This window comes from Mesorhizobium sp. M1182 (assembly GCF_040318335.1).
In the GTDB taxonomy this organism is placed as follows: Bacteria; Pseudomonadota; Alphaproteobacteria; order Rhizobiales; family Rhizobiaceae; genus Mesorhizobium.
In genome coordinates, this window is the sequence record NZ_JAMYMD010000044.1 from 1 (window position 1) to 45,609 (window position 45,609).

At 63.1% G+C, this 45,609-nt stretch carries 43 protein-coding genes; 23 read left to right on the forward strand and 20 right to left on the reverse strand.

The window, feature by feature from the left end:
• Positions 1 to 195 precede the first annotated feature (195 nt).
• From NKH33_RS29895 to NKH33_RS29910, 4 genes are all read left to right on the forward strand, one after another.
• Entirely contained in the window at positions 196 to 357 is a 162-nt protein-coding gene (locus NKH33_RS29895; protein WP_352501782.1) for a hypothetical protein, read from the forward strand.
• A 154-nt stretch (positions 358 to 511) separates the two neighbouring features.
• A complete protein-coding gene (locus tag NKH33_RS29900) occupies positions 512 to 2,671 on the forward strand; it encodes a transglycosylase domain-containing protein (protein ID WP_352471002.1) in 2,160 nt (719 codons plus the stop codon).
• Positions 2,672 to 2,767: 96 nt separating this feature from the next.
• Positions 2,768 to 3,352, forward strand: a complete 585-nt coding sequence (locus NKH33_RS29905; protein ID WP_352471001.1) for a DUF1214 domain-containing protein — start codon at positions 2,768 to 2,770, stop codon at positions 3,350 to 3,352.
• Entirely contained in the window at positions 3,345 to 3,893 is a 549-nt protein-coding gene (locus tag NKH33_RS29910) for a DUF1254 domain-containing protein (protein ID WP_352922921.1), read from the forward strand. Before NKH33_RS29905 ends, NKH33_RS29910 begins: the two co-directional genes overlap by 8 nt.
• Positions 3,894 to 3,907: 14 nt before the next feature.
• On the opposite strand, the gene NKH33_RS29915 is transcribed toward NKH33_RS29910, so the two are convergent.
• Positions 3,908 to 4,093, reverse strand: coding sequence for a hypothetical protein (locus tag NKH33_RS29915; protein WP_292658434.1), 186 nt, complete (start codon positions 4,091 to 4,093; stop codon positions 3,908 to 3,910).
• 187 nt (positions 4,094 to 4,280) lie between these two features.
• On the opposite strand from NKH33_RS29915, the gene NKH33_RS29920 reads away from it, so the two are divergent.
• Entirely contained in the window at positions 4,281 to 5,291 is a 1,011-nt protein-coding gene (locus NKH33_RS29920; protein ID WP_352922923.1) for a DUF2336 domain-containing protein, read from the forward strand.
• Positions 5,292 to 5,302: 11 nt separating this feature from the next.
• On the opposite strand, the gene NKH33_RS29925 is transcribed toward NKH33_RS29920, so the two are convergent.
• The 3 genes from NKH33_RS29925 to NKH33_RS29935 all read right to left on the reverse strand — a co-directional run bounded on the left by NKH33_RS29925 (position 5,303) and on the right by NKH33_RS29935 (position 8,238).
• Positions 5,303 to 5,650 carry a DUF1491 family protein gene (locus NKH33_RS29925; RefSeq protein ID WP_352922926.1) on the reverse strand — a complete coding sequence of 116 codons (348 nt, stop codon included), beginning with the start codon at positions 5,648 to 5,650 and terminating at the stop codon, positions 5,303 to 5,305.
• 94 nt (positions 5,651 to 5,744) lie between these two features.
• The gene (locus NKH33_RS29930; RefSeq protein ID WP_352683843.1) at positions 5,745 to 6,518 is read right to left on the reverse strand and encodes a peptidoglycan-binding domain-containing protein; all 774 of its coding nucleotides are present in this window, start codon (positions 6,516 to 6,518) and stop codon (positions 5,745 to 5,747) included.
• A complete protein-coding gene (locus NKH33_RS29935) occupies positions 6,493 to 8,238 on the reverse strand; it encodes an ATP-binding protein (protein ID WP_352922958.1) in 1,746 nt (581 codons plus the stop codon). Before NKH33_RS29935 ends, NKH33_RS29930 begins: the two co-directional genes overlap by 26 nt.
• 518 nt (positions 8,239 to 8,756) lie before the next feature.
• Here NKH33_RS29935 and NKH33_RS29940 point away from each other — a divergent pair.
• On the forward strand, positions 8,757 to 9,125 hold the full coding sequence (locus NKH33_RS29940; RefSeq protein WP_352771680.1) for a DUF5330 domain-containing protein: 369 nt from the start codon (positions 8,757 to 8,759) through the stop codon (positions 9,123 to 9,125).
• Positions 9,126 to 9,238: 113 nt separating this feature from the next.
• Entirely contained in the window at positions 9,239 to 9,667 is a 429-nt protein-coding gene (locus NKH33_RS29945; protein ID WP_023677843.1) for a SufE family protein, read from the forward strand.
• Between the two features lie 103 nt (positions 9,668 to 9,770).
• Here the strand turns inward: NKH33_RS29945 and NKH33_RS29950 are convergent, their stop codons facing one another.
• Positions 9,771 to 10,196 (reverse strand): Ros/MucR family transcriptional regulator, encoded by a 426-nt coding sequence (locus NKH33_RS29950; protein WP_023677844.1) that lies wholly within the window; start codon positions 10,194 to 10,196, stop codon positions 9,771 to 9,773.
• A gap of 674 nt (positions 10,197 to 10,870) precedes the next feature.
• Between NKH33_RS29950 and NKH33_RS29955 the strand changes: the two genes are divergently transcribed.
• The 3 genes from NKH33_RS29955 (at position 10,871) to NKH33_RS29965 (ending at position 14,214) form a co-directional block, all read left to right on the forward strand.
• Positions 10,871 to 12,982, forward strand: a complete 2,112-nt coding sequence (locus NKH33_RS29955) for a S9 family peptidase (RefSeq protein ID WP_352922929.1) — start codon at positions 10,871 to 10,873, stop codon at positions 12,980 to 12,982.
• Between the two features lie 77 nt (positions 12,983 to 13,059).
• Positions 13,060 to 13,686, forward strand: coding sequence for a LysE family translocator (locus NKH33_RS29960; RefSeq protein ID WP_352871571.1), 627 nt, complete (start codon positions 13,060 to 13,062; stop codon positions 13,684 to 13,686).
• A 144-nt stretch (positions 13,687 to 13,830) separates the two neighbouring features.
• Positions 13,831 to 14,214, forward strand: a complete 384-nt coding sequence (locus NKH33_RS29965; RefSeq protein ID WP_352683839.1) for an SET domain-containing protein — start codon at positions 13,831 to 13,833, stop codon at positions 14,212 to 14,214.
• 11 nt (positions 14,215 to 14,225) lie between these two features.
• Here NKH33_RS29965 and NKH33_RS29970 read toward each other — a convergent pair whose 3' ends face one another.
• From NKH33_RS29970 to NKH33_RS29985, 4 genes are all read right to left on the reverse strand, one after another.
• Positions 14,226 to 15,176 carry a cytochrome c gene (locus tag NKH33_RS29970; protein ID WP_352922932.1) on the reverse strand — a complete coding sequence of 317 codons (951 nt, stop codon included), beginning with the start codon at positions 15,174 to 15,176 and terminating at the stop codon, positions 14,226 to 14,228.
• Positions 15,177 to 15,185: 9 nt separating this feature from the next.
• Entirely contained in the window at positions 15,186 to 15,629 is a 444-nt protein-coding gene (locus NKH33_RS29975; RefSeq protein WP_352449059.1) for a c-type cytochrome, read from the reverse strand.
• A 175-nt stretch (positions 15,630 to 15,804) separates the two neighbouring features.
• Positions 15,805 to 16,401, reverse strand: coding sequence for a superoxide dismutase (locus tag NKH33_RS29980; RefSeq protein ID WP_023677850.1), 597 nt, complete (start codon positions 16,399 to 16,401; stop codon positions 15,805 to 15,807).
• Between the two features lie 107 nt (positions 16,402 to 16,508).
• A complete protein-coding gene (locus NKH33_RS29985) occupies positions 16,509 to 17,387 on the reverse strand; it encodes a branched-chain amino acid aminotransferase (RefSeq protein ID WP_352470990.1) in 879 nt (292 codons plus the stop codon).
• Positions 17,388 to 17,538: 151 nt separating this feature from the next.
• On the opposite strand from NKH33_RS29985, the gene NKH33_RS29990 reads away from it, so the two are divergent.
• Positions 17,539 to 18,201 (forward strand): haloacid dehalogenase type II, encoded by a 663-nt coding sequence (locus NKH33_RS29990; protein WP_352827015.1) that lies wholly within the window; start codon positions 17,539 to 17,541, stop codon positions 18,199 to 18,201.
• Between the two features lie 174 nt (positions 18,202 to 18,375).
• On the forward strand, positions 18,376 to 19,200 hold the full coding sequence (locus NKH33_RS29995; protein ID WP_352922934.1) for a L,D-transpeptidase: 825 nt from the start codon (positions 18,376 to 18,378) through the stop codon (positions 19,198 to 19,200).
• Between the two features lie 355 nt (positions 19,201 to 19,555).
• Here the strand turns inward: NKH33_RS29995 and NKH33_RS30000 are convergent, their stop codons facing one another.
• The 7 genes from NKH33_RS30000 to NKH33_RS30030 form a co-directional block, all read right to left on the reverse strand.
• A complete protein-coding gene (locus NKH33_RS30000) occupies positions 19,556 to 19,975 on the reverse strand; it encodes an Ohr family peroxiredoxin (RefSeq protein ID WP_352743187.1) in 420 nt (139 codons plus the stop codon).
• A gap of 55 nt (positions 19,976 to 20,030) precedes the next feature.
• Positions 20,031 to 21,092 (reverse strand): alpha/beta fold hydrolase, encoded by a 1,062-nt coding sequence (locus NKH33_RS30005; protein WP_352922936.1) that lies wholly within the window; start codon positions 21,090 to 21,092, stop codon positions 20,031 to 20,033.
• Between the two features lie 46 nt (positions 21,093 to 21,138).
• A complete protein-coding gene (locus NKH33_RS30010; protein WP_352922938.1) occupies positions 21,139 to 21,891 on the reverse strand; it encodes an SDR family oxidoreductase in 753 nt (250 codons plus the stop codon).
• A 91-nt stretch (positions 21,892 to 21,982) separates the two neighbouring features.
• A complete protein-coding gene (locus tag NKH33_RS30015) occupies positions 21,983 to 22,639 on the reverse strand; it encodes a VOC family protein (protein WP_502896488.1) in 657 nt (218 codons plus the stop codon).
• 222 nt (positions 22,640 to 22,861) lie between these two features.
• On the reverse strand, positions 22,862 to 23,509 hold the full coding sequence (locus NKH33_RS30020) for a cysteine hydrolase family protein (RefSeq protein WP_352501766.1): 648 nt from the start codon (positions 23,507 to 23,509) through the stop codon (positions 22,862 to 22,864).
• A gap of 47 nt (positions 23,510 to 23,556) precedes the next feature.
• Complete coding sequence (locus tag NKH33_RS30025) at positions 23,557 to 24,093, reverse strand: hypothetical protein (protein WP_352922961.1); 537 nt, start codon at positions 24,091 to 24,093, stop codon at positions 23,557 to 23,559.
• Between the two features lie 131 nt (positions 24,094 to 24,224).
• Positions 24,225 to 25,544, reverse strand: coding sequence for an epoxide hydrolase family protein (locus NKH33_RS30030; RefSeq protein ID WP_502906781.1), 1,320 nt, complete (start codon positions 25,542 to 25,544; stop codon positions 24,225 to 24,227).
• Positions 25,545 to 25,751: 207 nt separating this feature from the next.
• On the opposite strand from NKH33_RS30030, the gene NKH33_RS30035 reads away from it, so the two are divergent.
• Positions 25,752 to 28,613: an ATP-binding protein gene (locus NKH33_RS30035; protein WP_352922942.1), complete on the forward strand. Its 2,862-nt coding sequence runs from the start codon at positions 25,752 to 25,754 to the stop codon at positions 28,611 to 28,613.
• 154 nt (positions 28,614 to 28,767) lie between these two features.
• Here NKH33_RS30035 and NKH33_RS30040 read toward each other — a convergent pair whose 3' ends face one another.
• Positions 28,768 to 30,300: a helicase HerA-like C-terminal domain-containing protein gene (locus NKH33_RS30040; RefSeq protein ID WP_352501764.1), complete on the reverse strand. Its 1,533-nt coding sequence runs from the start codon at positions 30,298 to 30,300 to the stop codon at positions 28,768 to 28,770.
• A gap of 275 nt (positions 30,301 to 30,575) precedes the next feature.
• Here NKH33_RS30040 and NKH33_RS30045 point away from each other — a divergent pair, with 275 nt between their 5' ends.
• The 4 genes from NKH33_RS30045 to NKH33_RS30060 all read left to right on the forward strand — a co-directional run bounded on the left by NKH33_RS30045 (position 30,576) and on the right by NKH33_RS30060 (position 34,827).
• Positions 30,576 to 32,018, forward strand: a complete 1,443-nt coding sequence (locus tag NKH33_RS30045) for a methylmalonyl-CoA mutase subunit beta (RefSeq protein WP_352922945.1) — start codon at positions 30,576 to 30,578, stop codon at positions 32,016 to 32,018.
• Positions 32,015 to 34,138, forward strand: a complete 2,124-nt coding sequence (gene scpA, locus NKH33_RS30050) for a methylmalonyl-CoA mutase (protein ID WP_352501762.1) — start codon at positions 32,015 to 32,017, stop codon at positions 34,136 to 34,138. The genes NKH33_RS30045 and scpA overlap by 4 nt, the downstream gene beginning before the upstream one ends.
• 75 nt (positions 34,139 to 34,213) lie before the next feature.
• Positions 34,214 to 34,444 carry an AbrB/MazE/SpoVT family DNA-binding domain-containing protein gene (locus NKH33_RS30055; protein ID WP_352501761.1) on the forward strand — a complete coding sequence of 77 codons (231 nt, stop codon included), beginning with the start codon at positions 34,214 to 34,216 and terminating at the stop codon, positions 34,442 to 34,444.
• Complete coding sequence (locus tag NKH33_RS30060) at positions 34,441 to 34,827, forward strand: type II toxin-antitoxin system death-on-curing family toxin (protein WP_352922948.1); 387 nt, start codon at positions 34,441 to 34,443, stop codon at positions 34,825 to 34,827. The genes NKH33_RS30055 and NKH33_RS30060 overlap by 4 nt, the downstream gene beginning before the upstream one ends.
• Here NKH33_RS30060 and NKH33_RS30065 read toward each other — a convergent pair.
• Positions 34,824 to 35,297 carry a GreA/GreB family elongation factor gene (locus tag NKH33_RS30065; RefSeq protein ID WP_352501759.1) on the reverse strand — a complete coding sequence of 158 codons (474 nt, stop codon included), beginning with the start codon at positions 35,295 to 35,297 and terminating at the stop codon, positions 34,824 to 34,826. The two genes, NKH33_RS30060 and NKH33_RS30065, sit on opposite strands and share 4 nt — an antisense overlap.
• A gap of 130 nt (positions 35,298 to 35,427) precedes the next feature.
• On the opposite strand from NKH33_RS30065, the gene NKH33_RS30070 reads away from it, so the two are divergent.
• The gene (locus tag NKH33_RS30070; RefSeq protein WP_352501758.1) at positions 35,428 to 36,804 is read left to right on the forward strand and encodes a TIGR03808 family TAT-translocated repetitive protein; all 1,377 of its coding nucleotides are present in this window, start codon (positions 35,428 to 35,430) and stop codon (positions 36,802 to 36,804) included.
• Here the strand turns inward: NKH33_RS30070 and NKH33_RS30075 are convergent.
• The gene (locus NKH33_RS30075; protein ID WP_352501757.1) at positions 36,797 to 37,801 is read right to left on the reverse strand and encodes an asparaginase; all 1,005 of its coding nucleotides are present in this window, start codon (positions 37,799 to 37,801) and stop codon (positions 36,797 to 36,799) included. The genes NKH33_RS30070 and NKH33_RS30075 overlap by 8 nt on opposite strands.
• A 25-nt stretch (positions 37,802 to 37,826) precedes the next feature.
• Entirely contained in the window at positions 37,827 to 38,993 is a 1,167-nt protein-coding gene (locus NKH33_RS30080) for an acetyl-CoA acetyltransferase (protein ID WP_352922951.1), read from the reverse strand.
• A gap of 220 nt (positions 38,994 to 39,213) precedes the next feature.
• Here NKH33_RS30080 and betI point away from each other — a divergent pair, with 220 nt between their 5' ends.
• From betI to betB, 5 genes are read left to right on the forward strand one after another with little or no spacing between them, the layout of a single operon-like run.
• Positions 39,214 to 39,804, forward strand: coding sequence for a transcriptional regulator BetI (betI, locus tag NKH33_RS30085; protein ID WP_352501755.1), 591 nt, complete (start codon positions 39,214 to 39,216; stop codon positions 39,802 to 39,804).
• The gene (gene betC / locus NKH33_RS30090; protein ID WP_352922953.1) at positions 39,801 to 41,330 is read left to right on the forward strand and encodes a choline-sulfatase; all 1,530 of its coding nucleotides are present in this window, start codon (positions 39,801 to 39,803) and stop codon (positions 41,328 to 41,330) included. Before betI ends, betC begins: the two co-directional genes overlap by 4 nt.
• Entirely contained in the window at positions 41,330 to 42,337 is a 1,008-nt protein-coding gene (locus tag NKH33_RS30095; protein WP_502893786.1) for a pyridoxal-phosphate dependent enzyme, read from the forward strand. The genes betC and NKH33_RS30095 overlap by 1 nt, the downstream gene beginning before the upstream one ends.
• Before the next feature lie 3 nt (positions 42,338 to 42,340).
• Positions 42,341 to 43,993 carry a choline dehydrogenase gene (betA, locus tag NKH33_RS30100; protein WP_352501752.1) on the forward strand — a complete coding sequence of 551 codons (1,653 nt, stop codon included), beginning with the start codon at positions 42,341 to 42,343 and terminating at the stop codon, positions 43,991 to 43,993.
• Between the two features lie 57 nt (positions 43,994 to 44,050).
• Positions 44,051 to 45,514: a betaine-aldehyde dehydrogenase gene (gene betB / locus NKH33_RS30105; RefSeq protein ID WP_352922956.1), complete on the forward strand. Its 1,464-nt coding sequence runs from the start codon at positions 44,051 to 44,053 to the stop codon at positions 45,512 to 45,514.
• The last annotated feature ends 95 nt before the right edge of the window (positions 45,515 to 45,609 follow it).

Here is a 45,609-nt window from a genome sequence, read left to right on the forward strand (position 1 = left end):
CGGCGCTGCAGGACGCGGGCTCCATTGCGGCGCTTCTGATCACGGCGGAAGCCATGATCACCGACGTTCCGGCGAAGGAAGCCGCTGCTTCGCCCGGCGGCATCGGCTATTGACCAGCCACTGCCGGAAACAAGCCTGAAAGACAGCCGCCGGGGTATCTTCCCCGGCGCGCACCATCGGCAAGGAGATCGATCAATGATCGCATTCGTCCCGAAGCCAAAGGCAGCGGCGAAAATCGAAGTGGCCGAGGAAAGCCGCTTCGATCGCATTCGCAGGCTTGCCGACAAGCACAGGAAAGCCAACGCCGGCATGATAGGCCGCGACCCGAAAAAGATCGCGGACAAGCGTCCCATGTGACGACTGCCAATGCTCGGCACCTCGCGCAAGCGCGGAACCTTCATCGCCCTTGTAGGCAGCGCCAAAATGGACGAATAGTCATAGCGGCGCGCCGCCGTGAAATTGCCGGCATGCGGTTTCTCAGTTGGCGGCATCGCCGCAGCCGGATCCTGGAATGGCCAGTCCTTTGGAACCACGCAAGAGAAGAGGTCCGATCGCCGCAAGGCTGCTGGCGGTGGATGCGTGGATTGATTCCTCGGTCTACGAAATCGGCTTCAGGGCGCGCCAGTTCTGGGAAGCGGCGACCATCTTCTCGCGGCGTTTCCGTGTCGACGGCTGGCGCCGCGGCCTGATCGAACTGTTGAGTGAAGGCTTTACGCTCGGTGCCGGCGGCATCGTCGTCCTTTTGGCGCTGGCCTTGCCGGCCTTCCAGATAACCGCCGGCGACTGGCGCACGCAAGGCGACTTCGCCGTCACCTTCCTCGACCGCTACGGCAACGAGATCGGCCAGCGCGGCATCATCCAGCGCGATTCGGTGCCGGTCGACGAGATGCCCGACCATGTCATCAAGGCGGTGCTGGCGACCGAAGACCGCCGTTTCTTCGACCATTACGGCATCGATGTGCTCGGCCTGTCGCGCGCCATATTCGAGAATGTGCGGGCAAATTCCGTCGTCCAGGGCGGCTCGAGCATCACCCAGCAGCTGGCCAAGAACCTGTTCCTGACCAATGAGCGGACATTCGAGCGCAAGATCAAGGAAGCCTTCCTGTCGCTGTGGCTCGAAGCCAATCTGTCGAAGAAGGAAATCCTGCAGCTTTACCTCGACCGCGCCTATATGGGCGGCGGCACCTTCGGCATCGAGGCGGCAGCCGATTTCTATTTCGGCAAGAGCGTCAAGGACCTGAACCTTGCCGAGGCGGCGATGCTGGCCGGCCTGTTCAAGGCGCCGACCAAATATGCGCCGCACATAAACCTGCCCGCCGCCCGGGCGCGGGCCAATGTGGTGCTGTCCAACCTGGTCGATTCCGGCTTCATGACCGAAGGCCAGGTGCTGCAGGCAAGATTACACCCGGCCGAAATCGTCGACCGCGGCGAGCAGAAGAGCCCCGACTACTACCTCGACTGGGCCTTCGACGAGGTCAAGAAGATCGCCGCCAAAGGCGGCCCGCACTCGCTTGTCGCCCACACCACCTTCGACGCCAACATCCAGAAGGCGGCCGAAGAATCGATGGAGTTCCACCTCCGCCAGTTCGGCAAGGAATACAACGTCACCGAGGGCGCCATCGTCGTCATCGAGACCAATGGCGCGGTCAGGGCGATCGTAGGCGGCCGCGACTACGGCGCCAGCCAGTTCAACCGCGCCACCAAAGCGCTTCGCCAGACCGGCTCCTCGTTCAAGCCCTATGTCTATGCGACGGCGATGGAGCATGGCTTCACGCCGGATTCGGTGGTTTCCGGCGGACCCATCTCCTGGGGCAGCTGGTCGCCCCACAATTACAATGGCGGGTCGGCCGGCAACGTCACGCTGATCACGGCGATGGCCAAATCGATCAACACGGTGCCGGTGCGGCTGGCCAAGGATTATCTCGGCATCAAGCCGATCAAGGCCATGGCCGAGGCGATGGGCGTCGAGTCGCCGCTGGAATCGCACAAGACCATGGTGCTCGGCACGTCGGGCATGACCGTGATGGACCAGGCGACGGGTTACAGCGTATTTGCCCAGAACGGCCTTGCCGGAACCCGGCACGGCGTCAGCCAACTCTTCACCCGTACCGGCGAGGTGGTCTACGACTTCGCCAAGGATGCGCCGCCGCCGCATCGGGTGCTGTCGGAGCAGGCGCTCAAATACATGAACACCATGCTGGCGGCGGTGCCGGTGATCGGCACTGCCCGGCGCGCGGCCCTTCCAAACATCGTCGTCGCCGGCAAGACCGGCACGACCCAGTCCTACCGCGATGCCTGGTTTGTCGGCTTTACCGGCAACTACACGGCCGCCGTCTGGCTCGGCAATGACGACTTCACCGCGACCAACAAGATGACCGGCGGCACGCTGCCGGCCATGGTGTGGCAGCGGCTGATGGTCTATGCGCACCAGAATATCGACCTCAGACCGATTCCCGGCCTCGATCACCCCTTCGTCGATGCCGAAATTGCCGCCAAGGCCGAGGAAGCGGAAAAGAAGAACGCCGAACAGGCAGCTGCCGATGCCGCCGCCGAGCGTCCGCCGGTGCTGTCCAGCCGGACCACCCAGACCCTGAAGGAACTGACCAGGCTGTTCCAGGCGGCACCCGTGCTCGACGCGCCCGCTGCACCGGAAACCCTCTCGGCGCTGTGACGCCCAATTGCGCGGGGCCGCTTGCCACAAGGCCCCGCGCCGCGATATCCCCGAGCGGCAATCTTTCAGTCCCGGCCTTCGGTTCCCTGCCTCCTCATGCTCAAGAACGCCTTCCTGACACTGCTTTCGCTTGCCATCGCCGTCGTCGGCGGTGGCGGCAGCGTCTGGTATGCACTGAAGCTGCAGGATGGCGTCGGCGCCATCAGGATCGGCCAATGGACCGCCTTCCCCGATATCGGCACGCCGACGGCAGATCCCTATTCGAAGGCCCGCGTGGCTCGCGAAGGCGTGCTGGCGCTCGGACAGGCGGAAGGACTGTCCTTCATAGCCGAGCGCGATTCCGGCGGCGAACAGCTCCAGCGGCAATGTGCCTACAAGATCGCGGGCGGCTTTCCCACCGCCCGGTTCTGGACGCTTTATGCCGCCGACCAGTCGCTTGGCGTGGTCGAGACCGGCAAGCCGAGGCCGGCTGCGCTGCAGTCCTATCAAGTGCTGCGCCAGGCCGACAATTCGGTGGTCATTTCCGTCGGCAGCCGCCCAGCGCCCGGCAACTGGCTGCTGACCAGCGGCGCCGGCAAGATGTACTTGGTGCTTACGTTCTACGACACGCCGATCGCCAGCAGCACCGGTCTCTCGGACGTCACGCTGCCACAAATCCAGAAGGTCGGCTGCAATGCGTAGCCTGCTGCATGCCGTGCTGCTCGGCCTGCTCGGCGCCGGCATCGTGCACATCATCGTGCTGCTGCTCGTCCCCGAGTTCTCCGAACGCGACGCCTGGTCGCGATTGGCCATGGCTTCGGATCTCTACAAGATGACCAGGCTCGACGCGGAAGCCGGCGGCGCGCCGGTGGTGAAATCGGTCGATCCGCTATTTTATGCGGCGGCATGCCGTTTCGATCTTGCCGAGGGGATGGTGCGGGTCAAGGCGCCGGGCAAGGTGCCGTTCTGGTCGATATCGGTCTATGACCGCGGCGGCCACAACATCTACTCGTTCAACGACCACAGCGCGACCGCAGGCATGCTCGACACCGTTGTGCTGACGCCGGCCCAGATGATCGAGGTCCGCAAGGATCTTCCCGAGGAACTGCAAGGGGCCATCTTCGTCGAGGCGCCGATAGAGGAAGGCGTATTCGTCATCCGTTCGTTCGTGCCCGACGACAGCTGGAAGCCGATCGTCTCGTGGTTTCTCGAACAGAGTTCCTGCGAACTGCAGGATTTTTAAGCCGGTTCCGATGCTCAGTGATGCGGTACCGGCAATGTTCCCGAAGGTCCCGGCTTGTCGGGGCCGGCCGGCCGCGTTTCGCCGGTCAGCGGCCGCTGTTCGTAGCGCACCCCGGGAAAGATGATCACTGCCGCCGGCGCGGTTTGTTGTGCTCGATTGGTTGCCGCCGTTCGCGGCACGAAAGACAGTACCATGCCCATGGTTCGCGTATTCCTCTCGGTTGCCCCGGAGCACAACGCAACGCCTCCATAGTCGATTAAGAAGGCAGTAGGTTAACGGAGCGCTAACGGATCGCCGCTAAATTGATCTTTGTTCTTGGGAAACGCGAAACCGGTACAGCCCGGCAGAGCGCTGTCCAGATCGTGTCGAGTGTCGGGCGTATCCTTCGTGTCAGCTTCGGATTTCAGGCAAATCGCAGCAGGAGCTGAATCGGGAAAGGCCGAAAGGCTGTTTCGCGCCGCGGTATCGGCGTTCTGCTCGCTCACCCGGCCTTCGCGCCGGGAGATCGCGCAGCTCGAAGACCTGACGCTGCCGCTTTTCGAGAATGTCTCGGTCGAATCGCGCCGCTACGTCGCGGCTGCCCTTTCCGAATGCGAATATGCACCCGCCGCGCTGGTGCGGCGGCTTTGCCAGGAGCGGGTCGACATCGCCGCTCCGCTGCTGATCCGCTCGCGCGCCCTCAGCGACGTCGACCTGATCGCGCTGATCGGACGTCACGGCCTGCCGCATGCCCGTGCCATTGCCCGCCGCAAGGATCTCAATCAGACGATCGCGGATCTCATCAAAGTGCTCGAAAGGCCGACGCTGGTGCGGTCGCAGCAGCAGCCGGAAACAACCGCCAAAGCCGCGTCCGAAAACGCCGAAGTGGTTGCGGGCGAGGTCAACAGGCAAGAGGCTTCCGATGCCGCTGAAACTGTACGCCGCCGGTTGCGATCCATGATGCGCGCCGAGAGCGGCGCTTCCATCAGTCCGTTCGTCGAGCCACAAACCTATGTCAATCTGCGCGAGACCGCGCTGACCGGCAATGCGGCATTCTTCCAGACAGCGCTCGCCGATGCGCTCGAAGTCGATTTTTCAACGGCGCGGACGCTCACCGCGAGCCACAATTACACACCGCTGCTGGCCGCCTTGCGGGCGCTCGACCTCAGCGAAGACAAGGCGTTCCTGATCACGGCCGCCATCTATCCGACCGAGTTTCCGCACCCGCAGGCGATCCGCATCTTCCTCGACCGCTACCGCCTGCTGCACCGCGACGCGGCGTTGGACAGGCTCCGCGGCTGGAAGGCCGAGACCGTGTCGAAAATCGTTCGCAAGCCTGAGCGCGTCGCCGCAAATGCCGACCTGCGCAAGCCGAACAGCGCCGATATGACCGCCACCCCAAAGGCGCGTCGCGTCTGAAGGGCTTGCCGTTAAGACGCCTTGACCGAGATAAGCTCCTCGACGGGAATGGCGCCCGCCTCGATCTCGACCACCCAGATATCCGGATCGAATCTCTTCTCGCGCTCCAGCCGCGCGTCGACGATGGCGGCATCGTCGCCTTCGCCAAGCAGGCTGAAAAAACGGTCGTCCGGCCTGGCTGAATCGTAACTCGTCTGCGGCGCCGGCCCGAACAGCGCCATCTCCCCTTGCCTGCCCCGCGCCAGCACGAAAACCGCGCCGGCTTCCGTCGCGCCGCGCTTGACCACGGCGGCAAAGCCGCCGGCGCTGAAAACCCGGCGCAACAGCGCCGACACCCACAGATCGGTGGTTACCCGCATGGAGAAGTCCTGGACATGCGGCGGTCCTTACAGCATTGGCCAGAAGACCGTAACCGGTCTTTGCGAGGCGATCGGCGAGCGGCCGTTTCGACCCTTAGTTGGTCAGGCCGATCTCGCGCATCTTGACGTAGACGATCTCGTCGGGCTCGCCGGTCTCCGGCAAGCCGAACAGCGCCTGGAATTCCTTGATCGCGGCCTTGGTGCGCGCGCCGACGACGCCATCCAATCGCATGTCGTCATTGCCGAACGCCTTCAGTCCGGCCTGGATCTTGACGATGCGGGGATCAGGTGTTTGCGCCACCGCATTCGCCGGTGCGGACGCTGGAATGGCGGTTGGAACAGCGGCCGTTTCGACCGGCCGCGGCACGGGATGCGGCACCACGGCTGCGGTCGTCGGCGTGGCACCCAGTTGATCCAGCAAAACGCTGTCGATCTCGCCGGAGGCATTTAATCCGACCTTCTGCTGATAGGCCTGGATGGCCTTGCGCGTATTCGGTCCGGGAATCCCGTCGACGGTGCCGGAATAGAAATCGAGATCCTTCAATATGCCCTGGACCTGCTCGACGACCGGGTCGCTCTTGATCGGCGCAGCGGCCGGACGCACGATATTGATGGTGGTTTCGGGCTCGTCGCTGTCCGCCCGGGGAAAGCGCTCGATACTCCTCGTGGCGAAAAACGCGCCGGCATGCGGAAAAGGCTGGTACCAAAGCGCGTTCGCCGAGACGTAGAACAGCGTCACCAGGAACGCGGTGGAGCCGCCGACCACAACAGGATTGCGCGAGATCAGGCTGCCCAGCGCCATCGCTCCGTGCTCGAAGGCATTGCCGCGGCGTTTGACCGCCCTAGGCTGTTTTGCGGAGCGACCCATTGCTCTCCCCTTTGCCACCGTCCGCCTTGGCTTTGACTGCGGACATCGGCACCACGCCGGCCTTCTCCGCCGAGCGGCCCGTCGGGCCGTTCACGGGAAGGCTGATCGTCACCGTGGTGCCCTCGCCCGGCATGCTTTCGATCGACATGGTGCCCTCGTGCAGCGCCACCAGCCCCTTCACCAGCGAAAGCCCGAGCCCGGTGCCTTCGAAACGGCGGGTATAGTCGTTCTGGATCTGCATGAACGGCTTGCCGAGATTGGCGAAATCTTCCTCGGCGATGCCGATGCCGGTGTCCCGGACCCAGAAATGCAGCCGCGAGCCGATGCGCTTGGCGCCGATGACGACATTGCCGCCTTCGGGCGTGAACTTGATCGCGTTAGAGACGAGATTGATCAGGATCTGCTGCACGGCGCGACGGTCGGCATTTATTTCGCCTGCGTCCGGCGCGATCTGGGCCTGCAGATCGATGGCCTTTGCCTCGGCTTGCAGGCGCATCATCGATTGGCACATCTCGACCGCTTCGCGGAAGCGGAACGGTTCCGGCTCGGTCGCGTAAGCGCCCGATTCGATCCGCGATACGTCGAGTATCGAGGTGACGACGGCAAGCAGGTGCTGGCCCGAATCCCTGACCAGCCCGACATATTCCTTCTGGCGCGGATCCTTGAAGCTGCCGAACATCTCGTGCAGCAACATGTCGGAAAAGCCGATGATGGCATTGAGCGGGGTGCGCAACTCATGGCTGACGACGGCAAGGAAGCGTCCTTTCGCCACCTCGGCGGAGGCAGCCGCTTCATTGGCAGCGGCAAGCTCCTGGCGCAGTCCGGCCAGTTCGTCGTTCTCGCGCAGAAGAAGCGTGAAGACAGTCTCCTGCCCCGGCGCGCGCATCATCTCGAGCGAGAACGGCCGGTAATTGTCGGCCGTCACGCCGCTGCTCTGCGGCAGCCGGACGCGAAGGTCGAGCCGGCGCGACAGGGTGCCATCGCGCATATCGGCCAGCGCACTGAGATACGGGACGCGGTCGGACAGATGGATGCGATCGAAAAGTCCGGTGCCGAAAAGCAGCTCCGGCGGCAGCCTCAGCATAGTGCGTGCCTTAGCCGAGACGTCCAGAACCTCGCCATGCGCAGCGATTCGCAGCACGACGGCGTCGATCAGGTCTTCGAGCCGGTGGCTGCCGGCCGGATCGAGTTGTGCGTTGGCGGCGCCGCGAAGTGGAGCGACACGCGGAATGAGCGTGAGTGCCCAGGCCAGCGGTACCAGCCAGTGCCATGCGGCGATTTCGGTCTGGCCGAGCGGCAAGACCGAACCGGCGAATGGCTGCAGCAAGACTGCGACCAGGGCCGATATGGCGCCCCAGATCACGGCACGGCGCGACTGGCCGATCCACCAGGCTTCAAACGGCAGCGCCACCGCAAGCAAGGCAACCGGCGAGGCCACACCGCCGGCGGCAGCGATAAGGGCACCGAGGGCAACGCTGCTGACGACCAAGGCGAGTTGGCCGGCCAGGGTCATCTTGCCCGAGGCCGCCACCAGCAGGGCGGCGAACCAGCAAAGGCCGAACGCCGCAAAAATCGCAGCCACAGTCAAGGCGGCGCCCATGCCCGACGTGACCAGCGTGACCGCTGCACCCGCGCTGAAGAAAGGAGCCGCCAGCATGACGCCAATGAACCGGCTGTGGCGGCGACGATCGCTCTGGCCGAGCACGGACGGATGAACCATCCGTTCGCAACCGGCGGCTATCGCGCCCGGCAACTCGGCGTATCTGGCCTTGATCGCACTCAACTCAACGCACCCGGTCGTGAACGGCCCTGCTTTGCAGGCGGCTTTTGTCGATCCGAAACTCGCATCCAGCGTTTAAGGAATGGATAAGGCTGGGCCGATCGTCCCCCGGCAGGCTGCAAATATCGGGATACCGGCGGGGAAAAACCGGGGCAATTGCCGCCATAGTAAACGGAGCGTTATCCACACCGCCCGCGCCTGCACCTGCGACCGAGGGCATCAAACTGTCGCCGATTAAGAAAATGACCACGAAAAACAATAGGTTGGATGGTTATTATTTGCTGAATAAAATCTGAGCCGTTCGAGGCAAATGAACTTCAAAACGCTTCGTTTCGAATCTGCCTAAAATTTAAGGAAAACTGTTGCTTTCGGGACAAGCCGTCCTTTGCGCGTCTGTGTCAGTATCGCGGTACAAGGGTCGTGCGGTTCGGATGCATGACGTCATAAAGGACAGACAGATGGGCTTTCTGATAAGAGCTGCTTTCTGGTTTTCGCTGGTGCTTCTGGCGCTGCCGCTGGGTGTCGGCGCCGATGATGCGGGCCGCGAAAGCGTCGGGCCGCTCCAGGCGCTGTTTGCGGCGCGCGAAGCCGTCGGCGATATCGCCGGCATCTGCGAGCGCAAGCCGGACGTGTGCGAGACCGGCAAATCGGCAATGCACACCATCACCGCCCGGGCCCGGGAGACCGCCAAGATCGCGGCTGCCATGCTGGACGACAAGGCCGCTGAACCCGATACAGTGACGACTACCGGCAGCGTGCCGGGGGAAATCGTCTTGCCGGCGAAAGTCGATCTGCCGGCGAAACTGCACTTGCCGGCGAAGAACTGAGACTGTTTCGGCCGAATTCATCGCCAGACCGCAAGGCTCCCCATGCCCGGCGCCTGCGGCGTTTCTCCTCTTTTTCCGTGACGTGGCAGCGCCGGATGATTATATCCGGGGGCATGACGACGACGATCCAGACCATCCGCGACGACTTTTCCCTGCTCGACGAGTGGGAAGACCGCTATCGCTATGTGATTGAACTGGGTGAAGCGCTGCCGCCGTTTCCCGACGAGCAACGCATACAAGCCAACAAGGTGCCCGGCTGCGTCAGCCAGGTCTGGCTGACCACCGAGCAAGGCGGGGGTGTCGACCCCGTTATCACCTTCAAGGGCGATTCCGACGCCCATATCGTGCGCGGCCTGGTCGCCATCATGCTGGCGCTATTTTCGGGACGGCCGGCCAGCGAAATCCAGAGGACCGACGCAGAGGCCACATTGAAGGCGCTCGGACTTGACGAGCACCTGTCGCCGCAGCGCGCCAATGGTCTTCGCTCGATGGTCAAGCGCATCAAGCGTGACGCCGAGGCAGCGTTGAAGCAGACCGCCTGACCGCACGGCAGTTGCCGGCAGCATGGCGGGTTCGACCTTGACCCCATAATACAAAACGGCGCCTGTAGGCGCCGTTTGAGTATCAAACCGGAAGAGCCGCTTGTCAGCGTCCCTTGCGCTTGCGGCCGAGACCCATCTTCTTGGCGAGCTGCGAACGGGCGGCCGCGTAATTGGGCGCAACCATCGGATAGCTTGGGTCCAGGTTCCACTTTTCACGATACTGGTCGGGCGTCAGATCATAGTGGGTCATCAAGTGACGCTTGAGCGACTTGAACTTCTTGCCGTCTTCGAGACAGATGATGTAGTCGTCATGCACCGACCGCTTCGGATTTACCGCCGGCTTCTGCTTGTCGGCAGGCGGCTGCTCGGCGGCCCCGCCGACACGCCCGAGAGCGGCATGAACATCGGCGATAAGGTTCGGCAGTTCGCCGACCGGTACGGGATTGTTGCTGACATAGGCAGCCACCACATCGGCGGTGAGCTCGATCAGCGCGTCACTGTTTCTGGAAGGTGTTTCGGTAATATCCATGGCGTTCAGGTCCCAACGAGAATTGTTTCTGTCTACGCCCTATTTTTGGCAGGCAGGGCATCGCGCGAACTTGTGCAGGAAAAAGCCTCCGCGATTCGCGTCGCGGCATCTTAATGAGCCTGGGCGTCAAGTAAGTCAATTCGCTTCTTGCGGTCTATTCAGCGATACAAGTCAAATATTCCTCATTCAGCTTCACTCTTTCGTGCAAAGTGTAACTTTGCCGTTTTTTCTGGTCAGACCAGCATCGACTGACGCGGCGGCAAGCAGCCATTACACAAACGGCAGCACGTAAATAGAGTTCGATGCTTGACCCTGCCGGCGGCATTACAGCCAGGGTGATCGGCGGATTCAGTAAAATCATAGGTTGCGAAGCGTTACTGTTGCTCGCGAGCCGTCGCCGGAGCGGTGCGCTGTGTCATTGAAATGGGGTAATGTATTTCCGTAGACCCAGCCATATCGGCCACTTGCCAAGCCGCGAAGGCAGTTGCATGAGATTGACCGGCACTGGCAGGGTCATCGCAGCGACGGCGAGAACCGCGGCAGTCCGAGAAGAAATATTCGTTATCCGCTCCTCCAGCCCGTCCTCTCGAGCCACCACGACGATAGATCATAGCCCTTGAACCCGCGCTCGGCGTGTTCATTCGCCATTCAAGTAGCTTCCACAGCGAGACGCAATGACCAGAACCCCAGTGTTTCCGACCGCCACGCCGCCGCAGCCGGAGAAGCGGCCGATCTTCGACACGCATCACGGCATAACGCGGACGGACGATTATGCCTGGCTGAGGGCCGCCAATTGGCAAGAGATGTTCAGGGATCCGTCCCTGCTCGACGGCCAAATCCGCGCCCACCTCGAAGCCGAGAATGCTTACCGGGCGGCGCTGATGGCCGATACCGTCCAACTGCAGAAGCAGCTTTTCGCGGAAATGAAGGGACGCATCAAGGAAGACGATTCTTCCGTGCCGATGAAGGACGGACCTTACGCCTACGGCTCCTCCTTCAAGCTTGGCGGCCAGCAGCCGCGTTATTTCCGCACGGCGCGTGACGGCGGCGACAAGCAGATATTGCTCGACGGCGATGCCGAGGCCGAGGGCAAGCCCTATTTCCGCCTGGGCGGCGTCGATCATTCGCACGACCACAGCAAGCTGCTCTGGGCCTTCGACGACAAGGGTTCCGAATTCTACACGCTGCGCGTCCGCGATCTGGCCGGCGGCAACGATCTGGCGGACAGGGTCCCGGACACCGGCGGTGGCGGTGTGTGGGATGCCGGCAATGACGGTTTTTTCTACACCCGCCTCGACCCCAACCACCGTCCTTCCAAAGTGCTGTTCCATGCGCTTGGCGACGGTCCTGAAAACGACCGGCTGATCTACGAGGAGACCGATCCCGGCTTTTTCATGGATGTCGGCGGCACGCGCTCCAACGAGTGGATCATGATCGGCATCAACGATCATGAGACCTCGGAATACCGCATCATGAGCGCCAACGATCCGTTCGCAGAGCCGAAGCTGGTTGCGGCGCGCCAGACCGGCCTGCAGTACGAACTCGAGGAAGGCGGCGACATCTTCTTCATCCTCACCAATGCCGACGGCGCCAAGGACTTCAAGATCATGACGGCGCCGGCCCACGATCCGGTGCGCGCCAACTGGCAGGAACTGGTGCCGCACGAAGCGGGCCGGCTGATCCTTTCGGTGATCGGCTTCAAGGACCACATGGTCCGGCTCGAGCGCAAGGAAGGCCTGCCGCGCATCGTCGTACGCGACCGCAAGAGCGGCGAGGAGCACCTGATCTCCTTCGACGAGGAAGCCTTCTCGCTCGGCCTGTCCGGCTCCTACGAATACGACACCGAGATCATGCGCTTTTCCTATTCGTCGATGACGACCCCGGCGCAGGTCTTCGATTACAACATGCGCACCCGCGAGCGGGTGCTGCTCAAGACCCAGGAAGTGCCGTCCGGCCACGACCCGGAGCACTACGTCACGCGCCGGCTGATGGCGCCTGCCGCCGACGGCGAACTGGTGCCGATCTCGCTCCTCCATCACCGCGACACACCGCTCGACGGGTCCGCCCCTTGCCTGCTTTACGGCTACGGCTCGTATGGCATCACCGTGCCGGCCGCGTTCAACACCAATCTGTTTTCGCTGGTCGACCGCGGCTTTGTCTACGCGATAGCCCATGTTCGCGGCGGCAAGGACAAGGGCTATGGCTGGTACGACGACGGCAAGCGGGTGAACAAGATGAACACGTTCACCGATTTTGTCGCTGCCGCCCACCACCTCGTCGCCGAACGCTATACGCAGCATGACCGCATCGTTGCGCAAGGCGGTTCGGCCGGCGGCATGCTGATGGGCGCGGTCGCCAACATGGCGCCGCAATGCTTCGGCGGAATCGTCGCCGAGGTTCCCTTCGTCGACGTGCTCTCCACCATGCTCGACGCCAGCTTGCCGCTGACGCCGCCGGAATGGCCGGAATGGGGCAATCCGATCGCGTCGGCGGAGGATTACCGGACCATCGCCGCCTACTCGCCCTACGACAATGTCGCCGCACTCGACTATCCGCCGATCCTGGCACTGGCCGGCCTGACCGACCCGCGCGTCACCTATTGGGAGCCGGCCAAATGGGTGGCGCGGCTGCGCGACCGCAAGACGGGTGAAAATCCGGTGCTGTTCAAGATCAACCTGGATTCAGGCCATGCCGGCGCCTCCGGCCGGTTTTCAAGACTGGAGGAAATCGCCTTCACCTACGCCTTCGCGCTCAAGGTGACAGGCAAGGCCGAGCTTGCGGCGTGAACATCGGCGGATGAGCGGTCATTGCCTTCCGTTCCGCGACGTGGCTTCATTGGCGGTGAGAGTTGCGGAGCCCACCAATGATCGATCTCGCCACGTTGATAGCTTATGTCGCGGTTGTGCTTGGCTTTGTCTTCATCCCGGGTCCGGCCACCCTTCTGACCGTGGCGCGGGCTACTAGTTCCGGAACCAGGGTTGGCATCGCGACCGGCGCGGGGATCGCGGCCGGCGACGTGGTTCACACCTTCATGGCGATCGTCGGCATTTCGGCGATCATTGCCACGTCGGCGGCGCTTTTCAGCATCGTGAAGTACATCGGCGCAGCCTACCTCATTTATCTCGGCATTCGCGCGATCATCGAGAAAACGCCGGCCTATCCGGCCGCCGGCGCACTCGCGATCCCCGCTGCCAAAGCATTTCGGCAGGCTGTTTTGACCGAGGTTCTCAATCCCAAGACCGCGCTTTTCTTCCTCGCATTTCTTCCGCAGTTCGTGCGGCCTGAAAACGGATCGGTGATGCTTCAACTGGCGATATTGGGCGTCATCTTTGTTCTGTTGGGCCTCGCCAGCACGGTGGTTTTCGCCGTGGGTGCGGGCGGCCTCGGTGCATTCCTGCGCCGAAACCCGACGGTGCTGAGATGGCAAGGCAAGGCTGTCGGCGGCATCTATTGCGCCTTGGGCATCCGGCTGGCGCTGCAACAGCGCTAGGGTCTCGACAAGCGACGCCGTATGAGGCTTCGGATACTAGGCAGGCACAGTTGATTTTCCGCTCGCAATTGCAAGGGCCGCGCGCTACCCAGTGCGCGGCCTTTTCACGGTCGCCGCCAACACTCAATCACGCAGGGATCTGCCATGTTGCTCGTCGATGTCTATCTCGACAAATCGCCCATCCAGGGCATCGGCGTCTTTGCCAAGAACCACATTGCCCGCGGCACGCTGGTCTGGAAGCTCGACCCTAAATACGACCGGCGCATCGAGGTGGAGACCTATGAGCGGGAAACCGGGCCGGTCAAAGCCTATCTCGACCGCTACGCCTATCCGGACCGGCGCGACCCGAACTACATCGTCTTCGAGGCCGACGATGCGCGCTACATGAACCATGCCGACGACCCGAATTGCGACGTCTCGCAACCGGAGGAGACCTATGCCTTGCGCGACATTGCGCCCGGCGAGGAAATGACCTGCGACTACAATCACTTCTTCGAAACCGGCTTCGACTTTCTCGGCGACCGCTGACGCAACAGCTGTCAGCTCGCCGGCTTCTTGCGCGCCGGATAGCCGTTGGGATGCGGCGGCACGGCTTTCAGGTAGGCGGCGATCGCCGAGCGGTCCTCCGAGGTCAGCACGGCCATGTTCCGCTGCACGTCGACCATAGCGCCGCCGACCGTATCGAAATCCGGCGTAACGCCGGTTTCGAGATAGTTGGCGATGTCGGCTTCGGACCAGTCGGCGATGCCGCCCTCGCCCGACGTGATGTTCGGCACGATGCCGCTGCCTTCGGCGGCGGCCGCACCTGCCAGCCATTGGCTCTTGCTGGTGCCGCCGGCAAGATCCCGCGGCGTGTGGCATTCGCCGCAATGGCCGGGGCCTTCGACCAGATAGCGGCCTGTCAACACCGGATCCGGTGTGCCGTCGGGAAAGGAAACGACCGGCTGGTCACTCAAATAGAGCAGCTTCCACAAGCCAAGACCGCGTCGGACGTTGAAGGGAAATGCCAGCGAATTGGCGGGCGCCTTGCCGGCGACCGCGGGTAACGTCTTCAGGAATGCATAGAGATCGGCAATGTCGGCCGGCTTCATGCGCGCGTAGGAAGCATAGGGAAATGCCGGATAGAGATGCTCGCCCGACGGCGACACGCCCTTCAGCATGGCGTTGGCAAGATCCTCGACCGACCAGGCGCCGATGCCGTCCCTGGTATCCTGCGATATGTTCGGCGGCACGAAGCTGCCGAACGGCGTCTTGAGCTCAAGGCCGCCGACCAGCCGAAGGCGGGCGTCGCCTTGCGAGCCGGGCTTGGCATGACAGGATGTGCAGCCGCCGGCGTAGAAGATGCGCTTGCCCCTGGCGGCGTCGCCGGGACCAAGCTCAGCCAGCGTTGCGGCATCGAGCCTGACCGGAGCCGACAGCAACCAGCCGGCAATCGCGGCCGCGCCGCCCAGAACGAGGGCGGCGCCGACAAATTTCTTCAGCAAGCGCATTGCCCGCTATCAGCCTTTTTTTACCCGGTAGTTTTGATGGCAGTTGCCGCAGCCGCCGCCAATGGTGTTGAACTGCGCCTTCAACGCGTCGGCATCCGCAGGTGCTGCGGCGACCGCCGCCTTGACGTCGGCGAGGTACTTGCCTTCAGCCGTCTTGAAGCCGGCCATGTCCTGCCAGATTTTTGGGGACGCCGTGGTGTCGCCGGTGTCGCTGCCGGCCGGGAAAAGCGTGTCGACGCCGGCATGGAATTTCTCGGCATTGACCTGCAGTGCCTGCAACGCCGTCAGCACCGAAGCTGCGTCGTAGGGCGTCTCGCCCTTGACCACTTTCGACAAGCCGGCGGCGATCTTGCCACGTTCCTTCATCAGGGCCTGCCGGTCGGCTACCGGGTCGGCAAATGCCGCCGAACCAGCGAAGGCGAGCATCGAGATGGCGAGGATAAGCTTTCTCATTCACTTGGCTCCATGTTGAAGGCAGTTCAGGATGCGGTCCCACCCCGATGACAAACGGCAAGGATGGCTTAAAAATTCCGACGCTTCGCCTCACGCTTGCGTGAAATTTTTCCAGCTGTCGTTCTGATGCTGAAAAAGAAAAGCCCCGGTTCTGCCGGGGCTTTTCTGGAACGGATCAGGCCTTTTCGTAGAGCTCGAGCACATAGTCCCAGTTGATGAGACTGTCGACGAAGGCTTCGAGATATTTCGGCCGGGCGTTGCGATAATCGATGTAATAGGAATGTTCCCAGACATCGACGCCGAGGATCGGCGTCGCGCCATGGACGAGCGGGTTCTCGCCATTCGGCGTCTTCGAGATCGCCAGCTTGCCGTCCTTGACCGAGACCCAGGCCCAGCCCGAACCGAACTGGGTGGTGCCGGCGGCGATGAAGTCGGCCTTGAACTTGTCATAGCCACCAAGATCGCTGTCGACCGCCTTTTGCAATGCGCCCGGCAGCTTGTTGCCACCGCCGCCCTTCTTCATCCATTTCCAGAAATGGATGTGATTGTAGTGCTGGGCGGCATTGTTGAAGAGGCCCGCATTCTTGCCGAAGGACTGTTTGACGGCCTCTTCGACCGACAAATCGCCCATGCCCGCCTCGGCGGCCAGCTTGTTGCCGTTGTCGACATAGGCCTTGTGGTGCTTGTCGTGATGATATTCCAGCGTTTCCTTGGACATATAAGGCTGCAAAGCCTCGTAATCATAGGGCAAGGCGGGCAATTCAAAAGCCATCGGTCGTACTCCCTCGTGGAAAAATCCGGTGTCGATACCGGACTAACATAGGACTGGATTGGTCTGGAACAACTCCGGAAACGAAGCGCCGGCCGCTTTTTAGCGGGTCAGCCGGGCGAAGTCGAATGCGCCCATTCCCAATAGAGTTCGCGCGCCTTCTTGGCCACCGGTCCGGGCTGCAGATTGCGATCCTCGATACGGGTGACCGGCACGACTTTCGAGTGGTTTCCGGTCGAGAAGATTTCGTCCGCCTCCAGGAAGTCGCGGATCGACAGCGTCTTTTCTGTCGTCGTGAACCCGTATTCGCCAAGCAGGGCCATGGTGCGCGCGCGGGTGATGCCGGAAAGGAAGGTGCCGTTCGGCGCCGGCGTCAGGACATGGCCGTCCTTGACCAGAAAAATATTCGACGTGCCGGTCTCGGCGACATTGCCCAGCATGTCGAGCACGAGCGCATTGTCGAAGCCGCGCATCTTGGCTTCGAGGATGGCCCGGCCGTTGTTGGGATAAAGGCAGCCGGCCTTGGCATTGGTCGGCATGGTTTCGATGGTCGGGCGCCGGAACGGCGACACCGTCACCGAAAAACCCGCCGGCGAGATCATCGGCGATTCATAGAGGCAAAGGCAAAAACGCGTCGAGGCCGGGTCGGCCGGCACGCCCATATAGCCGCCATGCTCGGCCCAATACATCGGCCTGATGTAGACCGCCGTCTTGCCGTCGAACTTCTTCAGCCCGTCCCAGGTCAGCCCGACGATCCTGTCGGTGCTCATCGTCGGCTTCAGGCCGAGCGCGATCGCCGAGGCATTTACCCGCGCTGCATGGCGATCGAGATCGGGAGCGACGCCCTCGAACCAGCGGGCGCCGTCGAACACGCTGGTGCCGAGCCACATGGCGTGGCTGCGCGGCCCGAGAATGGCAACATTGCCCTCGTACCAGTCGCCGTCGACGAAGGTCCATGTCGCGGATTGCGCCGCAGTCGCCAGTGTCATTGCCAGGTTCCGTTCGATGCTTGTTGCGGCGCATTGGAAGATGCTTTGGCGGCCGCCGTCAACCGGCTTGGCTGAGATTTGTTGAGGCCAGCGGGCTGGCGGACTGCAATCAGCGCTTGCGCCTTGCCTTACGCGGCCTCAAAACTGTCGAATGCAGTTCGCGGCTTACGTTTTCGACGCCTATGGCACGCTGTTCGACGTGCATGCGGCCGTGCGCCGTCACGCCGACCAGATCGGGCCGGACGGCCAGTTGCTGTCCGATATCTGGCGCGCCAAGCAGCTGGAATATTCCTGGGTCAGGACGCTGATGGGGGCCTACGCCGATTTCTGGCAGCTCACCGAGCAGGCGCTCGACTTCGCCCTGCGCAAGGTTCCATCCGCGGATGCCGGGCTGAGGGCGAAGCTGCTCGAGGCTTATTGGCGGCTGGACTGCTATCCGGAGGTGCCGGCCGTGCTCAAGGCGCTCAAGGCATCGGGAGCAAGGCTGGCGATCCTGTCCAACGGTTCGCCTGAGATGCTGGAAGCGGCCGTCAAATCCGCCGCGCTCGACCAGGTCCTGGACGACGTCTTTTCCGTCGACAGCGTCAGGCGCTTCAAGACCGATCCGTCGGTCTACGACATGGTCACCACGGGCTGGCGCCTCTATCCGGGCGCTGTCTCTTTCCAGTCATCCAACCGCTGGGACGTCGCCGGCGCCACCAAATTCGGCTTCAGGACGGTGTGGATCAACCGCGCCAATCAGCCAGAGGAATACCGGGATTTTCCACCGGCCCTGATCCTGCCGTCCCTTGAAGGTCTGGTCGCCGGGGGGTGACACCGGAAATGTTGCGTCGGCGCAACAGTGACGATCCAGTCACAGCTTTGCCTTTGTTTGTCCACCCTGCGGCCAGAATTGGAACCGCCTATCGCGCCGGGCATTGCTCGGACAACCGCGCGCAACCGGGCGCATTCATGCTTTGTTGCGATTTGAGACTTAAAAAAGGCAATCATGTTCACACCCCAATCGTCCTCTCTGCGCCTTAGCCGTCGCGGTTTCCTCAACGCAGCAGCCCTTGGCGCCGCCTCGGTCGCGGTCTCCAGTTGCACCACGCTGTCGCAACAACCGGTCGAGCCGCCGCCGCCGACCTATGTCGAGCCGGCGCTCGGCGACTATGTGACGATGTATGGGCCGATGTCGGATGGCGGCTTCGAGCTGCCGGCCATACCGGTCGACAAGATCGACCCGCAGTTCCTGCGCCAGATCGTTGACGATCCGACCGGGCAGCAGCCGGGCACCATCGTCGTCGACACCACCAATCACTTCCTCTATCTGGTGCGCCCGGGCGGCCAGGCGATCCGCTACGGTGTCGGCCTCGGCCGCGCCGGCTTCGAATGGTCGGGCGATGCGGTGGTCCAATGGAAGCAGAAATGGCCGAAATGGACGCCGCCGGACGACATGATAGCGCGGCAGCCGGAGTTGAGACCCTACAGCGCCGAGAATGGCGGCATGCCCGGTGGGCTCAAGAACCCGCTTGGCGCGCGGGCGCTCTATCTCTTCCAGGGCAACCAGGACACGCTCTACCGCTTGCACGGTTCGCCGGAATGGCGGTCGATCGGCAAGTCGGTGTCGTCGGGCTGTGTTCGCCTGATGAACCAGGACATTATCGATCTCTACGACCGAGTGCCGAACAAGACCCCGGTCGTGGTGACGGCCGACATCGGCCAGCCGATGGTGGCCACAGCAAACCGCAAAGCCATCCCGATCGACGCCGGCGTGCCGGAAGGGTCGATCCTGCTCGGCCCGGTCAAGGCGATCACAGACTCGATCTTCTGAGCTGACGGAAGCGCGGAGGCGGGATTGCTCACGGCTCCTGCTGGTTTTGCCGAGCGTCGGCTTGCCCGTTCCGGTGCCCGCCTTTGGATTTGACGCTTTCGTTGAGCAGCGGATTTTGCCGCGCCGTGTGCAGACGCCGCCGGTGACAGCTCATGAGCCAGAGCGGACATTTCGCGCTCAGAAGGGATTATCACGGTGACCGGGGATACCCCTCCTGTCATCCTGACCGTATTTGTGCTGGATGCCCTCTCACAGGTGCGATGCCGTGGCAGGTTTTTGTAGACCTTGGCGAGAAGGAATGATCCAAAATGTAACCCTGGCCATGCCAATTGCTTCAACGATCGATGCAATCCACTCAGAGCAGGTTGATCGCAATTTGCACGTTGCCGCGCGTCGCTTTCGAGTACGGACAAATGTCGTGCGCCTCGTCGATCAGGGCTCGTGCGGTATTGTACTCCACGCCAGGCAGGCTGACGTTGAGCCGAGTGCTGAGAGAGTAGCCGTCGTCCCCGAGATTCAGATCAACCTCGGCATCGATTCTCACTCCGGCCGGCAGCGTAATTTTTTGTTCGTGAGCCACAGACGCAACCGCGCTTGCGAAGCTGGCCGACCAGCCGGCTGCAAGCAGTTGCTCCGGGTTGGTGCCGATGCGCGCCGATCCGGGTATGGAAAGCCTGATGTCCAGAAGGCCATCAGAGCTGCGCGAGGCGCCATTCTCGCGGCCACCTGTGGTTGCGGTCCTGGCCGTGTAAACAACCCTTGCGATCGGGTTCATAGGCATTCTTTTGGTGGTTGTCGTACCTGCCGGAGGGGCGGCGCCGCGAACTCGATCACGCGTCGACCTCGACAACGGCGTCGGCAAAGGCCTGTGGTGCTTCCTGAGGTAGGTTGTGTCCAATGCCGCCCATGACTACCCGGTGGCTATATCTGCCTGAAAACATCTTGGCGTAAGCGCTGGCGTCCGGATGCGGCGCGCCATTGGCGTCGCCCTCGAGCGTCATCGTGGGCACGGAGATGACGGGTGCCTGAGCAAGCCGCTGCTCCAGTGAATCATATTGCGCCTCGCCTTCTGCCAGGCCGAGCCGCCAGCGATAATTGTGGATGACGATCGCGACGTGATCCGGATTGTCGAAGGCCGCAGCACTCCGCTCGAACGTGGGCTCATCGAAATTCCATTGCGGCGAGGCGAGCTGCCAAATCAGCCTGGCGAAATCGCGCGTATATTTCTCGTAGCCGATACGGCCGCGATCGGTAGCGAAGTAATATTGGTACCACCATTGCAGCTCGGCCTTCGGCGGCAGCGGCAGTTTGCCGGCTTGCTGGTTGCCGATGAGATAGCCGCTCACCGAGACCATCGCCTTGCAGCGTTCCGGCCACAGGACGGCGATGATGTTCGCCGTCCGAGCGCCCCAGTCGCAGCCGGCAATCGTCGCCTTCTCGATACCCAGCGCATCCATCAGCGCGACGATGTCGGCAGCGATGGCCGACTGCTGACCATTGCGCATCGTCTCGTCCGACAGGAACCGCGTCGTGCCGTATCCGCGCAGGTAGGGCACGATCACGCGGCGGCCTTTCGCCGCCAGAATGGGCGCAACGTCGACATATGTGTGGATGTCGTAAGGCCAGCCATGGAGAAGGATAACGGGCGGACCGTCGGCAGGGCCGGCCTCTGCATAGCCGACATTAAGGACACCGGCATCGATCTGCCTGGGTTCGCCGAACGAGTTCTTTGCCGTGTGCATCGCAGACGCCGTCGTCTGGTCGACTCCAATGGGCGCCGCCTTCGCTGTCGCGGTCATGCCGAGTTCGGCAAGCGTCATGCCCATTGCGGCTGCACCGATCAGGCGACGGCGGCGCTCATCGATTTTGTCGCAAACACTGATCGTGTTCATAGTGATGTCTCTTTGTGATGAGGCAATGTGCTTTGTTCCTGCGTAGTCACGAGACGAGCTGCTGGCCGCCGTCGAGGTCGTATGTCGCGCCCGTCAGCGCCGTGTTGCTCATGATGTGAACGGCGAGCGCGGCGACATCAGCCGGTCCGACGACACGTCGGATTGGCAGCGTCGCGCGCAGTTCATCGCGCCGCTTGTCGAGGTTGTCGCCGAGCAGCGACGCCGACAGTGGCGTGTCGACGAAGCCTGCGGCGATCAGGTTGACGCGTATCGGCGCGAGCTCGAGCGCGAGATTGGCGATGAGCGCGGGGAACGCGACGGTAACCGTCGAGACGATCGCGAGGCCTGGTTTTGGGCGGCGTGCGCCCGTGCCGCCCATGAATATCAGTGAGCCGGCCGACCCGACCTTGCCAGCGGCGCTGCGTGCCACATTGAGCGCGAGCAATAGGTGGTCCGTGAGATCGTGTCGTGCCTCCTCGGGAGGAATTTCGAGGGGTGAGCGATAATGGGGAGCGCCGGCAGTAACCATCACATGGTCGATCAAGTCCGGCAGATCTTGAAAGAACGACTTCAGCTGGGTCGCATCGTTGGCGTCGAAGGCGGCGGTGCCCTCAGCGCTAATCTCGCGCGCTGCTTGATCGAGGCGGTCGCGATTGCGTCCGGTGAGGATGACGCGGGCGCCTTCGGCGCGGGCACGCCGGGCGGTCTCCAGACCGATGCCGGCGCTACCGCCGATGACGACGACGGTCTGGCCAAGAAGTTCAGGTTCGCGCTGAGTGGGGATGGCTGCGGTACTCATGATTTCCTCCGATAAAGGCCGTCAGGTCGCCACGATCTCCGCAGGCCGCGGACGAATACGGCGCCAGTGTGCCGCCGTCTGGAAGCTCGTCCTACTGCGGCAGTTCCTCGCCAGACTGCTCGGCCACTATGTATTCGGCGTACCAGTCCGGCCAGTTCTCGTCACGCTGGCCGCCGGTCCGCTTCTCGTGCTCTCCGTGGGCGACCGACGCGCGCCGCATTGCGGCGGCCAGGTCGCCCTCGGAGGCGAAGCTCGTCGCCTTCGAGTCGATCCGGCCCGGAAACCGGGTGGTGATCTCCTGGAGCAGCCAGCCGTTCCCGTCGGGATCGCTGAACGTTGCAAAGGAGACGTAGCTGCGTCCCTCCGGGTCCCGACCATTGACAGCAGGCTGTCCCGGACCGGCACGGTGGAACACTTCGCTCACATCTGCACCGTGAGCGATGAGCTCGGCGCGCGCCGCTACGATGTCGGACACGATGAGATAGAGACCCTGTGTCGACCCCGGCGCGGCCGAGGTGACAGCCTTGCCGAAGTGGATCGAGCCAGGCGAGCCCGGAGGCGTGAACTGCACAACCCGGAACATGTCGCCGACCGCGAAGTCGGCATCGAGCCGCCAGCCGAGGCCCTCGTAGAACTGCTTGGAGCGGTCGACGTCTGCGACCGGAATAACGACAACCTCGAACTTCAGGTCGACGGGACGTGCGCTTGCGGTGTCGGAGGTCTTTTCGCCCTGACGGGCCGTTGCGATGTCTGACATGGTCGTTTTCTTTCCAGTTGGGTGGGACCTGGTCCTGCCCGATCGTTGCCACGTAATGACCGAGCCTGTTCTGGATCTCTCTGCTGCATGTCGGCCAGAGCCAAGTTCTCTTCGACGTATTTTGACGCGTCGAGCGCACGGAAACGGTCCGCCGGAGTGCAGAGTGAGATGCGCACGGTTGGCCATTCCCTCGCGTGTGAGATCGATCATCACCTACGCCTCGGCGGCCGAGGTCTGCACGGCAGAAATCGAGTCGATGATTTGGTCTGTCGTGACAATCGCGCTGGCGTAGTTCGGCATGTTGATGTCGAGAGCCGCGTGCATCTCCTCATCCGAGTAGTCTGCCGTCGCGTCCCTCACCATGGTTACGTCGTAGCCGAGCTCGGCGGCGAAGCGAACGGTCGCTTCGACGCAGGTGTGTGCGATCAGTCCGATGACAATGAGTTTCTGGATTCCGTGCCTTTTCAGCTGCAGATCCAGATCCGTATTGGCGAACCCACTGGAACACCAATGTTCGGTCGCGACAGTTTCGCCTGGCTTGGGCTCGAACTCGGACCGAATCTCGCCGCCCCAGGTGCCGTATTCAAAGCTCTTGCTCTTCCATGCTCTCTTCTGGACGGGCGCGACGTAAGTCCATGTCTCATAGTCGCCCGGACGGTATCGATGATGCATTGCATAGAAGACGCGAAGCTTAGCTTGACGCGCGGCATTCAGGACTTGCAGCATGTGAGGCACGCAGCCGTTCGCCTCTGCGACAGCCCGGATGCGGGGCCATATCTTGCCCCCATCGGAAATGAAGTCGTTGTACGGATCGATCACCAGAAGTGCGGTGACCTCCCGGTCATGTGCGTGCCTCGTCATTGTGCCTCCTCCATGGAGCGGCTACATCACAAGAAAGATGCTGCCGCTCAGTTCCTGAGCGCGGCTCGTTCGATGCTGGCCGCAAAAAGCGGCGTCTCGCCCTTGTTGTGAGCGATCGACATGGGCTGGCGCTGTGACCGAAGCACCTCGAACGGGATGCCCTGGCGCTCGAAGAAGGCCATGAATTCCTTCGTGGCCCAGGACCGGACGTGGTTGGTAAACTCACATCGGCGACTGTCGATAGCCTTGACGCTCAGCTCCCAACGCACATGGATCGTGGTGCGGCCCGTAGGCGTGAAGAGGTCTGAAACCGACTCCAGGATGAGGTGATCCTTGCGGCCAAGCGTCTCGACATAGTGTTGCACCATCAGGCTGCCGCCGATGATCTCGACATTGATCGACATGCGCTTGCCATCCGGCGCCGTCGTGAAACCCGCCGCTATGTGGGCAGGCGAACACCCCTGATATTCATATTCGGACAGCGCGAAGCACCAGTTGGGAATGTCGATCTTCTCGATCGGCGCGTTGATGATAGCCGTAAAGCTTGAATCGACGATTTCATGGTCCTCGACGGGGGCTGCCATCTTCGTGATGGGTTCGTGCGATGCGGAAGAGTGCGCGATTGCTGACATGGCGTTCTCCTTTGTCCCGGGTTCAATCGGGTTGCCTTGGACAGTCGAGCAGGTGTGACTGCAAGCGGAACCCTGTGAGGGGTTCAGATTTGCTGGCGCAGCGGACGAAATGCCGTCCGGAGTTCGGCGGTGAAGGCCGCGGGCTGCTCCCAGGCTGCGAAATGGCCGCCCTTGGGGAGCCGGTTGTAATGGATAAGCTTCGGATACGCCTTTTCAGCCCAGGTCTGCGGCGCCTGGTAGATCTCGTCCGGGAAGGCGCTCACAGCGACCGGGATCTTGATGCCCCTGGGGTCGAAGAAGCCTCCCGTCGGGTGGTGCGCGTTGTCCCAGTAAAGACGCGCCGAGGAGATCGCCGTGTTGGTCAGCCAGTACATCGTGACATTGTCCAGGATATCGTCCTTCGTCAGCCCTTCCGGCTGCCCGTCGAAGACGCGTGCGATCAGCTCGTAGCTGCGGATGTCGTGGTCGAGCATCCAGGCTGCGAGACCAACCGGCGAGTCGACGATGCCGTAGAGCGTCTGCGGGCGATTGTTCATCTCGATCGCGTAGCCCAGCCCGTTCTTGTAGAAATCGTCGAGCTGGTCCCAGGCGCGCTTCTCGTCGGGCGAGAGGCCGGCGGGCGCCCGGCCGCCGGCGGCAAGCGCCTTCGAGATGTCGGCGGGCACGGTGGCAGCCATGTTGGTGTGGATGCCAAGCAAGCCCGGAGGCTCTTGCAGCGCCATCGTCTCCGACACGGCGTTGCCCCAGTCGCCGCCCTGCGCGACGTATCTCGTGTAGCCGAGACGCTGCATCAGCGTAGCCCACGCCTTGGCGATACGGGCAGGGATCCAGCCAGGTGCCGTCGGCTTGCCGGAGAACCCATAGCCCGGCAAGGACGGGATCACCACGTGGAACGCATCCGCCTCGGTCCCGCCGTATGCAGTTGGATTGGTGAGTGGCTCGATGACCTTCAGCTGCTCTATGATCGAGCCAGGCCAGCCATGCGTGACGATGATTGGCAAGGCATTCTCATGCCTGGAGCGGACATGGATGAAGTGGATGTCCAGCCCGTCGATCTCGGTGATGAACTGCGGCAGGGCATGGAGCCGGGTCTCCATCTTGCGCCAGTCGTAATCCGTCGCCCAGTACTTCGCGAGCTTCTGCATTGTGGCGAGCTGGACGCCCTGGGTGTCGTCGGCCACATTCTCCTGGTCCGGCCAGCGGGTCGCGGCGACGCGTCGGCTAAGCTCGTCGATTTCCTCCTGAGGAAAGCTGACCTTGAAGGGCCGGATCGCATCGCCCGCGGCTGCGGCGACCGATGGGAGCAGGCTGGCAGTACCTACGGCGGCTATGCCCATTGCGGCCGTGCTCAAAACCAGGCGGCGGTCCTGATCGATTACTTCGGGAGTCTTGGTCGTATTCATGGGTCTCTCCTCGGGGGGTGCTCGGTGCTGCCGAAAACTTACGCCCGCAGGACGAGAATCGCCCGTTATGTGTTGTGAGCCCCCTGTTAGTGGCTGTCAGCGCTGGTGGCTCCGGGCAGCGGGGTCCTGCCACCGTTCGCTATGGTGCAGGTGTTGTACTTGACTTAGACTATCGGCTTGGTGGCGGGCGGCTCCGAGAGAAGCGCCATGACGATAGTGGCAGGTCAGGCCAAGGACGGACTGTCGTTCGGTCCTTTCCATCTGGTTGCGAGCGAAAGGCTCGTCACAAAAGACGGCGCTCCCTTGGCGCTGGGCTCGCGTGCACTGGACATTCTCATTGCCCTGATCTCCACGCCGAATGAAATCGTCGGCAAAAAGGATCTGATGTCGCGGGTTTGGCCCGATGTCGTAGTCGAGGAAGGCAGCCTGCGGTTTCACATGACCAGGCTCCGCAAGGCGCTGGGTGACGGAAAGGACGGCGCACGATACATCGCGACACTACCAGGGCGGGGTTATTGCTTCATCGCGCCCGTCTCGCAGATCGGCGGTCCGCGCGATGAAGAGCCTGCAGCTGCCGCCAGTTTTCCGCACGCGAATCTTCCGAGCCGCTTGGGCCGAATGGTTGGCCGGGACGACGACGTTCTCCAGCTGTCGGCTCGACTGAATGCGTCGCGCTTCGTCACAATCGTTGGCGCGGGCGGCGTCGGCAAAACCACCGTCGCGATCGCGGTCGGACATCACCTCATTGACGCCTTCGCGGGCGCTGTGCTGTTCGTCGACCTGGGAATGCTCGGCGATCCCGACCTGGTGACGACAGCCGTTGCCTCCATGCTTGGGCTGTCGGTTCAATCGAGTGACGCGACGCCCAATCTGATCGCCTACCTGCGCAACAAGCGGATGCTTTTGATCCTCGATACCTGCGAGCATCTCGTCGATGCGGTGGCGCCTCTGGCCGCAAGCATCATCGACGCGGCGTCGCAGGTCCACATTCTGGCAACAAGTCGCGAAGCGCTTCGGGTCGAAGGCGAGCATATCTACCGATTGGATGCCCTTGCCTGTCCGCCGGACGACCCAAGGCTTACGGCGGCGGTTGTCCAGACGTTCCCGGCCATTCAACTGTTCGTGGAGCGCGCGGTGGCAAGTGGCGCGCGCTTGGATGTCAGCGATGCGGAGGCCCTGATCGTCGCAAGCATCTGTCGAAAGCTTGACGGTGTGGCGCTTGCAATCGAGTTGGCGGCCCGGCGGGTCGAGTCTTATGGATTGCAACAAACCGCCGCGCTTCTCGATCAACGTCTGACTTTGCTGTGGCTGGGATCGCGGACCGCGCCACCGCGTCAAAAGACCCTGCAGGCCACGCTGGATTGGAGCTTTGGGCTACTTACCGACCTGGAGCGCGCAGTGCTTCGCAGGCTCGCTGTATTCCTTGGCCATTTCACGCTCGATGCGGTCTTGGAAGTCGTCACAAGCGCTGCCCTCGACAGATCGACGGTTCTTAATGCCATGGATAGTCTTGTTGCCAAGTCGATCATAGCGACGCGCCCGCTCGGAGCGATGATGCGCTATCGGCTCCTGGATACCACGCGCGCCTACGTCCTCGATATCAGCATAGATGACGCCGAGGCCGCCGATCTGGCGGTGCGCCACGCCGCCTACTATCGAAGATGGCTTGAGCAAACAGGTATCGAGTGGCCAGGTCTGGCGACCGGCGAGGAGCGGGCTCCTCACTTCGCCGCCATCAACAATGTGCGGGCCGCTCTGGAATGGTGCTTCGGCGAGGGCGGAAACGCCGATATCGGCATCGGACTTGCCACTGCTGCCGCGCCTGTTTTCCTGGCGATGTCCTTGTTGCCGGAGTGTCATCGCTGGTCAGAACGCGCGATATTCGCTCTCGACGATGCCGCTCTTGGCGGACTTGACGAGATGCATCTCCAGGCAGCCTTGGGTGTGTCCCTGATGTTCATGCGGGGAGGGCGTGATGCGGCGCGCGTCGCCCTGGAGAAAAGCCTGGCGATCGCCGAAGAACGCGGTGATACGTTGGATCAAGTGCGCCTGCTGGGTCCGCTCAACATGTTCCACCTGCGGACAGGCAACTTCGTGACCGCCCTCCAGTTTGCAAAACGCTGTTCAGCCATAGCCGCGACCCTGGAGGATCCGGTCGCGATTGCGTTGGCGCATACCATTCTGGGGATATCGCTTCACCTTCGTGGTGACCTGGCCGAAGCCCGCGCGGAGCTTGAGGCAGCGCTGGATCGTGGGCCACGCTCTCAGCGAACCACAACGGTCTATCTCGGTTTCGAGGGCAAAATCCTGGCCAAGGCTATCCTGGCGAGGAACCTTTGGCTGCAAGGCCATCCGGACCAAGCCATGGAACGTGCTCGACAGGCCGTCGAAGAGGCCGCCGCCATGGACCACTCGCTGACTCTGGCGATCGCCCTGATCTGGGGAATATCGGTGTTCCTGTGGGCCGGGGAACTGGAGAGCGCGGAGGCACACATCGACATGCTGATTTCCCGCGCCGAGTCCCATTCCATGGCCCCTTATCTGCTGGTCGGTCGGGGATTCAAAAGCGAAGTCGCAATCCGGCACGGGGATGCGACAGGTGGGGTCGGGGGCCTCCAGAGTTCTCTCCAAAAGCTCCACGCAGCACCTTACGAATTGCTCACGACCGAGCTCAACCTCTCGCTGGTTAGAGGACTATCCGCGATCGGTCAGGTCGACGAAGCAGCCGCGCTGATCGCTCATTCAGTTGGTCAAGTCGAAAAGAACGGTGACCAATTGTACCTTCCGGAGTTGCTGCGGATGAAGGGAGGCCTTCTTCTCCAACAACTGTCGGGACGCAATCGCGACGAGGTCGGCGCATACCTAATGCAGGCACTGGAGTTGAGCCGGAGTCAGGGCGCGCGGGCATGGGAGCTGCGAACCGCAATTGACATGACAACGTTGATGGCCGCGCGAGGCGAGATCGACGGCGCTCGCGAGCTCTTGCAATCGGTTGCGGAGCATTTCGTAGAAGGCGCGAGTACGGAAGATTTGAAGGCTGCCGCGCGCCTGTTGGCGACGCTGAACTAGCTACCGCCGATACGCGTTTACACTTTTGCAGACGGTCCGACGGCAGCTATGGGCGCATAGCCGCCGTCCGCTGTCCTTCAGATCTGGCCACCGGCACTTGATGTGCAAGACAGAATTTGCCAACACAGATGCCCGCCCTTCGGTGCGATGCCCCTCACCTGCCCCTGGACAAGCTCCCCAAAATCCCGCGGACGATCGCCCGTCCGACCGACGAGCCGACCGAGCGCACGATGGATTTGATCGCCGCCTCCGCAACGGTCTGACGGTTGGAGGGGCGCGGCGCGCGGCGGCCGCCGGTCGGCTGGGGATCGTCATTGCCGAAGCCGGGAATGGTCCAGCGCGAACGGCCGCTTTCCTGTTGCTGCGCCTGTGCCTCCTGGGCGTCCTTGGCCTTCTTCTGCAGCATCTCGAACGCCGATTCGCGGTCGATGGTCTGATCGTATTGTCCCGCAACCGGGCTCTCGGTGATCAGCTTGCGGCGCTCGTCGGGCGTGATCGGGCCAAGGCGCGATGACGGCGGGCGGATCAGCGTTCGCTGCACCATGGACGGCACGCCCTTGGCTTCCAGCGTCGAGACAAGCGCCTCGCCGGTGCCGAGCTGCGTGATCACGGTTGCGCAGTCGAAGTCGGGATTGGGCCTGAACGTCTCGGCCGCCGTCCTGACGGCCTTCTGTTCGCGCGGCGTGTAGGCACGGAGTGCGTGCTGCACGCGGTTGCCGAGCTGGGCCAGCACCGTTTCAGGGATATCCAGCGGATTTTGCGTGACGAAATAGACGCCGACGCCCTTCGAACGGATCAGCCGGACCACCTGCTCGACGCGGTCGACCAACACCTTCGGCGCGTCGTCGAACAAAAGATGCGCCTCGTCGAAGAAGAAGACCAGCTTCGGCTTGTCGGGATCGCCGACCTCGGGCAGTTCCTCGAACAGCTCCGACATCAGCCACAGAAGGAACGTCGCATAGAGCCGCGGATTCATCATCAGCTTGTCGGCGGCGAGCACGCTGATGGCGCCGCGTCCATCGCGCGTGGTGCGCATAATGTCGGATATCCGCAATGCCGGCTCGCCGAAGAAATTGGCAGCGCCCTGCTGCTCCAGAACCAGCAGCGTGCGCTGGATCGCGCCGACCGAAGGTTTCGTCACATTGCCGTAGCGGGCGCCGATCTCTTCGGCGCGGTCGGCGATGTTGGCCAGCAGTGACTGCAGGTCCTTCAAATCGAGCAACAGAAGGCCTTCCTCGTCGGCGATGCGGAAGGCGATGTTCACAATGCCTTCCTGCGCCTCGGAAAGGTTCATCAAGCGCGACAGAAGCAGCGGCCCCATCTCCGAGATGGTGGCACGGATCGGGTGGCCCTGCTCGCCGAACAGATCCCAGAAGATGACCGGGAATTCCTGGAACTCATAGGGATCGAGCTTGACCTGCTCGGCCCGCTTGACCAGGAAATCCTGCGTTGTGCCCATCATGGCGATACCCGACAGGTCGCCCTTGATGTCGGCGCAGAATACCGGCACGCCGGCATTGGAGAAACCCTCGGCCAAAATCTGCAGGGTCACCGTCTTGCCGGTGCCGGTCGCGCCGGTGACCAGGCCGTGACGATTGCCATATTGCAGCAAAAGCTGTTCGGGCCGCTGATAGCTGTCGTCCGGCTTGCGGCTGGCCCCTATGAAGATGCTGGTATCGTCGGCCATGTGTGCGGTCTCCGCAAACCTATAGGGTTGAATGCCCTGATCCCTTGAAGAAAAGGGAACCCCGCCGCAGGTATAGTGAGGCCGTTGCGCAGCGACAATGGGCGTTGTCGAAAATGGCTTTTGGAGCTTGCGGAGCCTGCCCATGTTTGGCAATCGGTTGACGGTCACAATCACGGAAGGCGTGTTGCACGGCATGTGTGCTGCATTGTGATATCGGGCCGGGGACCGTAGACTGACATAGTCGGCCGCTGCGGCCGCTAGAACGAGGAGAACCGATGGGCGCCGGTGCCTTGACCCAGGATGCCGAACTTCCGAACGCCGACCGGCAACGATGGCTGGCGCTGGCGGAGAAGGCGCTGGCCGGCGGGTCCTTCGAGGAAAAGCTCGTCTCGCATACGGACGACGCCATCCGCATCGAGCCGCTCTATGAGCGTTCGGTAACCGCCGAGCCTGTCGTGCGCGCCAACCCGGGATCACCGTGGATCGTCAGCCAGCGCATCGACGATCCGGACGTAGGCCGCGCCAGTGCGCAGGCGCTGGAAGACGTCGCGCAGGGTGCCACCGGACTGTCGCTTGTCTTCGAGGGTGCGCCGAACGCCTTCGGCTATGGCTTGCCGAGGACGGCGGAGGCGCTGGAGGGCGTGCTCGACGGCGTGCCGCTCAACCGCATCCAGATCCGCATCGACGCCCATCCCTGGAGCCGTGCCGTGGCCGACTGGCTGGTGGCGTTTTTGACCAAGCGCCGCTCCGACCCGGCAAAGCTCAACCTCTCCTTCGGCATCGATCCGGCGGCGATCTTTGCCGGGACCGGCAGGCTGCGCATGTCGATCGAGGCTTTGCAGGCTTCGATGCCGCAGTCGCTGGCGCATTTCTTTTCGATGGGTGTGCCCGGCGTGCTGCTGGAGGCCGACGGGCGGGTATTCCACAATGCCGGCGCCACCGAGGCGCAGGAGCTTGGCACCATGCTCGCCTCGGCCGTCTCCTATTTGAGGCTGTTCGAGAAAGCGCGCCAGCCGCTCGTCTACGCGGCGCCGCATATCGGTTTTGCGCTCAGCGTCGACCAGGACCAGGTCGTTTCGACGGCCAAGGTCAGGGCGTTGCGCAGGCTGTGGGCGCGTGTCCAGGAGGCCTGCTCGATACCGCCCTCCACCGCCAGCATCCATGCCGAAACCTCCTTCCGGATGATGACGGCGGCCGACCCGGAAACCAACATCCTGCGCACCACCATCGCCGCTTTCGCGGCTGCCGCCGGCGGCGCGGATTCGATCGCCATCCTGCCGCACACGATCGCGCACGGCCTACCCGCGGGTTTTGCTCGCCGCGTTGCCCGCAACGCGCAACTGATCATGGCCAATGAAAGCCATATCGACCACGTGGCCGATCCGGTTTGCGGTTCGGGCGCCGTCGAAGCGCTGACTGCGGAGCTCTGCGCGGCGGCCTGGCAGGAATTCCAGCAGATCGAGGCGGAAGGCGGCGTGCTGACCAGCCTTGAGCAAGGGCACATCCAGAGGCGCGTCCAGGCAGCTTCCGCCCGCCGCAACACAGCCTACCAGGCCGGCGAACGGGCGATCGTCGGCACGACGCTGCACCCGTCGAAGACCGAGCGTCCGGTCGAGACGCTGGCGGCTGAGCGGCGGCCTGCCTTCACCGAAGGCGTTGCGGTATGCGAGCCGCTATTTCCGATCCGCATCGATCAGTCGATCGGAGCCGTACCATGATCCCGGATTTCAGCCAGATCGCCTGGTCGCCGCCCCGGCGGGCGCCGGTCGAGATCAAAGGCCAGCGGATGACGCCGGAAGGCATTGCCGTCAAGCATCTCTACAACCAGGGCGATCTCAAGGGCTTGCCACATCTCGATACCTATCCGGGCCTGCCGCCTTTCGTGCGCGGCCCCTATCCGACGATGTATGTCCAGCAACCCTGGACGATCCGGCAATATGCCGGCTTCTCGACTGCCGAAGAGTCCAACGCCTTCTACCGTCGCAACCTTGCCGCCGGCCAGAAGGGCCTGTCGGTCGCCTTCGATCTCGCCACGCACCGCGGCTATGACAGCGACCATCCGCGCGTCGCCGGCGATGTCGGCATGGCCGGCGTCGCCATCGATTCCATTCTCGACATGCGCCAGCTGTTCGACGGCATACCGCTTGACGAGATGACGGTATCGATGACGATGAACGGCGCGGTGCTGCCGATCATGGCGCTCTATATTGTGGCGGCGGAGGAACAGGGCGTTGCGCAGAAGGACCTCACCGGGACCATTCAGAACGACATCCTGAAAGAGTTCATGGTGCGCAACACCTACATCTATCCGCCAAAACCTTCGATGCGGATCGTGTCGGACATTTTTTCCTACACGTCGAAGCACATGCCGAAGTTCAATTCGATCTCGATCTCCGGCTACCACATGCAGGAGGCGGGAGCGACGGCGGACCTCGAGCTCGCCTACACGATTGCAGACGGTATCGAATATGCCCGCGCCGGCGTCGCGGCCGGCCTCGACATCGACCGTTTCGCGCCGCGCCTTTCCTTCTTCTGGGCGATCGGCATGAATTTCTTCATGGAAGTCGCCAAGCTGAGAGCAGCGCGCCTTTTGTGGGCCAGCCTGATGCTGAAGAACTTTTCGCCGAAGGACGAGCGCTCGCTGTCGCTGCGAACCCATTGCCAGACTTCGGGCTGGTCGCTGACGGCGCAGGATCCCTACAACAACATCATCCGCACCATGATCGAGGCGATGGCCGCCACTCAAGGGCACACGCAGTCGCTGCACACCAATTCCTTCGACGAGGCAATGGCGCTGCCGACCGACCATTCGGCCCGCATCGCCCGCAACACACAGCTCATCCTGCAGAAGGAATCCGGCACGACGCGCATTATCGACCCGTGGGGCGGCTCCGCCTATGTCGAACGGCTGACACATGATCTGGCGGCGCGTGCGCTTGCGCATATCGAGGAGGTCGAGAGGCTCGGCGGCATGGCCGCGGCGATCGAAAAGGGTCTACCGAAGCTGCGCATCGAAGAGGCTGCCGCGCGCACCCAGGCGCGCATCGATTCCGGCGAACAGATCGTGGTCGGTGTCAATGCTCACCGTCCCGGCACGGACATCGAAGTCGACGTGCTGAAGATCGACAATGCCGAAGTCAGGGCGCGGCAATTGTCGAAGCTGCAGCGGCTGAAAGGCACGCGTGATGTCGCTGCCGCCGAGAGCGCGCTCGATGCGCTTACCCGTGCTGCCGGGAGTAACGGAAACCTGCTGGAATTCGCCATCCGGGCCGCACGCGCCAACGCCACGGTCGGCGAGATTTCGCTGGCGCTGGAAAAAGTTTTCGGCCGCCATGTCGCCTCGGTGCAGACGATCTCCGGCGTCTATCGCAACGCGCTCGGCGACAATCCGGTGGTCGACCGGCTGCAGGACAAGATCGTCGCGTTCGAGGAAAAGTCCGGCGGCAAGCCGCGCATTCTGGTCGCCAAGATGGGGCAAGACGGCCATGATCGCGGCCAGAAAGTGATCGCCACCGCCTTTGCCGACCTAGGCTTCGACGTCACCGTCGGGCCGATGTTCCAGACTCCGGACGAGATCGCCAGGCTGGCCGTCGAGCATGACGTGCACATCGTCGGCGCCTCGTCGCTGGCTGCGGGCCATTTGACGCTTATTCCCGAACTCAAGCATGCGCTGAAGAAGCTCGGCCGCGACGACATGCTGATCGTCGCCGGCGGCGTCATTCCACCGCAGGATTACGACGCAGTCCGGCAGGCAGGCGCCACTGAAATCTTCCCGCCCGGCACGGTTATCCCCGAAGCGGCGGAGCGGCTGATGGACCGGCTGCTTAAGGTCGGCTGATGCGCTGTTGTTATAATGTCTGTTGCAACAGAAACACGGTTGGTTATAATCAGCGTTGCAACAGGATGTCTCACCATGAACACGACCATTCGCAAGATCGGTAATTCCGAAGGCGTGATCCTGCCGAAGGAAATTCTCGACCGCATGAACCTGAAGGCCGGCGACAGCATCGTCATCGTCCAGGAGGGCGATGAGCTTCGCCTGCGCCGCACCGAGGACACTGCCGAAGAATTCGAGCGCAAGATGAAGATCGCGCGCGAGCGGATGAAGAAGTACGAGGTTGCCTACCGCGCGCTCGCAAAATGACCGAGCATCATTCGAGGGAGTTCGTGGAGGCGCTTCACGCCGAGCAGTTGCGCCTTCACGGAGGAGCAGCGGGAATCCGCGATCAAGGAATGCTGGAGTCGGCGCTTTACAGGCCGCAGCAAAGAGAAATCTATGGCGAGCCCGATCTCTGTGAACTCGCAGCCGCCTATCTTTTCGGCATTGCCAAGAACCATCCATTCGTCGACGGCAACAAGCGCACGGCTTTTGCGGCGGGCGATCTGTTCCTTTATTTCAACGGGCTGAGCATCGAAGCCGAGCAGGCGGACATTATTCAACTGGTCATTATGGTCGCCGCCGGCGAAATCGACGAGGCCGGCGCCTCAGCGTTCTTCCGCGATCATGTCGTCAAGCTCGAAGACTAACTGTCGGAGAGCTTGACGATCTCCCATTCCTTGCCATTGACCACGGCAACTTCGCCGACCTTCTTGCCGAACAAGGCCATCGCCATCGGCGACATATGAGAAATTGTCCCCTTAGCGGGATTGGCTTCGTCCTCGCCGACGATCTTCCAGTGCACCTTCTTGCCGTCGTGGCTTTCCAGCGTGACGCCCATGCCGAAGCGAACCATGTCGCTGCCCGGTTCCGGCACCGAAAGCTCGGCGCTTTCGCGCCGCGCCGTCCAGTAGCGGAGATCACGCGACACCAGCGCGATGCGCTCGCGGTCGGCCCTCTTTTCGGCTCTGCCCAGTTCGTCGCGCAGAGCGGCCACCTCCGCATCGATCAGCGTCAGGCCGCGTTCCGTCACCAGATTGCGGTGATGACTGATCGGCCGCTCGCCGATGCCGGCGATGGCGTTTTCGCTGTCTTCCTCGCGGGTGAAAGCCCTGCTCATTTATCGAACTTATGCCTGACGCGACGACTCCACAAGCCGTAGCCGGCGAACCGACGTCGGAGCCGATCCGGGCCGATCCTGTCTGGCACGAATCCTGCGGCGCGACGTTGAACGCAAGGAATCTGTGCCGATGTTGAACAGACGAACGCTGCTTGCGCAGACCGCCGGCTTTGCCGTCATGGGGCTTTCGCTCGGCAAGGCAGCGGCGAAAAACCTTCCCGGCATCGAGAAAGCCGCGATGCGTGGCGCGATCAACGCGACCGAGCTCGGCGTCCGGCCCGGTGCGCTTGACGATCAGAGCAAGGCTTTCACCAAGCTGCTGCGCGACGCGCACGACCGCGACATGCCGGTGTTCCTGCCGCCGGGGATCTATATCGTTTCCAACCTGTCGCTGCCCGGCCGGGTGCGCCTGTCCGGCGTGCCGGGCGCATCGCGGATCGTCTATGGCGGCAATGGCCATCTCATCATGGCCGACCAGGCCGAGCATATCGAACTCAGCGGGCTGGTGTTCGATGGCTGCAACCGCTGGATGGGCGACTACACGCAAGGCCTGCTCGATCTGCGCCGCATCGCCCATCTGGTCGTCGACAATTGCCAGCTTACCGGCAGCGGCAAGAACGGTCTGGCGCTCGAGCACGCCTGGGGCCGAATCCAGCGCTCGGAGATATCCGGTGCGGCCGATGCCGGCATCTATTCGGTCGAGGCCGATGGCCTGGAAATATCAGGCAATAGCGTCTCCGACTGCGCCAATGGCGGCATTCTCGTGCACCGCTGGCAGGCGGCTGAAGACGGCACCATCGTCAGCGGCAACCGGATCGAGCGCATCCAGGCGCGCAGCGGCGGAGCCGGCCAGAACGGCAACGGCATCAATGCGTTCCGCGCCGGCAACGTCATCATCTCCGGCAATATTGTCTCGGACTGCGCGTTCTCGGCGATCCGCGCCAACACTTCCAGCAATTTGCAAGTCACCGGCAACACCTGCTCGCGTTCGGGCGAGACGGCCGTGTATTCCGAATTCTCGTTCGAAGGCGCCGTCATCGGCAACAACATCGTCGACGGCGCCGCGAACGGCATTTCGATCGTCAATTTCAACGAGGGCGGCCGCATGGGCGTGTGCTCCGGCAACATCGTCCGCAATCTGTCGACCAGCGGCCCCTACCCTGCCGACGCGCCCGGCTTCGGCGTCGGCATTAGCGTCGAGGCCGACACCACCGTTTCCGGCAACGTCATCGAGAATGCGCCGCTCTACGGCATGCAGATCGGCTGGGGACCGTTCATGCGCAATGTGGTCGCCACGGGAAACGTCATCCGCAAGGCGGGGACCGGCATCGTCGTCACTGTGGTCGAAGGTGCCGGAACGGCAATCATCTCCGACAATGTCATCGACGGAGTCCAGAACGGCGCGATCGTCGGCCAACGCTGGGCCGAGCCGGTGACCGGCGACCTCGCTGCATCAGGCAATGCCGGCTATGCGCATTTGACCGTCGAGCGCAACCACGTCAGTTGAAGGTGGCCGTCGGCCGGAGCGCGCCAACCTTGGCGCCGATCCGGCTCTCGATAGGCGGATTTGCCTGTTCGGTCAGTTTCGCTGCGAGCGCCTGGTCGGCTTGCAAAAGCTTAGCCAGCACGGCCGCGACCATCACTTCAGCGGCGCGGCCGGCGCCATCGTCGCACTTCAGCGCGATGCCAAGGCCAAGCTCCGGAAGGGCTGCACAAAAAACACCTTCGGCGCCTCCCTTGACGAAAATCCGGCCCGGTGCGGCGTCCATCATCGCGACATCGGACCTGCCCGTGCCGGCGACGAAAAACGGCTCGGCCATGCAGGCGGAAAGCAGCCGCTTCGCCGCCCGGGCGCGCACCGGCTCGAACCCGGCACCTGTCGCCATGCGGGCAAAGCCAAGGGCAAAGCTGCGCAGCGGCACGGCATAGGTCGGAATCGAGCAGCCGTCGGTGCCGCGGTGATCGGCGTCATGGGCAGCACCGGTCACCGCCTGCATCGCTTCGCGCACCATCTCCTGCGAGGCATGGCCAGCCTTGACGTAACCACGATGGGCGATGCCGCTGTGAACGCAGGTGCAGAGAAAGCCCGAGTGCTTGCCGGAACAATTGTTGTGCAGCGCGTTCGGCACGCTGCCGGCGCGGGCAAGTGCCAACGTCGCTCCATGGCTCGACGGCCAATGCGCGCCGCATTCGAGTGCCGTCTCGTCCAGGCCGGCCTTCGCCAGCATGGCGCGCGCCAGCTCGACATGTGGCGGCTCGCCGGAATGCGAGGCGCAGGCCAGCGCCAGCTCCCGATCACCGAAGCCGTAGGCATCGGCAGCGCCGCTCTCGACCAGCGGCAGCGCCTGGATCGCCTTGACCGCCGAACGCGGGAACACCGGTTGTGCCGTGTCGCCGATCTCCCAGACAGGCTTGCCGTCGGCGTCGAAGACGGCAACAGCGCCGCGATGGGCACTCTCGACGATTGCGCCGCGCAAGACTTCGACCAGAACCGGATTTGTCATGTCACCTCCCGCAATGCGGGCGGGTTTATCTGATCCGGTCAAGAATGGAAACGTAGTTGGCGACCGCGGCACCACCCATGTTGAAGATGCCGCCGAGTTTTGCTCCCGGCACCTGGATGCCGCCCGCCTCGCCGACAAGCTGCATGGCGCTCAGCACATGCATCGATACGCCGGTGGCACCGATCGGGTGGCCCTTGGCCTTCAGTCCACCGGACGGATTGACCGGCAGCCTTCCGTTTTTCGCCGTCTCGCCATCCAGGGCCAGCTTGGCGCCCTCGCCCGGCTTTGCCAGGCCCATCGCCTCATACTCGATCAGTTCGGCGATGGTGAAACAGTCGTGCGTCTCGACGAAGGACAGGTCGCCGAGCGTCACGCCCGCCTGCTTCAGCGCCTGGTTCCACGCCTGCTCGCAGCCTTCGAAGGCGAGAATGTCGCGCTTCGACATCGGCAGGAAATCCTGCACATGCTCATTGGCGCGGAAGGCGACGGCGCGGCGCATCTTCAGCGCCGTGGCCATGTCGGCAAGGACAAGCGCGGCGGCACCGTCCGACACCAGCGAGCAGTCTGTGCGCTTCAGCGGACCGGCGACGAAGGGGTTTTTTTCGCTTTCCTGCCGGCAGAACTCGTAGCCGAAATCCTTGCGCATCTGCGCGTAGGGATTGTCGACGCCGTTCTTGTGGTTCTTGGCGGCGATCATCGCCAGCGCATCCGACTGGTCGCCGTAGCGCTGGAAATAGGCTTGGGCGATCTTGCCGAAGACGCCGGCGAAACCTGCCGGCGTGTCACCGTCCTCCGGCAGATACGAGGCCTTGAGCAGGTTCTTGCCGATCTCGGGACCGGGCGTCGTCGTCATCTGCTCGGCGCCGACCACCAGCACGATACGGGCGGCATTGGCGTCGATGGCGCGGATGCCTTGCCTGACCGCCGCCGAGCCGGTGGCGCAGGCGTTCTCGACGCGGGTCGCCGGCTTGAAGCGCAGCCGGTCGTCGGCCTGGAGGACCAGGCTCGCGGTGAAATCCTGGGCGGAAAACCCGGCGTTGAAGTGGCCGAGCACGATCTCGTCGACGTCATCTGGACCGATGCCGGCATGATCGAGCGCCTCGACTGCCACCTTGGTGATCAGGCCCTCCAGCGTCTCGCCTTCGAGCTTGCCGAAGCGCGAATGCGCCCAACCGACGATGCATGCTGTCATGGCGATCTCCATCCTGTGGACCGGGGCTACGCGATACTGCGCGCGCATCAGCATTGTTCAAGCACCGTTCTGCCGGCCTCGCGAAGGGGCCAGAACCGCACAATCGCTTGATCTTGATGATCTGGTCATAGTGCCTGGCTTTTGCCAGCAAATCAGGGTGGATTTTTGTTGATTGATGCGTCAATAAAAAATAATCTTGCCCCAATAGGCCGGAGCAAGAATGCCGAAACTCGGAATGGAGCCGTTGCGCCGCAGGGCGCTAATCGATGCAACGATCTCGGCGATCGGCGAGCGCGGTTCGCTTGATGTGACGATGTCGGAAATCGCCGGGCGCGCCGGCGTGTCCTCGGCGCTTGCCCACCACTATTTCGGCGTCAAGGACGAATTGCTGTTGGCGACGATGCGGCACATCCTCAGCGAGCTCACCGCCGATACGGGCCGTGCACTTCGCGCGGCCGGCACGGCGCGCCAGCGCGTCTCGGCGGTGGTTGCGGTCAATTTTTCCGACATCCAGTTCCAGCCCGAAACGATCGCCGCCTGGCTCGCCTTCTATGTCGAGGCGCAAAAATCGGCAGCACTTCGACGGCTGCTCAAGGTCTATGCGCGGCGGCTGCATTCCAATCTGCTCAGCGGGCTGACCGGCATCCTGCCGAGAAGCGAGGCCGATCGGGTCGCCGAAGCGACGGCGGCGCTGATCGACGGGCTCTATATCAGGCGCGCGCTGAAGGACGGTCTTCCCGATGCCGCGACCGCGATTGCACTGGTCGAGGACTATCTCGAAACGAAGCTCAGCGGACGGCAGAAGCAGTGACATCCAAGCGACCCAACATCCTGATCGTCATGGTCGATCAGCTCAACGGAACGCTGTTTCCGGATGGGCCGGCGGACTTCCTGCACGCGCCGCATCTGAAGGCGCTCGCCGCGCGTTCGGCGCGTTTTTGCAACAATTACACGGCCTCGCCGCTCTGCGCGCCGGGCCGCGCCGCATTCATGAGCGGCCAATTGCCGTCACGCACCGGGGTCTATGACAACGCCGCCGAATTCGCGTCTTCGATCCCGACCTTCGCCCATCATCTGCGCGCCGCAGGTTATCACACCTGCCTATCCGGCAAGATGCATTTCGTCGGTCCGGACCAGTTGCACGGCTTCGAAGAGCGGCTGACCACCGACATCTATCCGGCTGATTTCGGCTGGACACCGGACTACCGCAAACCCGGCGAGCGCATCGACTGGTGGTATCACAATCTCGGCTCCGTCAGCGGCGCCGGTACTGCCGAGATCACCAACCAGCTGGAATATGACGACGAGGTCGCCTTCCATGCGGTGCAGAAGCTTTATGATTTTGCCCGCGTCTCCGACGATGCCGCACATCGGCCCTGGTGCTTGACGGTCTCCTTCACCCATCCGCACGATCCTTACGTCGCACGGCGGCAATACTGGGACCTCTACGAGGACTGCCCGGCGCTCGAGCCCGAGGTCGGCTTTATTCCTTACGAAAGGCAGGATCCGCATTCGCAGCGGCTCTACCGCGCCAGCGACTATGACAGCTTTGACATCACAGCGGAGCAGATCCGCCGCGCGCGCCGTGGCTATTTCGCCAACATCTCATATCTCGACGACAAGCTCGGCGAATTGATGTCGGTGCTCGAGCACACGCACATGCTCGACGACACGATCATCCTGTTCTGCTCGGATCACGGCGACATGCTCGGCGAGCGCGGCCTGTGGTTCAAGATGTGCTTCTTCGAAGGTTCGGCGCGGGTGCCGCTGATGATCGCCGGCAAAGGCATCGCCGCCGGGCTGATCGACACGCCGGTCTCCAACCTCGACGTGACGCCGACGCTTTGCGACCTCGCCGGCATCGACATCAGCGCGATTGCGTCGTGGACCGACGGCCAGTCGCTGCTGCCGCTGCTGAATGGAAAGAAGCGCTCCGCGCCGGTGCTGATGGAATATGCCGCCGAAGGCTCGAACGCGCCGATGGTGGCGCTGCGCGAGGGCCGTTACAAATTCATCCATTGCGAGATCGATCCGCCGCAACTGTTTGATCTTGAATCGGATCCGCTGGAATCGACCAACCTCGCCGCCGATCCGGCCAATGCGGCTTTGGTGGCCGCTTTCACCGACAAGGTGCGGGCGCGCTGGGACATGGCGGCGTTCGATGCCGCGGTGCGTGCCAGCCAGGCACGCCGCTGGGTGGTCTACCCGGCGCTGCGCAACGGCACCCATTATCCCTGGGAATTCCAGCCGCTGCAGAAGGCATCGGAGCGCTACATGCGAAACCATATGAACCTCGACCTGCTCGAAGAGCAGAAGCGCTTTCCGCGAGGCAAATGATGGCAGACCGTCTCGTCCCCTCGCTCGACCATCTCAGGCAGGCCTATGCCGTCACCTCCAAGGCGACGCAGATCACGCCGCTCCTGGAATCGGCGGCACTTGCCCGCGAGACCGGCGCCGCCCGCGTCTTCGTCAAGGCCGAATCGCTGCAATGGGCAGGATCGTTCAAGGTGCGCGGCGCCTACTGGCGGCTGAAGAAGCTCTCGCCTGACGAAACCAAAAAGGGCGTCGTCGCCTATTCCTCCGGCAATTTCGCGCAGGGGCTGGCGGCGGCGGGCCAGGCGCTTGGCATTCCCGTCACCATCGTCATGCCGATCGACGCCCCTGCCGCCAAACGCGATGCCACGTCGGGGTATGGCGCGCGTGTCGTGCTGACCGACCATGGCGAGCGCGCGCGTGAGGAAGTCGCCGCCGCCAGAGCGCGTGAGATCGCCGCCAGCGATGACCTGGCCCTGCTGCACCCGTTCGACGATCCGGAGATCGTCGCCGGCCAGGCCGGCGCCGGACTGGAGGCACTCGACCAGCTCACCGCCAGGCAAGTGGAGGCCGATCTCTTGTTCTGTTCGGTCGGCGGTGGCGGGCTGATAGGTGGCGTTTCGCTGGCCTTCCACTATCTGTCGCCCGCCACAGAGATCATCGGCGTCGAGCCGGAAGGTTTTGACGGCATGGGCTCGTCGCTCGCGCATGGCGCCATCGAAACCATGCCGATCGGGCCGAAATCGATCTGCGACGGGCTGATGTCGCGGCGGCCCGGCGACGCGCCGTTCGCAGCGGTGACGACCGCCGGCGTTCGCGGCGTCACTGTCGATGATGCGTCGGTGCGGCGCGCCATGCACATTGCCTTCGAGCGGATGAAGCTGGTGCTTGAGCCATCCGGCGCTGCCTCGCTGGCGGCGGTGCTCGGCGGCAAGGTCGACATAACCGGCAGGACCGTTCTGGTGATGGCAACCGGCGGCAACGTCTCGCTCGCCGATTTCATGGCGCATATGAACCATGGGCGCATATGAACCATGCTTGAAGCGGATTTCGTCATCATCGGCTCCGGCTCGGCCGGCTCGGCCATGGCCTACCGGCTGTCGGAGGACGGCAAGCATTCGGTGATCGTCATCGAATATGGCGGCAGCGATATCGGGCCGCTGATCCAGATGCCGTCGGCGCTGTCGATCCCGCTCAATATGAGCCTTTACGACTGGGGCTTCGTCAGCGAGCCGGAGCCGTATCTCGGCGGCCGCGTGCTGGCGACGCCGCGCGGCAAGGTCATCGGCGGCTCATCCTCGATCAACGGCATGGTCTATGTGCGCGGCCATGCACGTGACTTCGACCATTGGGCCGAACAGGGTGCCGCCGGCTGGGGCTTTGCCGACGTGCTCCCCTATTTCAAGCGCATGGAGGACAGCGCAGGCGGCGAGAATGGCTGGCGCGGCCACGGCGGCCCGCTGACTGTGCAGCGCGGCTCGAGGACGAACCCACTCTACGGCGCCTTCGTCGAGGCGGGCCGCCAGGCCGGTTTCGAGCTGACCGACGACTACAACGGCGCGAAGCAGGAAGGCTTTGGGCCGATGGAGCAGACCATTCGCGGCGGTCGCCGCTGGTCGGCGGCGAGCGCCTACCTCAGGCCGGCACTCAGGCGGAAAAATGTCAGTCTGGTCAAGGGTTTCGCCCGGCGGGTAATCATCGAGAATCAACGCGCCACCGGCGTCGAGATCGAAGTGCGCAAACGGATTCAGATGGTCAGAGCGCGGCGTGAGGTGATCGTTGCGGCGTCCTCGATCAACTCGCCCAAGATCCTGATGCTATCCGGCATCGGCCCCGGCCAGCACCTTAGGGAGAACGGCATCCCGGTGATTGTCGACCGGCCCGGCGTCGGTCGCAATCTGCAGGACCATATGGAACTCTACATCCAGCAGGAATCGACGAAGCCGATCACGCTGAACTCGGTGCTGAACCCGTTCTCGAAGGCGCTGATCGGGGCACAATGGCTGTTCTTCAAGTCCGGCCTCGGCGCCACCAATCATTTCGAGGCGGCCGCCTTCGTACGCTCGGGCGCCGGCGTCGACTATCCCGATATCCAGTATCACTTCATCCCGGCCGCGGTCCGCTATGACGGCAAGGCGGCGGCCAAGGCGCACGGCTTCCAGGCGCATGTCGGGCCGATGCGGTCGAAGTCGCGCGGTTCGGTCACGCTGCGCTCGCCCGATCCCAAATCGAAGCCGGTGATCCGCTTCAACTACATGTCGCATCCGGACGACTGGACGGAGTTCCGCCACTGCATCCGGCTGACCCGCGAGATCTTCGGGCAAGCGGCCTTCGATCCGTACCGCGGCAAGGAACTGTCGCCGGGCTCGCATGTACAATCGGATGAAGAGCTCGACGCCTTCATTCGCGACCACGCCGAAAGCGCCTACCACCCTTGCGGCACCTGCAAGATGGGCCGTGCCGACGATGCGATGAGCGTCGTCGATCCGGAATGCCGCGTCATTGGCGTCGAAGGGCTTCGGGTCGCCGATTCCTCGATCTTCCCGCGCGTCACCAATGGCAATCTCAACGCTCCGTCGATCATGACCGGCGAGAAAGCCGCCGACCACATTCTCGGGCGTACGCCGCTGCCACCTTCCAACCAGGAACCATGGATCAATCCGCGCTGGCAGGTGTCGGACAGATAGGCCATGATCCGGCGGACGCACAGTCCGCATGCCGCGACAACGATTTGGAGAACAGTCATGCGCGCCCAGCCAACGGCATCGCATTATGTCAACGGCCGCTATATCGACGACGAGCGCGGCGCAGCGCTGCCGGTTATCTATCCGGCAACCGGCGAGACCATCGCCATGCTGCGCTCGGCGACGCCGAACGTGCTGGAGCTCGCGATCGAGGCCGCGCGTGCAGCACAACCGGCCTGGGCGCGGCTGAAGCCGGTCGAACGCGGCCGCATCCTGCGCCGCGCCGCCGACATTTTGCGCGCGCGCAATGCCGATCTGGCGCGCATCGAGACGCTGGACACTGGTAAACCGATCCAGGAGACGCTGGTTGCGGACGCCCCGTCGGCGGCCGACTGCCTGGAATATTTCGGCGGCGCCGTCGCCGCCTTTAATGGCGAGGCCGTGGATCTCGGCGGACCCTTTGCCTATACCAGGCGCGAGGCGCTCGGCGTTTGCGTCGGCATTGGCGCCTGGAACTATCCGATCCAGATCGCCGGCTGGAAATCCGCACCCGCCCTCGCAATGGGCAATGCGATGGTTTTCAAACCATCGGAAAACACGCCGTTATCAGCGCTGGCGCTCGCCGAAATCTATACCGAGGCCGGGCTGCCCGACGGGCTGTTCAACGTGGTGCAGGGTTTTGGCGATGTCGGCGCCGGCCTTGTCGGCCACGATGTCGTCGCCAAGGTCTCGGTGACCGGCTCGGTGCCGACCGGCCGCAAAGTGCTGTCGCTCGCCGGCTCGAAGATGAAGCACGCGACGATGGAGCTCGGCGGCAAGTCGCCGCTGATCGTCTTCGAAGACGCCGACCTCGAAAACGCCATCGGCGGCGCGATGCTCGGCAATTTCTATTCGACCGGCCAGATCTGCTCCAACGGCACGCGGGTCTTCGTGCAGAGCGGCATCCATGACCGTTTCGTCGAGAGGCTGACCGAACGGACGAAGAAAATCCGCATCGGCGATCCGCTCGATCCGGACACGCAGATGGGGCCGCTGGTCTCGAAGGCGCAGCACGACAAGGTGGTCTCTTACATCGAGGCCGGCAAGCAGGATGGCGCGGTGCTCGGCTGCGGCGGCAACGTGCCTTCGCTGCAGGGTTTTCAGGGCGGCTTCTTCGTCGAGCCGACGGTGTTCACCGGTGTCGTCGACACGATGCGCATTGCCCGCGAGGAGATTTTCGGGCCGGTCATGAGCGTGCTGAAATTCGACAGCGAGGACGAGGTGATCGATCGCGCCAACGACACCGAATTCGGCCTCGCCGCAGGCGTGTTCACGCGAGACCTGGCGCGCGCCCATCGTGTCATCGCCGAACTGCAGGCCGGCACCTGCTGGATCAACGCCTACAATCTGACGCCGGTCGAAATCCCCTTCGGCGGCTTCAAGCAGTCCGGCATCGGCCGCGAGAATTCGCTCGCGGCATTGGCGCTCTATTCGCAGCTGAAGTCGGTCTATGTCGAGACCGGGGATGTCGCCAGCCCGTACTGATCCTTGGGCGCCGTGCCGTCCAGATACTGCGTCAGCGCGCAGACGAGATGATAGAAGATGCTGGCCGGCACCTCGCTCGCCAAGGAGCGGCCACG

Excerpts from the sequence above, each read along its gene's own strand:
- NKH33_RS29895 (WP_352501782.1), top strand. The coding sequence starts at position 196 with ATGATCGCATTCGTCCCGAAGCCAAAGGCAGCGGCGAAAATCGAAGTG.
- NKH33_RS29900 (WP_352471002.1), top strand. The coding sequence starts at position 512 with ATGGCCAGTCCTTTGGAACCACGCAAGAGAAGAGGTCCGATCGCCGCA.
- NKH33_RS29905 (WP_352471001.1), top strand. The coding sequence starts at position 2,768 with ATGCTCAAGAACGCCTTCCTGACACTGCTTTCGCTTGCCATCGCCGTC.
- NKH33_RS29910 (WP_352922921.1), top strand. The coding sequence starts at position 3,345 with ATGCGTAGCCTGCTGCATGCCGTGCTGCTCGGCCTGCTCGGCGCCGGC.
- NKH33_RS29915 (WP_292658434.1), bottom strand. The coding sequence starts at position 4,093 with ATGGGCATGGTACTGTCTTTCGTGCCGCGAACGGCGGCAACCAATCGA.
- NKH33_RS29925 (WP_352922926.1), bottom strand. The coding sequence starts at position 5,650 with ATGCGGGTAACCACCGATCTGTGGGTGTCGGCGCTGTTGCGCCGGGTT.
- NKH33_RS29930 (WP_352683843.1), bottom strand. The coding sequence starts at position 6,518 with ATGGGTCGCTCCGCAAAACAGCCTAGGGCGGTCAAACGCCGCGGCAAT.
- NKH33_RS29935 (WP_352922958.1), bottom strand. The coding sequence starts at position 8,238 with ATGGTTCATCCGTCCGTGCTCGGCCAGAGCGATCGTCGCCGCCACAGC.
- NKH33_RS29940 (WP_352771680.1), top strand. The coding sequence starts at position 8,757 with ATGGGCTTTCTGATAAGAGCTGCTTTCTGGTTTTCGCTGGTGCTTCTG.
- NKH33_RS29945 (WP_023677843.1), top strand. The coding sequence starts at position 9,239 with ATGACGACGACGATCCAGACCATCCGCGACGACTTTTCCCTGCTCGAC.
- NKH33_RS29950 (WP_023677844.1), bottom strand. The coding sequence starts at position 10,196 with ATGGATATTACCGAAACACCTTCCAGAAACAGTGACGCGCTGATCGAG.
- NKH33_RS29955 (WP_352922929.1), top strand. The coding sequence starts at position 10,871 with ATGACCAGAACCCCAGTGTTTCCGACCGCCACGCCGCCGCAGCCGGAG.
- NKH33_RS29960 (WP_352871571.1), top strand. The coding sequence starts at position 13,060 with ATGATCGATCTCGCCACGTTGATAGCTTATGTCGCGGTTGTGCTTGGC.
- NKH33_RS29965 (WP_352683839.1), top strand. The coding sequence starts at position 13,831 with ATGTTGCTCGTCGATGTCTATCTCGACAAATCGCCCATCCAGGGCATC.
- NKH33_RS29970 (WP_352922932.1), bottom strand. The coding sequence starts at position 15,176 with ATGCGCTTGCTGAAGAAATTTGTCGGCGCCGCCCTCGTTCTGGGCGGC.
- NKH33_RS29975 (WP_352449059.1), bottom strand. The coding sequence starts at position 15,629 with ATGAGAAAGCTTATCCTCGCCATCTCGATGCTCGCCTTCGCTGGTTCG.
- NKH33_RS29980 (WP_023677850.1), bottom strand. The coding sequence starts at position 16,401 with ATGGCTTTTGAATTGCCCGCCTTGCCCTATGATTACGAGGCTTTGCAG.
- NKH33_RS29985 (WP_352470990.1), bottom strand. The coding sequence starts at position 17,387 with ATGACACTGGCGACTGCGGCGCAATCCGCGACATGGACCTTCGTCGAC.
- NKH33_RS29990 (WP_352827015.1), top strand. The coding sequence starts at position 17,539 with ATGCAGTTCGCGGCTTACGTTTTCGACGCCTATGGCACGCTGTTCGAC.
- NKH33_RS29995 (WP_352922934.1), top strand. The coding sequence starts at position 18,376 with ATGTTCACACCCCAATCGTCCTCTCTGCGCCTTAGCCGTCGCGGTTTC.
- NKH33_RS30000 (WP_352743187.1), bottom strand. The coding sequence starts at position 19,975 with ATGAACCCGATCGCAAGGGTTGTTTACACGGCCAGGACCGCAACCACA.
- NKH33_RS30005 (WP_352922936.1), bottom strand. The coding sequence starts at position 21,092 with ATGAACACGATCAGTGTTTGCGACAAAATCGATGAGCGCCGCCGTCGC.
- NKH33_RS30010 (WP_352922938.1), bottom strand. The coding sequence starts at position 21,891 with ATGAGTACCGCAGCCATCCCCACTCAGCGCGAACCTGAACTTCTTGGC.
- NKH33_RS30020 (WP_352501766.1), bottom strand. The coding sequence starts at position 23,509 with ATGACGAGGCACGCACATGACCGGGAGGTCACCGCACTTCTGGTGATC.
- NKH33_RS30025 (WP_352922961.1), bottom strand. The coding sequence starts at position 24,093 with ATGGCAGCCCCCGTCGAGGACCATGAAATCGTCGATTCAAGCTTTACG.
- NKH33_RS30030 (WP_502906781.1), bottom strand. The coding sequence starts at position 25,544 with ATGAATACGACCAAGACTCCCGAAGTAATCGATCAGGACCGCCGCCTG.
- NKH33_RS30035 (WP_352922942.1), top strand. The coding sequence starts at position 25,752 with ATGACGATAGTGGCAGGTCAGGCCAAGGACGGACTGTCGTTCGGTCCT.
- NKH33_RS30040 (WP_352501764.1), bottom strand. The coding sequence starts at position 30,300 with ATGGCCGACGATACCAGCATCTTCATAGGGGCCAGCCGCAAGCCGGAC.
- NKH33_RS30045 (WP_352922945.1), top strand. The coding sequence starts at position 30,576 with ATGGGCGCCGGTGCCTTGACCCAGGATGCCGAACTTCCGAACGCCGAC.
- scpA (WP_352501762.1), top strand. The coding sequence starts at position 32,015 with ATGATCCCGGATTTCAGCCAGATCGCCTGGTCGCCGCCCCGGCGGGCG.
- NKH33_RS30055 (WP_352501761.1), top strand. The coding sequence starts at position 34,214 with ATGAACACGACCATTCGCAAGATCGGTAATTCCGAAGGCGTGATCCTG.
- NKH33_RS30060 (WP_352922948.1), top strand. The coding sequence starts at position 34,441 with ATGACCGAGCATCATTCGAGGGAGTTCGTGGAGGCGCTTCACGCCGAG.
- NKH33_RS30065 (WP_352501759.1), bottom strand. The coding sequence starts at position 35,297 with ATGAGCAGGGCTTTCACCCGCGAGGAAGACAGCGAAAACGCCATCGCC.
- NKH33_RS30070 (WP_352501758.1), top strand. The coding sequence starts at position 35,428 with ATGTTGAACAGACGAACGCTGCTTGCGCAGACCGCCGGCTTTGCCGTC.
- NKH33_RS30075 (WP_352501757.1), bottom strand. The coding sequence starts at position 37,801 with ATGACAAATCCGGTTCTGGTCGAAGTCTTGCGCGGCGCAATCGTCGAG.
- NKH33_RS30080 (WP_352922951.1), bottom strand. The coding sequence starts at position 38,993 with ATGACAGCATGCATCGTCGGTTGGGCGCATTCGCGCTTCGGCAAGCTC.
- betI (WP_352501755.1), top strand. The coding sequence starts at position 39,214 with ATGCCGAAACTCGGAATGGAGCCGTTGCGCCGCAGGGCGCTAATCGAT.
- NKH33_RS30095 (WP_502893786.1), top strand. The coding sequence starts at position 41,330 with ATGGCAGACCGTCTCGTCCCCTCGCTCGACCATCTCAGGCAGGCCTAT.
- betA (WP_352501752.1), top strand. The coding sequence starts at position 42,341 with ATGCTTGAAGCGGATTTCGTCATCATCGGCTCCGGCTCGGCCGGCTCG.
- betB (WP_352922956.1), top strand. The coding sequence starts at position 44,051 with ATGCGCGCCCAGCCAACGGCATCGCATTATGTCAACGGCCGCTATATC.